This window comes from Pseudoalteromonas sp. bablab_jr010, assembly GCF_016464105.1.
Lineage (GTDB): Bacteria > Pseudomonadota > Gammaproteobacteria > Enterobacterales > Alteromonadaceae > Pseudoalteromonas > Pseudoalteromonas simplex.
The window spans coordinates 1-57671 of record NZ_JACDWV010000149.1 but is presented as its reverse complement, the minus strand read 5'-3'; the positions used below and the strand labels follow the sequence as shown (position 1 = coordinate 57671).

General features: G+C 42.1%; 54 protein-coding genes, 1 tRNA gene and 1 riboswitch (1 of these 56 running past the window's edge). Of the genes, 13 read left to right on the top strand and 42 right to left on the bottom strand.

Features of this window, described 5'->3' with window-relative positions; translation table 11 throughout:
* From JIG37_RS15605 to JIG37_RS22865, 5 genes are all read right to left on the bottom strand, one after another.
* A protein-coding gene (locus tag JIG37_RS15605; RefSeq protein WP_054552450.1) for a mandelate racemase/muconate lactonizing enzyme family protein crosses the window boundary here: on the bottom strand, window positions 1–952 show its 5' portion. Its footprint begins 224 nt before the window's first position; 952 of the gene's 1176 nt are visible here — the first part of the coding sequence; the start codon lies at window positions 950–952; its stop codon lies beyond the left edge, outside the window.
* 9 nt (window positions 953–961) lie between these two features.
* Window positions 962–1729: a class II aldolase/adducin family protein gene (locus JIG37_RS15600; protein WP_054552449.1), complete on the bottom strand. Its 768-nt coding sequence runs from the start codon at window positions 1727–1729 to the stop codon at window positions 962–964.
* 129 nt (window positions 1730–1858) lie between these two features.
* Window positions 1859–2182: a c-type cytochrome gene (locus tag JIG37_RS15595; RefSeq protein ID WP_054552448.1), complete on the bottom strand. Its 324-nt coding sequence runs from the start codon at window positions 2180–2182 to the stop codon at window positions 1859–1861.
* 103 nt (window positions 2183–2285) lie between these two features.
* On the bottom strand, window positions 2286–2825 hold the full coding sequence (locus JIG37_RS15590) for a DUF2058 domain-containing protein (RefSeq protein ID WP_063701878.1): 540 nt from the start codon (window positions 2823–2825) through the stop codon (window positions 2286–2288).
* A 38-nt stretch (window positions 2826–2863) separates the two neighbouring features.
* A complete protein-coding gene (locus JIG37_RS22865; protein ID WP_267237900.1) occupies window positions 2864–2986 on the bottom strand; it encodes a hypothetical protein in 123 nt (40 codons plus the stop codon).
* 71 nt (window positions 2987–3057) lie between these two features.
* On the opposite strand from JIG37_RS22865, the gene JIG37_RS15585 reads away from it, so the two are divergent.
* Window positions 3058–4194 carry an MFS transporter gene (locus tag JIG37_RS15585; protein WP_054563500.1) on the top strand — a complete coding sequence of 379 codons (1137 nt, stop codon included), beginning with the start codon at window positions 3058–3060 and terminating at the stop codon, window positions 4192–4194.
* On the opposite strand, the gene JIG37_RS15580 is transcribed toward JIG37_RS15585, so the two are convergent.
* Together JIG37_RS15580 and JIG37_RS15575 are read right to left on the bottom strand one after the other, a co-directional pair.
* On the bottom strand, window positions 4161–4661 hold the full coding sequence (locus tag JIG37_RS15580) for a prolyl-tRNA synthetase associated domain-containing protein (RefSeq protein WP_058583962.1): 501 nt from the start codon (window positions 4659–4661) through the stop codon (window positions 4161–4163). The genes JIG37_RS15585 and JIG37_RS15580 overlap by 34 nt on opposite strands.
* A complete protein-coding gene (locus JIG37_RS15575) occupies window positions 4662–5048 on the bottom strand; it encodes a hypothetical protein (RefSeq protein WP_054563498.1) in 387 nt (128 codons plus the stop codon).
* Between the two features lie 165 nt (window positions 5049–5213).
* Here JIG37_RS15575 and JIG37_RS15570 point away from each other — a divergent pair.
* Window positions 5214–5289, top strand: a tRNA-Ala gene (locus JIG37_RS15570).
* A 158-nt stretch (window positions 5290–5447) separates the two neighbouring features.
* Here the strand turns inward: JIG37_RS15570 and JIG37_RS15565 are convergent.
* Together JIG37_RS15565 and proB are read right to left on the bottom strand one after the other, a co-directional pair.
* Window positions 5448–6695, bottom strand: a complete 1248-nt coding sequence (locus tag JIG37_RS15565) for a glutamate-5-semialdehyde dehydrogenase (RefSeq protein WP_138617986.1) — start codon at window positions 6693–6695, stop codon at window positions 5448–5450.
* A complete protein-coding gene (gene proB, locus JIG37_RS15560) occupies window positions 6692–7798 on the bottom strand; it encodes a glutamate 5-kinase (protein WP_138600167.1) in 1107 nt (368 codons plus the stop codon). Before proB ends, JIG37_RS15565 begins: the two co-directional genes overlap by 4 nt.
* A 918-nt stretch (window positions 7799–8716) precedes the next feature.
* On the opposite strand from proB, the gene JIG37_RS15555 reads away from it, so the two are divergent.
* Window positions 8717–10576 carry a sodium:proton antiporter gene (locus JIG37_RS15555; protein ID WP_138600166.1) on the top strand — a complete coding sequence of 620 codons (1860 nt, stop codon included), beginning with the start codon at window positions 8717–8719 and terminating at the stop codon, window positions 10574–10576.
* A gap of 48 nt (window positions 10577–10624) precedes the next feature.
* Here JIG37_RS15555 and JIG37_RS15550 read toward each other — a convergent pair whose 3' ends face one another.
* From JIG37_RS15550 to cutA, 15 genes are all read right to left on the bottom strand, one after another.
* On the bottom strand, window positions 10625–11233 hold the full coding sequence (locus JIG37_RS15550; RefSeq protein WP_138600165.1) for a tetratricopeptide repeat protein: 609 nt from the start codon (window positions 11231–11233) through the stop codon (window positions 10625–10627).
* A 111-nt stretch (window positions 11234–11344) separates the two neighbouring features.
* Entirely contained in the window at window positions 11345–12658 is a 1314-nt protein-coding gene (locus JIG37_RS15545; RefSeq protein WP_054552439.1) for an adenylosuccinate synthase, read from the bottom strand.
* Window positions 12659–12883: 225 nt separating this feature from the next.
* Window positions 12884–13762, bottom strand: a complete 879-nt coding sequence (gene hflC / locus JIG37_RS15540) for a protease modulator HflC (protein WP_054552438.1) — start codon at window positions 13760–13762, stop codon at window positions 12884–12886.
* 5 nt (window positions 13763–13767) lie between these two features.
* On the bottom strand, window positions 13768–14934 hold the full coding sequence (hflK, locus tag JIG37_RS15535) for an FtsH protease activity modulator HflK (RefSeq protein ID WP_054552437.1): 1167 nt from the start codon (window positions 14932–14934) through the stop codon (window positions 13768–13770).
* 91 nt (window positions 14935–15025) lie between these two features.
* The gene (hflX, locus tag JIG37_RS15530; RefSeq protein WP_054552436.1) at window positions 15026–16315 is read right to left on the bottom strand and encodes a ribosome rescue GTPase HflX; all 1290 of its coding nucleotides are present in this window, start codon (window positions 16313–16315) and stop codon (window positions 15026–15028) included.
* A 17-nt stretch (window positions 16316–16332) separates the two neighbouring features.
* A complete protein-coding gene (gene hfq / locus JIG37_RS15525) occupies window positions 16333–16596 on the bottom strand; it encodes an RNA chaperone Hfq (protein ID WP_054552435.1) in 264 nt (87 codons plus the stop codon).
* A gap of 80 nt (window positions 16597–16676) precedes the next feature.
* Window positions 16677–17594: a tRNA (adenosine(37)-N6)-dimethylallyltransferase MiaA gene (gene miaA / locus JIG37_RS15520; RefSeq protein ID WP_138617988.1), complete on the bottom strand. Its 918-nt coding sequence runs from the start codon at window positions 17592–17594 to the stop codon at window positions 16677–16679.
* A 15-nt stretch (window positions 17595–17609) separates the two neighbouring features.
* The gene (gene mutL / locus JIG37_RS15515; RefSeq protein WP_199529781.1) at window positions 17610–19454 is read right to left on the bottom strand and encodes a DNA mismatch repair endonuclease MutL; all 1845 of its coding nucleotides are present in this window, start codon (window positions 19452–19454) and stop codon (window positions 17610–17612) included.
* 23 nt (window positions 19455–19477) lie between these two features.
* Complete coding sequence (locus JIG37_RS15510) at window positions 19478–20785, bottom strand: N-acetylmuramoyl-L-alanine amidase (protein ID WP_235374215.1); 1308 nt, start codon at window positions 20783–20785, stop codon at window positions 19478–19480.
* A gap of 66 nt (window positions 20786–20851) precedes the next feature.
* Entirely contained in the window at window positions 20852–21325 is a 474-nt protein-coding gene (gene tsaE / locus JIG37_RS15505) for a tRNA (adenosine(37)-N6)-threonylcarbamoyltransferase complex ATPase subunit type 1 TsaE (protein WP_054552431.1), read from the bottom strand.
* 142 nt (window positions 21326–21467) lie between these two features.
* On the bottom strand, window positions 21468–22808 hold the full coding sequence (accC, locus tag JIG37_RS15500) for an acetyl-CoA carboxylase biotin carboxylase subunit (RefSeq protein WP_054552430.1): 1341 nt from the start codon (window positions 22806–22808) through the stop codon (window positions 21468–21470).
* Window positions 22809–22831: 23 nt separating this feature from the next.
* Window positions 22832–23302: an acetyl-CoA carboxylase biotin carboxyl carrier protein gene (gene accB / locus JIG37_RS15495; RefSeq protein ID WP_199529780.1), complete on the bottom strand. Its 471-nt coding sequence runs from the start codon at window positions 23300–23302 to the stop codon at window positions 22832–22834.
* Window positions 23303–23333: 31 nt separating this feature from the next.
* Entirely contained in the window at window positions 23334–23786 is a 453-nt protein-coding gene (gene aroQ, locus JIG37_RS15490) for a type II 3-dehydroquinate dehydratase (protein ID WP_138600159.1), read from the bottom strand.
* A gap of 348 nt (window positions 23787–24134) precedes the next feature.
* Window positions 24135–25961 carry a protein-disulfide reductase DsbD gene (locus JIG37_RS15485; RefSeq protein WP_138600158.1) on the bottom strand — a complete coding sequence of 609 codons (1827 nt, stop codon included), beginning with the start codon at window positions 25959–25961 and terminating at the stop codon, window positions 24135–24137.
* The gene (gene cutA / locus JIG37_RS15480; protein WP_054552426.1) at window positions 25961–26281 is read right to left on the bottom strand and encodes a divalent-cation tolerance protein CutA; all 321 of its coding nucleotides are present in this window, start codon (window positions 26279–26281) and stop codon (window positions 25961–25963) included. The genes JIG37_RS15485 and cutA overlap by 1 nt, the downstream gene beginning before the upstream one ends.
* 162 nt (window positions 26282–26443) lie before the next feature.
* Here cutA and JIG37_RS15475 point away from each other — a divergent pair, with 162 nt between their 5' ends.
* The 3 genes from JIG37_RS15475 (at window position 26444) to groL (ending at window position 29049) form a co-directional block, all read left to right on the top strand.
* Window positions 26444–26920, top strand: coding sequence for an FxsA family protein (locus JIG37_RS15475; protein WP_199529779.1), 477 nt, complete (start codon window positions 26444–26446; stop codon window positions 26918–26920).
* 143 nt (window positions 26921–27063) lie between these two features.
* The gene (locus JIG37_RS15470; protein WP_036973362.1) at window positions 27064–27351 is read left to right on the top strand and encodes a co-chaperone GroES; all 288 of its coding nucleotides are present in this window, start codon (window positions 27064–27066) and stop codon (window positions 27349–27351) included.
* A gap of 51 nt (window positions 27352–27402) precedes the next feature.
* Entirely contained in the window at window positions 27403–29049 is a 1647-nt protein-coding gene (gene groL, locus JIG37_RS15465) for a chaperonin GroEL (protein ID WP_054552424.1), read from the top strand.
* Window positions 29050–29172: 123 nt separating this feature from the next.
* Here groL and JIG37_RS15460 read toward each other — a convergent pair whose 3' ends face one another.
* The 10 genes from JIG37_RS15460 to JIG37_RS15415 form a co-directional block, all read right to left on the bottom strand.
* Window positions 29173–30651 carry an NAD(P)H-hydrate dehydratase gene (locus tag JIG37_RS15460; RefSeq protein ID WP_199529778.1) on the bottom strand — a complete coding sequence of 493 codons (1479 nt, stop codon included), beginning with the start codon at window positions 30649–30651 and terminating at the stop codon, window positions 29173–29175.
* Between the two features lie 118 nt (window positions 30652–30769).
* Window positions 30770–31582 (bottom strand): adenosylmethionine decarboxylase, encoded by an 813-nt coding sequence (gene speD / locus JIG37_RS15455; protein WP_054552422.1) that lies wholly within the window; start codon window positions 31580–31582, stop codon window positions 30770–30772.
* A gap of 88 nt (window positions 31583–31670) precedes the next feature.
* The gene (locus tag JIG37_RS15450; RefSeq protein ID WP_199529777.1) at window positions 31671–32084 is read right to left on the bottom strand and encodes an OsmC family protein; all 414 of its coding nucleotides are present in this window, start codon (window positions 32082–32084) and stop codon (window positions 31671–31673) included.
* Window positions 32085–32230: 146 nt separating this feature from the next.
* Entirely contained in the window at window positions 32231–32578 is a 348-nt protein-coding gene (locus JIG37_RS15445; protein WP_054552420.1) for a DUF3802 family protein, read from the bottom strand.
* Between the two features lie 128 nt (window positions 32579–32706).
* Window positions 32707–34176 carry a succinylglutamate-semialdehyde dehydrogenase gene (astD, locus tag JIG37_RS15440; RefSeq protein WP_166340658.1) on the bottom strand — a complete coding sequence of 490 codons (1470 nt, stop codon included), beginning with the start codon at window positions 34174–34176 and terminating at the stop codon, window positions 32707–32709.
* An 18-nt stretch (window positions 34177–34194) separates the two neighbouring features.
* Window positions 34195–35211, bottom strand: a complete 1017-nt coding sequence (gene astA, locus JIG37_RS15435) for an arginine N-succinyltransferase (protein ID WP_054552418.1) — start codon at window positions 35209–35211, stop codon at window positions 34195–34197.
* An 80-nt stretch (window positions 35212–35291) separates the two neighbouring features.
* Window positions 35292–36497, bottom strand: a complete 1206-nt coding sequence (locus JIG37_RS15430) for an aspartate aminotransferase family protein (RefSeq protein WP_054552417.1) — start codon at window positions 36495–36497, stop codon at window positions 35292–35294.
* A 369-nt stretch (window positions 36498–36866) separates the two neighbouring features.
* Complete coding sequence (locus tag JIG37_RS15425) at window positions 36867–38027, bottom strand: HDOD domain-containing protein (RefSeq protein WP_138602479.1); 1161 nt, start codon at window positions 38025–38027, stop codon at window positions 36867–36869.
* Between the two features lie 48 nt (window positions 38028–38075).
* Window positions 38076–38654, bottom strand: a complete 579-nt coding sequence (locus JIG37_RS15420; RefSeq protein WP_199529776.1) for an aminodeoxychorismate/anthranilate synthase component II — start codon at window positions 38652–38654, stop codon at window positions 38076–38078.
* A gap of 82 nt (window positions 38655–38736) precedes the next feature.
* The gene (locus JIG37_RS15415) at window positions 38737–39135 is read right to left on the bottom strand and encodes a thioesterase family protein (RefSeq protein ID WP_187489512.1); all 399 of its coding nucleotides are present in this window, start codon (window positions 39133–39135) and stop codon (window positions 38737–38739) included.
* A gap of 36 nt (window positions 39136–39171) precedes the next feature.
* Here JIG37_RS15415 and JIG37_RS15410 point away from each other — a divergent pair, with 36 nt between their 5' ends.
* Window positions 39172–39876 carry a 2OG-Fe(II) oxygenase gene (locus JIG37_RS15410; RefSeq protein WP_166340655.1) on the top strand — a complete coding sequence of 235 codons (705 nt, stop codon included), beginning with the start codon at window positions 39172–39174 and terminating at the stop codon, window positions 39874–39876.
* Between the two features lie 51 nt (window positions 39877–39927).
* Here the strand turns inward: JIG37_RS15410 and JIG37_RS15405 are convergent, their stop codons facing one another.
* The 7 genes from JIG37_RS15405 to JIG37_RS15375 all read right to left on the bottom strand — a co-directional run bounded on the left by JIG37_RS15405 (window position 39928) and on the right by JIG37_RS15375 (window position 49924).
* The gene (locus tag JIG37_RS15405) at window positions 39928–41166 is read right to left on the bottom strand and encodes a cysteine desulfurase-like protein (protein WP_199529775.1); all 1239 of its coding nucleotides are present in this window, start codon (window positions 41164–41166) and stop codon (window positions 39928–39930) included.
* Between the two features lie 9 nt (window positions 41167–41175).
* Window positions 41176–41808 carry a 2OG-Fe dioxygenase family protein gene (locus JIG37_RS15400; protein ID WP_054552412.1) on the bottom strand — a complete coding sequence of 211 codons (633 nt, stop codon included), beginning with the start codon at window positions 41806–41808 and terminating at the stop codon, window positions 41176–41178.
* 195 nt (window positions 41809–42003) lie between these two features.
* A complete protein-coding gene (acnB, locus tag JIG37_RS15395) occupies window positions 42004–44601 on the bottom strand; it encodes a bifunctional aconitate hydratase 2/2-methylisocitrate dehydratase (protein WP_054552411.1) in 2598 nt (865 codons plus the stop codon).
* 295 nt (window positions 44602–44896) lie between these two features.
* A complete protein-coding gene (locus JIG37_RS15390; RefSeq protein WP_054552410.1) occupies window positions 44897–45967 on the bottom strand; it encodes an OmpA family protein in 1071 nt (356 codons plus the stop codon).
* A gap of 449 nt (window positions 45968–46416) precedes the next feature.
* Window positions 46417–47478, bottom strand: a complete 1062-nt coding sequence (locus JIG37_RS15385; protein WP_199529774.1) for an OmpA family protein — start codon at window positions 47476–47478, stop codon at window positions 46417–46419.
* A gap of 329 nt (window positions 47479–47807) precedes the next feature.
* On the bottom strand, window positions 47808–49220 hold the full coding sequence (locus JIG37_RS15380) for a protein adenylyltransferase SelO family protein (protein ID WP_199529773.1): 1413 nt from the start codon (window positions 49218–49220) through the stop codon (window positions 47808–47810).
* An 8-nt stretch (window positions 49221–49228) separates the two neighbouring features.
* Entirely contained in the window at window positions 49229–49924 is a 696-nt protein-coding gene (locus tag JIG37_RS15375; protein ID WP_054552407.1) for a DNA-3-methyladenine glycosylase I, read from the bottom strand.
* Window positions 49925–50107: 183 nt separating this feature from the next.
* Window positions 50108–50304, top strand: a riboswitch (Lysine riboswitch).
* A 137-nt stretch (window positions 50305–50441) separates the two neighbouring features.
* Here JIG37_RS15375 and dapA point away from each other — a divergent pair.
* From dapA to JIG37_RS15350, 5 genes are all read left to right on the top strand, one after another.
* Window positions 50442–51326 carry a 4-hydroxy-tetrahydrodipicolinate synthase gene (gene dapA / locus JIG37_RS15370; RefSeq protein WP_199529772.1) on the top strand — a complete coding sequence of 295 codons (885 nt, stop codon included), beginning with the start codon at window positions 50442–50444 and terminating at the stop codon, window positions 51324–51326.
* A gap of 14 nt (window positions 51327–51340) precedes the next feature.
* Complete coding sequence (locus JIG37_RS15365; protein WP_054552405.1) at window positions 51341–52081, top strand: 2,3,4,5-tetrahydropyridine-2,6-dicarboxylate N-succinyltransferase; 741 nt, start codon at window positions 51341–51343, stop codon at window positions 52079–52081.
* Entirely contained in the window at window positions 52081–53286 is a 1206-nt protein-coding gene (locus JIG37_RS15360) for a PLP-dependent decarboxylase (RefSeq protein ID WP_187489516.1), read from the top strand. Before JIG37_RS15365 ends, JIG37_RS15360 begins: the two co-directional genes overlap by 1 nt.
* Window positions 53287–53291: 5 nt before the next feature.
* Window positions 53292–54410 carry a succinylglutamate desuccinylase/aspartoacylase family protein gene (locus tag JIG37_RS15355; RefSeq protein ID WP_199529771.1) on the top strand — a complete coding sequence of 373 codons (1119 nt, stop codon included), beginning with the start codon at window positions 53292–53294 and terminating at the stop codon, window positions 54408–54410.
* A gap of 186 nt (window positions 54411–54596) precedes the next feature.
* Window positions 54597–55634: a phospholipase A gene (locus tag JIG37_RS15350; protein ID WP_138602473.1), complete on the top strand. Its 1038-nt coding sequence runs from the start codon at window positions 54597–54599 to the stop codon at window positions 55632–55634.
* Between the two features lie 66 nt (window positions 55635–55700).
* Here the strand turns inward: JIG37_RS15350 and JIG37_RS15345 are convergent, their stop codons facing one another.
* On the bottom strand, window positions 55701–56594 hold the full coding sequence (locus JIG37_RS15345; protein ID WP_054552401.1) for a bifunctional GNAT family N-acetyltransferase/hotdog fold thioesterase: 894 nt from the start codon (window positions 56592–56594) through the stop codon (window positions 55701–55703).
* A 228-nt stretch (window positions 56595–56822) separates the two neighbouring features.
* Between JIG37_RS15345 and JIG37_RS15340 the strand changes: the two genes are divergently transcribed.
* Window positions 56823–57512 (top strand): SAM-dependent methyltransferase, encoded by a 690-nt coding sequence (locus JIG37_RS15340; RefSeq protein ID WP_138602475.1) that lies wholly within the window; start codon window positions 56823–56825, stop codon window positions 57510–57512.
* The last annotated feature ends 159 nt before the right edge of the window (window positions 57513–57671 follow it).

The following is a 57671-nucleotide window of genomic DNA, read 5'->3' as shown; positions in this document are numbered from 1 at the left end:
CACACACGTGAGCTTGAATACGCACATCAAAGATATCAGCATAATCACACACTTTCTTAGTTTCAGTGAAACCACCACACAGGCCTAAGTCTGGCTGTAGCACATCAATACTTTGATCTTCTAAGTATGGACGCACCCCCCAGCGGTTATACAAACGTTCACCACCTGCAATTGGCACCGCTACTTTGTCAGCAACTTTTGCGTGTAATGAATGATTTAAGTAATTCACAGGCTCTTCGTAATACATACAATCGAACTCTTCAGCAATTTCACCAATTTGAATTGCTGATGTTGCGCCTGGTAAACTGTGACACTCAAAAATAATGTCAACTTCGTCACCGACTGCTTCACGAATAGCCTGCATACGCGCACGATATAATTTCATTTCTGCACGAGAAATAATGTTAGTGCGATCGTAATAAGTATTGCCGTTTTTATCGTACTGGATTGGGTCAACTTTTACCGCATCATACCCTTCAGCCATCGCCTTAAGCGCTGCTTCTGCGTATTCTTCTGGGTGAACAAGCGCTTTAAATTCGCTGTCCCAGTCAAACTGTAATTGTGATGCATAAGTACGTAGCTTATCGTTAACTTTACCACCTAATAGTTGGTAAACAGGCAAGCCTAATGCTTTACCTTTAATATCCCAAAGTGCAGTATCAATGGCGCTCATTGCTGCATACACAACAGGACCACCACCTAAACCCCAAAAGCTTTCGCGCAGCATTCGTGACCACAGTTTTTCTGTTTGAAATGGGTCATGACCAATTAAAAAGGCATCAGCCATTTCTTTGATCATTGCCGCAGCTGCACTATGACCTAAATCATAAGCCAGACCCGCTTCACCCACACCGCTAATACCTTCATCGGTGTGAATACGCACAAAAACAGGTGTCCAAGCAGGTCTGTCTGGACAATGAATATCGAACACTTCGACGCGATTAACTTTCATGGTTACTCCTTACTGAGCAAAACTAGGATCAAGACGATAAGCTTTACGCAACATTGCCGGCCAAGCCAACTGGCCACCTGTGCTGCCGCTATGCACGACATTCGCTTGATTATAAATATTATCGATAATTGGTTGTGGTACCGGGATTGCCGTTTGACCACTGGCTTGAATAGCCAATTGAATTTCACAGGCGCGCTGCAAATCATAAAAGCGCATAAAGGCATCCCCCACCGTTGGGCCAACAGTTAAGCCACCATGATTAACCAATAACATGTGATTAGTGGTGCCTAAATCATCTTGCAAACGCTTTTTCTCATCACTGTTTACCGCTAACCCTTCGTAGCCATGATAAGACAATGATGGCAATGAGAACATTGAGTATTGGCTAAGTGGCAATAGGCCTTTTTCTTGCGTTGCAACGGCAATGGTTTCTTTTGTGTGTAAATGAATAACACAATGCGCGTCATCACGAACTTCATGAATAGCGCTGTGAATAGTGAAACCAGCAGGATTAATTTTAAATGGCGTGTCATCAAGAATATTGCCAGCTAAATCCACCTTCACAAGGTTTGATGCCGTCACTTCATCAAAACTAAGACCAAATGCATTAACTAAATAGTGATCTGTGCCCGGTAAACGTGCCGATAGGTGGGTATAAATTAAATCCCCCCATCTAAAGTGCTCAACTAAACGGTAACATGCTGCTAAATCAACACGAAGCTGCCATTCTTGTTCAGATACTTTATTTTTTAAATCGAGTTTTGGTAAGTCAAACATGGAAAACCTTGTATATGTGACACTGCACAAATAGATGTATAGAAGTCTAAATTACTATTAATAGATGATCAATAGGTGATACAAAAAGGCCACATCAATTGATGTGGCCTTTTCACGCTAAAATGGTGTTTATTTTACTTGTGATAAGTAATCAGCAATTGCAGCCATTTCTTCTTCAGATACGTTTGCAACCATTGCTTTCATCGCAGCAGCCATACCGTTGCTACGCGCACCTGACTTGATGTCTTTCATTTGTGCTAGTAAGTACTCTTTATTTTGACCATTTAATTTAGGGTACTGAGGCATGATAGGCGCTTTACCTTCTGCACCGTGGCAAGTTTGGCAAAGCTTAGCTGTGTATAGTGTTGCACCATCCGCAGCCATAGTGTTGAAAGATAGGCTTGCAGCCATTGCAATGCCAGCCCCACATAAAATTTTCGTGATCTTGCTCATATCTATTTTCTCTTTTTTGACGGGTTATTAAACATTTTCTTTAGTGTAGACCATGATTTAACAATATTGCACCCGAAAATTGTAACGGCAATAGAAACAATCACTACCAAATTAAATCATCAGGTACTTCAAAATCAGCATACGGATCATCTTCATCCTTTTGCTTATCTTCAGGCTCAACATGGAACACTATGTAGTCTTCGCTGACTTCAGCGACTTTTCGTGCTGGTTCGTCTTCCAGTACAAAAAATTGGCCTTCTAAAACACAAATTGCTAATCGGCCACCAGCTAGGGCCTTTTGTGTTTTTTCATTTACTTCGAGCTCTTTCACTTTATTTTGATAAGTGAAGTTAAATGTGCGATCACCACGGATTTCATCTTGGTTGTGATGCTCTAAAATCTGTTTAACGCGCGCTACTTGCTCACGTTGCTTTTGCTCTTCTAAACGCGCTTTATTAAGCTCGTCGGCTTTTTTCTGCTGCTCAAGCTTAGTTTGTTCAATATGTTTTTGCAGATCGCTAGGATTACTCGTGGCGCCTTTCTTTTTCTTCTTTTGCTGTTTGCGCTTTTCTGTTTTGGCTACTTTAGCTTTATGTGCCGTAGTAAGACCAGCCTTAAGTAATTGATCTTGTAATGAACCCATGACGAAATTCCAATTTATTAATGCGTATTAGGGTTATTTTAATCAGCTCTGCCAACAAATAACAGTACTGAGCCCACTTGATTCACAGCAATCGAGTATATTGATGTGAGATTAACACGCGATGAAATCATGACATATTGATTTAACGCAAGATTTATCATTTTAGTCGCCTTTGAACTTGTAAAAAAACCTGTACCCGATAAGCTAGGGCTTTTCCTCTTGGGAGCTAAAAATGCAGCTGCGACATTTGTTACTTTGCTCTGTGTTTATTTTCTTTGTTTTATACGCCCCACAACCCTTACTTGGATTATTTGCCAGTCATTTTTCTGTATCGCCAGCCACTGCTGGTAGCTTAATGACCGCAACTATGTTGCCACTAGCCATTGCTCCTTTAGTGTATGGCTTGTTTTTAGCTAAGCGAAACCCACTCACAATTTTAAAGATTGCCATGTTTGTGTTAGCAATCAGCTGTATCGCTTTTACTTTAGCACCAAGCTTTGAGCTGCTATTGTTGGTTCGTTTTATACAAGGGATCACTCTCCCTGCGGCGCTCACCGCTATGACCAGTTATATTGGTGTGACTTTTCAGGCCGACCAATTACAACGTAATATGACACTTTACATTGGCAGTACCATTGTTGGTGGCTACTTCGGACGTATGCTCGCCGCCTTGTTTACTGACTTTTTAAGCTGGCAAAGTTTTTATTATGTGATTGCGCTTGGGTTAGTACTATTTGCACTCGCCATTCCTAAATCAAACAAAGGTGCGAGTATTCATGCTGCAAAGTCGCCGCTGTTGTATCTAAAGCAATTAAAAGATCCGTTGGTATTAAAGCTCTACGGAGCAGTGTTTTGTATGTTCTTTTGTTTTGCGGCACTGTTAAATTATTTACCTTTCATTCTGCAAGACAGTTTTGCTATCACTAACACTCGAGACATCGGACTGGTTTACAGCGGCTACTTGCTGGGCGCGCTGGCTTCCATAGCCACACCTTGGCTGTTACGAAAGTCATCAACACCTTGGCGTTTACTAACCTGGGTTTTTGTATTCTATAGCCTGACGATGGTGCTATTGATGAGCCAACAGTTATTACTTTTTGTTATTGCTTTTACTGGCTTTTGCGGTGCAATGTTTGTGATCCACTCAAGTGCTGCTCCTTTAGTAAATAAAATCAGCAGCGCACCTGCAAGTGTCACCAATGGCGGTTATGTCTCGTTTTATTATAGCGGTGGGGCATTAGGTTCATTATTGCCAGGGCTGGTATATCAGCAACACGGCCAAGTTGCCTTTATGACCGTGCTACTTTTAGTCTGCTTAGTAGGTTTAAGCTTAGTTTATTTGGCAGGTAGAAATACAATACGTGGTTGATGCCCGGTACTTTCAAAAAACAGCTCTAAGTCCTCTTTTTTCATCAGCCAAGTGGCGGTATTTTCAAAAGGGTGACAATGAAAAAGCTCGTTAAACCAAATTTCTTGGTCTAGCCAAAGAGTGACATTATTTTGCTTATCGTTTAACAGTGCCAACATAGAAACACAGCCAGGTGGCACTTTAAGATAACGCGCTAACCGCTCATCAGATGCAAACCCTAAGCGAGATAACCCCTGCTGCTGAGCAATGGCTTTTAAGTCGAGCTGCTTATCGTGAGCAGTGATCACTAAAAAGTGGCGCTTACCTTCATTATCTCGTAAAAACAGGTTTTTTAATCGAGTGCCCGGTCTATCGAGCATAAACTTATCGGCATCTAAGCTGCCGTGTAATGGTGGATGCTCAATCACATCATAATTAATATCTAATTGAGCTAGCGTAGCAGCTAACTTGCTTTTATCTGCATACATTTACAAACAACGTCCTCGTAATTGCACACTTAAATCACGCCATAATACTTCGTCAATAACGTGTTTATCGTCGCAATATTGTCGCTCTTTAAGCTCTTCATTTAATAATTCAACCGCTTGGTCTTCGAGCATAAGTTTTAAGTTGCTCGACTCTTCAAATACTTCTTGCTCGGCAAAATCTTTAAACTGCCTGCGTGTCATTGGCTTATCAAGATTAATCGGGCGTCTGCCCTGTGCTTTAACTGACACCACATAGGCAAAGATTTTATTGCCTTGCTCATCATTTTTTTCGTAAAACTGCTTATTATTGATTTCAAAAGGAGGCGCTTCTTGTTGGCTTGCGCAACCGGCAAGTAAAACAACCAAAAGCCATGCTATTTTTTTCATTATTGGATAAGCCTTGAACAGTGAATGCGCTTTAGTCTACCAAAAATAAAACAACAGAGTAAAAAATCGAACATTTTAAAAAAAATACTTGACCACAAATGCAAAAATATTTAAAGTTCACCCCGCTTGAGACGCAAGACTTAAGCATCCTGTATTTAGGAATGTGGGGCTATAGCTCAGCTGGGAGAGCGCCTGCCTTGCACGCAGGAGGTCAGCAGTTCGATCCTGCTTAGCTCCACCACTTTCCTACCTCTCTTTAGGCAATCTGCCAAATACTTAATAAAAACCAATAAATTCTAAATTAAAGCGACTTTATTAGTCTTTCTGCCGTCTTCGTTTTATTTTAAACACAAAAAAACCGAGCAAAGCCCGGCTTTTTAAGCAATTACTTTTTAGTGATTATTCACGAATCTGGCCTTCGCCATTAACTAAGTATTTTTCAGTTGTAAGTGACTCAAGACCCATTGGACCGTAAGCATGTAGCTTAGTTGTCGCAATGCCAATCTCAGCACCTAAACCTAACTGTGAACCATCAGAAAAACGCGATGATGCATTAACCATTACCACAGATGCATCCACACTGCGTTGGAATAACTGCGCCGCAGCTTGGTCTTTAGTACAAATCACTTCAGTGTGGTTTGAACCAAACTTAGCAATATGATCAATGGCACCGGCAAAGTCAGGTACAACTTTAATTGCGATTTCTAAATCTAAGTACTCTTCACCAAACTCGTCGTCAGCAAGTACTGTTGCATTATCAAAGTACTCGGCAGCTTTCGCATCTGCATTTACTTTAACGCCTTCTTGACGAAGAACAACTGCACATAGGTTTAAAAACTCATCAGCGATATCTTGATGAACCACTAAACCTTCTAGGGCATTACACACACCTGTACGCTGGGTTTTACCATTTAATAGTAAATTGATTGCTACGTTCAGATCAGCGTCTTTATCAACATAAAGGTGACATACACCTTTAAAGTGTTGGATCACTGGAATAGTACTGTTTTCTGTTACAAAATTAATTAAACCTTCACCACCACGCGGAATGATTAAATCAATAGTGTCACGCTGTTGCATCAGCTCCATGAGCAGACCACGGTCTGGATCTGGGATCACTGAAATCAACGCAGCAGGTAAACCATGCTTTTCAAGTACTTTGTGCATTACACTTGCGATTGCTTGCGAGCTGCGAAGTGCTTCTTTACCACCACGTAAAATAACACCATTACCCGATTTAAAGCATAACGCACCGGCATCAGCCGTCACATTCGGGCGTGCTTCATAAATCATACACACAACACCAAGTGGTACGCGCATCTTGCTGATCTTAATACCGTTTGGACGCTCTGAAATTTCACGTAATTGGCCTACAGGATCATCAAGGCTAACAATTACTTCAATGCCTTCAGCCATTGCTTCAATACGCTCATCGTTTAGCGTTAAACGGTCAATCATAGACGCAGCAAGGTTATTATCACGTGCTGCCGCTAAATCGCTTTCGTTCTCTTTGATGATAAACGCTTTGCTTTCCCGTAACGCCTCTGCCATCTCAGTTAACACTTGATTCTTAGTAGCAGTATCAAGTAAAGCTAACTGGGTTGCAGCTTTTGCAGCTTGACTCGAAATATCCGTAATTAAACTCATGACTTCTCCAATAATGCGATATCTTTCTCTGAAACAACTGGGCCGATTGAATCTTGCATTTTTTCGCTAAATTCACTTTGCTCGTTGTCAGCAATAAAATTCAATAAACAGCTACTGTAGTTCGCTGTTGCTTTTGCTAGACGCGTACCATCATCACTACGAACTAAAATGGTATCGCCTACGCCAAATTCTCCGTGTACTGCAACGATTTCATCGCTACGAATACAACCGTCTTCATCTTTTAATGATTCATCGAATGAACCTTCAACGACAACCTCACCCTGCTCGTTAGCTGTGTGAGTCATCCAATGCACTGCTTCTTGCATCGGTTTCTCATATGGTTTGAAGATAGTACCTGGGTTATCACCCGCAAGCAGTCGGTTAAATGTCTCTTCTTTAAAACCATTTAAAATAAAGGTTGTAATACCATGTGAAGTGGCTTTTTCAGCCGCTTCGATTTTCGTTTTCATACCACCTGTACCAACGGCACTGGTTGCACAACCGGCCATGGCGTAAATTGATTCATCGATGCTATCAATTTCTGGTAATAGCACTGCATCTTCATGTAAATTCGGATTTTTGTCATAAAGACCATCAACATCCGAAAAAATCATCAATGCATCTGCGTCCGCCGCTGCGGCTACCATTGCCGACAAGTTATCATTGTCGCCAACTTTTAAATCATCAGTTGTTACCGTGTCATTCTCATTAATGATAGGTAATACACCATGCTCCAGTAAGGTGAAAACTGTTTCACGAATACTGGTATAACGCTCACGGTCACGTAAGTCACCATGAGTTAATAAAATCTGTGCTGATGGGAAATCAAAGAAACGATCCCACATCGCCATCATTTCTGTCTGACCGGCAGCAGCCATTGCTTTTTTCATCGTCACTGAACGCTTTTCTTGTTCAGGGAATAAATGCGAACCAGCAGCTACCGAACCCGATGATACTAAAATAACTTCGATACCTTGCGCTCGACAGCGAACGATGAACTGTGCAATGGTCAGTAAATAACGTGAGCGACACCCGTCTTGTTCGGGTGCGATTAATGCGCTACCTACTTTTAGTACTATACGTCGCCAATTTAACTTTTGCATAACTGTTCAACTTTCCATTTTACTATCTGTTCAGTGCCAATTTGCCACTGATTAAAAGACTCGCGTTTAGCTTTACTAAACGCACTGACTATTATCACTTTGCCAAACAACTTATCTATGCACACGACTACGCCACGCAAGTACTGCGATTAGATATAGCACAACTTTTATTCAGTCAGTAGACCAAACGGTTATAAACCATAAGTTGATAAAAAGAGATAAGTGTTGTTTATGTATCGCTGTAAAAAGCTGTGTGAGGCTTTTATTAATAACAACATACATAGAGCCTATACAATCTGGTACACCAACAGATAGGGTGTAGATTGTATGACCGAGATTTAGCTGCCACGATGGGAACTAAACATTGACCAGATAATGAACTTATATTCTATTCAACACGTAATAAATACACACTGAACACGGGAAAGCTCATTTCTATTTAATTAGAAAACAAAGTGTATAAAACACTAAAATTGTTACAAGCAATTGATTATTTAGAGGTAAAGCTCTAGAAAACTGTAGCAACACCGATAAACATTTAGATATCAAATTGTTTGAACACGAAATATAATACGGGAAATTAGGGGTAAAGATCAAGGGCGAAAAGTAATCACAGCTTTTATACTTGCCATAAATAGGAAAAATAAATACTTTTTAACAATAAGTTAGATCACCATATGTTAGCCCTAATGATTTTTTCTCTGCAAACCTGACTTTTGTTTTAGATATAACCCCAAAAAGTAGTAATAACGACTAAAATCGTATTTGAAGCATCAAGTTTGCTTGTGTCTATAGTGATGAGTAAGCTTTAATAAGCAGGCAATTTTATTTCAAAGGTCTAATTGAAGATTGCATTACATCATAAATAATGTGATTCGACCTTTTTTGAACAGTAGTAACAAAAGGATAATTTATTCTATGTCAGCAATTTATATAGCAGGGATCGCATTGTGCTCAGTATTAGCACAGTGGGTCGCATGGGCGTTTCGCGTACCCGCTATTTTATTTTTACTACTAACAGGTTTAGTTTTAGGGCCATTTAGTGGCGTACTAGAACCTGACGCTCTACTGGGTGATTTACTCTTCCCTGTAGTTTCTTTAAGTGTGGCGGTGATCTTATTTGAGGGTTCACTAACCTTACACTTCAGAGAGTTAAAAGGGATTGGTAAGGTAGTTCGTAACCTCTGCTCTATAGGAATGCTCACGACTTGTTTAGTAATCAGCTTCAGCGCTTATTGGATTTTAGAGCTGAACTGGCGAGTTGCTGCAGTACTTGGAGCGGTGCTTGTTGTAACTGGACCTACAGTTATTGCGCCGCTGTTAAACTCTATGAGACCTACTCAAGATATTGACCGCATCTTGCGTTGGGAAGGTATTGTTATAGACCCTATAGGTGCATTATTCGCAGTACTAGTATTTGAAGCTGTCATGCTTGTAGGTCAAGGCGAAGTACTGAGTCATACCATTATCGCGCTCTTTAAAACCCTGGGAGTTGGTTTAACCATTGGTGTCGTTGCAGGTTGGCTTACCACATTGCTGATACGCCGAGAATGGCTACCATTTGAGTTACACAAGTTTGGCATTTTAGCCTTAGTACTGATTAGCTTTACGGTTTCGAACCACCTAAGCCATGAATCTGGCCTCCTCGCTGTTACCGTGTTTGGTATTTGGCTTGCTAACCAAGATGATCTCGAAATTGACTCTGTGCTTGAATTTAAAGAAGACCTTTCGATGATCTTAATTTCATCACTGTTCATCTTACTTGCAGCCCGACTACAGCTATCAGATTTAATGATGTTACATAGCGATGTGTTTATTTTCTTAGCCATCGTGCTTTTTGTGGCTCGCCCAGCCTGTATTGCAATATCGACCTTTAAAACTGATTTACCACTTAAGTCTCGCTTAGTTCTGTCGTGGATTGCACCACGGGGTATCGTTGCCGCTGCGGTGGGCTCTGTATTTGCTCTAAGTATGGTCGAAGCTGGCATTGCCGATGCTGAAAAAATAGTGCCACTTATATTTACTGTAATTATTATTACTGTAGTACTGCAAAGCCTTACAGCAACACCGTTAGCAAAGTTATTAAAAGTACGCCAGCCTGCGCCAAATACTATTTTAATTATTGGCGCAAACCATGTAGCCCGTGCTATTGCTTGCGGCTTAAAAGATCAAAATATTCCGGTGCACTTATCTGATCCTGCATGGGAAAACTGTAAAATGGCACGCATGGATGGCTTACCTTGTTACTATGGTAATCCGCAGTCAGAGCATGCGGAGCGGTATTTACCATTAACAACAATTCGTAGCGTACTCGCGCTTTCACCGAACCGCCATCACAATGCATTAGGCGTACAATACTTCTCGCATTTGTTCGACGAAAAGAATGTATTTTCTTTGCGCTCTTCGACTAACCATGCAAAAGCGAATAAAGACAGTGCGACCTTCTTGTCACGACAAATTCTGTTTGGCGACAATGGCGCTTATGCCCGTTTAAGCAGCTTAATTGCCAAAGGCGGCAAAGTTAGTGCGACGCGTATTTCTGAAGAGTTTAGTTGGGATCAATATAAAGAAGTTAATAGCGAAGCAATCCCATTATTTATTTTAAATGGTGAAAAAAGCGATGATGACGATACGCCTATTAAAATTCGCCCGTTCACTACAAATATGGAAAAACCTCCACAAGTAGGTGAACGTATTGTGGCACTTCAACCGCCTAAACTATCGGTGCTAAAAGACCCGAACAACGGCAAACCGAAAGAAAATAAAGAAGAGAAATAACAGTAAGGCCAGCATTAGCTGGCCTTTTTTATATGTATTTGTATTTGCCTACATAGGTAAACGGGCGCGTGCAACGACGCTGTCTGGCATTTTTTCGGCAAGCTTAGCGAGTAAATTTTCGACTTTCTTGTGAGTTGCTTTATCGGCAACCATTGAATGAAATAACCAACGGTAGGCGTCTTCATAATCGCGCGGGCTGCCATAACCTTGATTAAATAGATTAACCAAACGCATTTGTGCCTTTAGGTTACCTTGAGCTGATGCTTCTCGTAAATAGGTCACCGCCATTGCTTTATCTTGCTGCACTAACTGGCCAACATCATAGTAGCGACCAAGCTGCTCTAAAGCCGCGCCTAGCCCTTGCTGAGCGGCCTGACGCATGTAATAAACCCCTAACTCTACATTACGGTCTACACACACCGCATAAGCTAGCATATCGCCATACAGGAACTGATATGATGGCAGTGCCATTTTATTGGCTCGCGCTTCGATATCTTGCACTAACTGGCAATCATCTGCCTTGACACGTGCAAGGTGTGTATTTTTATTGATCAAGCCTATTAACTCGCTCTCTGTGTAAAGAGGCACAGCTGTGATAGGCTCTTCAGCCATACTCAGGCTTGAGAAGAGTAATGTTAAAGGCAATAAAACACGCATCAAAATCACTTAAATAAAGTCAGTCTTAGCAAATAATATACAAATATTATACCAAGTGAATTTTAGGCACAAAAAAAGCTGCCGAAGCAGCTTTTTCAGTCACTATGACGATTATGCAAATGGGCTGCGTAATACCATAGTTTCTACACGGTCTGGACCAGTAGAGATGATATCAACTGGAACACCAGTGATTTCTTCAATACGTTTGATGTAATCAAGTGCCGCTTGCGGTAATTGATCAACTGACGTAGCACCTACTGTGTTTTCTGACCAGCCTGGCATCTCTTCGTATACTGGTGTTACTTTCTCGTAACCTTCAGCTGCTAATGGTGTAACGTTCGTTACTGTGCCATCTTCTAACTGGTAACCAGTACAGATTTTTAATGTTTCTAAACCGTCTAAAACGTCTAGTTTAGTTAAACAGAAACCTGAGATGCTGTTGATTTGCACTGCACGGCGCATTGCCACTGCGTCTAACCAACCTGTACGGCGTAAACGACCTGTCGTCGCACCGAACTCATGACCTTTATCACCTAAGTGCTTACCAACTGGATCTTGCTTATCAAGACCGTCGTAAAGCTCTGTAGGGAATGGACCAGAACCTACACGTGTAGTGTAAGCTTTGATAATACCTAACACGTAATCAAGGTGTAATGGACCAAAACCAGCACCAGTCGCTACACCACCAGCTGTTGTGTTTGATGATGTTACGTACGGGTAAGTACCGTGGTCGATATCAAGTAATGTACCTTGCGCACCTTCAAATAAGATGTTGTCGCCCGCTAAACGCGTTTGGTCAAGAAGCTCAGTAACATCAACAACCATTGCTTTTAAGATATCTGCGATAGCCATTGCATCGTCAAATGTCTTTTGGAAGTCAACTGGTTCAGCTTTGTAGTAATGCTCTAAAGTGAAGTTATGGTATTCCAATACTTCTTTAAGCTTGCTAGCAAACTGTTCAGGATTGAATAAGTCACCTACACGTAAACCACGACGTGCTACTTTATCTTCATAAGCTGGACCGATACCACGACCTGTAGTGCCAATTGGCTTATCGCCACGTGCTTTTTCACGGGCTAAATCTAATGCAATGTGGAAAGGTAAAATTAATGGACATGCTTCGCTGATTAATAAGCGCTCACGTACTGGTACGCCACGCTCTTCTAGCATGCCAATTTCTTTCATTAATGCTTCTGGTGATAAAACAACACCATTACCGATCACACACTTAACATTGTCACGTAATACACCCGATGGAATAAGGTGTAAAACCGTCTTTTCACCGTTGATTACCAGAGTATGGCCTGCGTTATGACCACCTTGATAACGAACTACTAAAGATGCTTTGTCTGTAAGGAGGTCAACTACCTTACCCTTACCTTCGTCACCCCATTGGGTGCCTAGTACAACAACGTTTTTACCCATTGCAAATTCACTTAGAAAAAATTAGGACGAGATTTTATCAGAAAACGAGGTGAAAGATCACCCCGTTTAGCTTATTTTTTCTGCGCCTGAATTTTTATCTTCTCAATTACTTAAACAACTACATGCAGAACAGAGGTTTATAAAATTGTTAAGAATAAAAATTAATCACTTACAGAAACAAAAAAGCCCCACAAATTGCGGGGCTTTTGATCATACGAGTATTACTTACTGTACTTTTGTACCTTTCATATAATTAAAGAAGTCGCTATCAGGTGAAATTACCATCACGTCTTGTTTATCTTTAAAGGTATTTTTGTATGCTTCTAGGCTGCGCATAAAACCAAAGAATTCAGCGTCTTTGTTATATGCATTAGCATAGATAGCAGCAGCATCAGCATCACCTTGACCACGTACTGTACGAGCATTACGTTCAGCATCTGCAAGCATTACGGTTACACGGCGGTCTACTTCTGCGCGAATTGTCTCAGCTTTTTCTTGACCTTCTGAACGGTGCTCTTTAGCTACTGCAGTACGCTCAGCACGCATACGCTGGAAGATTGAGCTACTCACTTCTTGTGGTAAGTTAATTTGCTTAACACGCACATCAAGCACTTCAATACCTAGCTCTTGCGCACTTTCAGATGCTTGAACTAACGCTTCTTCCATCAGTTCACTACGCTCGCCAGAGACAATCTCTTTAATTGTACGAGAACCGAAATTAGTACGAAGTCCATTGTTCACCTTTTGCTTAAGCAGTGTTTCAGCATATTGCTTATCACCACGGGCACGTAGGTAAAATGCACTAAAGTCATTAATACGCCACTTCACATAAGAATCAACGATTAAGTCTTTTTTCTCACTAGTAACAAAGCGGTCAGCTTCACCATCTAGCGTTTGAATTCGTGCATCTAAGCGACGTACTTGGCTAAAGAAAGGTACTTTTAAGTGTAAACCTGGGCCATATACTACAGCGTTATCGTCACTGTCTTTTTCAACTTTGCTGAATAATAAGACAATTGCTTTTTCGCCTTCTTGTACAACAAAAATCGCAGAAAAAGACAGCACAACTGCAAGGGCAAGTATTACTAAACTAAAATTTTTCATCTTACTTATCTCCCCTCATTAAAACGGTCAGTTGCGAAACGATCATTACTTGAATTAACCGTGCTGTTACGTGATGGATTTAACTTATTGCGAAGATCTTGAATATCACTTGAGCTTGGTAGCGCAACACGCGTTGCTGTACCTTGCTTTTCCATGATTTTATCAAGCGGTAGATACATCATATTATTACCGCCCTCTACATCAACTAACACTTTAGAGCTGTTACCTAGCACTTCTTCCATCGCATCGATATATAAGCGCTTACGGGTTACTTCTTTCGCAGCTTGGTACTCAGGTAACAGTTTTTCAAAACGTGCTACTTCACCTTGCGCTTCTAGAGTAATACGCTCACGGTACGCTTCTGCTTCTTGTGTCATTCGCGTAACTTGACCACGGGCACGAGGCTCAATTTCACGAGCGTAAGCCTCAGCTTCACGAATAAAGCGTTCTTCATCTTCTTGTGCAGCAATAGCATCATCAAACGCGTCTTTTACTTCACCCGGCGGACGTGAATCTTTAAAGTTCACATCGCTTACGATAATACCTAAGTTGTAAGGCTCAATGATTTTGTTTAGTTCATCCCACGTTTGTTGGCGCACTAACTCACGACCAGTTGTTAGCACTTGGTCCATTTTTACATGACCAATCACATAACGAAGAGCACTATCAAGCGCTTGTTTCAAGCTGCCATCTGCGTCGGTTACGCTAAACTTGTATAGGTGTGGATCGATAACACGGTATTGTACTTCAAACTCTACATTTACCACGTTCTCGTCTTCTGTCAGCATGAAACCTTTTGCAGATAACGAGCGAACCGCTTCAATATCTACAGGGATCACGCGTTCAATGAAGGTCATTTTCCAACGTAAGCCAGGTTCTGCAATGCGATTGTATTGTCCAAATTGTAAAACAATACCGCGCTCGGCTTCTTTTACCGTGTAAATACCACTTAATGCCCATACAATGACGGCAATAATAAGGATGAAAGAAATGCCTGCGCCACCAAGTCCGCCGCCGTTTTTACCTGGCTTATTACCACCAAATAAACCGCCAAACTTGTTGCCGAATTTACGCATTACCTCGTCTAAATCAGGTGGGCCTTGATCTTTTCCGCCTTTATTATTCCACGGATCTTTATCATTGCCATTATTACCCGGTTCATTCCAGGCCATAGCTATACTCCATTGTTATCTAAATGAATTAGGTTAAATCTATCAAATCTACAGCATTTCTCATACTAAAAAAGACAAATGCTGGCGATTTTTAATCAGTCACTACAAAAGAGTCGAGGTCTTGTCCCATCTCTTTTTTCAAGCGATTCCATTCTGCCATTGGCAAGCGTACCGATAACAACCAGTTTCCTTGCTCATCAAAACGTTCTTGATGAACTGCGTTTAAGTTGAATAATGCTGCACGAATACGACCATGTTGTGGTGGTAATTTTAGCTCATCAGCAAACATCTTCTTGGCAAGTAACTCATTAATTGCCTCACTTAGCAGTTCACAGCCAACGCCAGTGCGCGCCGACAACCAGACTCGTACCGGTTGACCTTCGTCGTTTCTATCTATACGTGGCGCAACGTCATCTAGCGCATCAATTTTGTTATAAACCAATAATTGCGGCACTTCATCTGCTTCGATTTCTTTTAAAACAGACTGTACTTGCTCAATATTTTCTTTTCGACGAGGGTCTGCCACATCGATAACATGCAACTGTAAATCAGCTTCACGGGTTTCTGTTAAGGTCGCTTTAAATGCTGCAACAAGGTCATGAGGTAAGTGACGAATGAAACCTACCGTATCCGCTAAAATAATTGGACCTATATCGCCGATATCTAACTTACGTAAGGTTGGATCTAGGGTTGCGAATAGCTGATCAGCAGCATACACATCTGAGTCAGTAATACGGTTAAATAACGTTGATTTACCCGCATTGGTATAACCTACTAGTGACACAGTTGGAATTTCATTTCGCGTACGCGCACGTCGCCCCTGCTCACGTTGAACAGCAACTTTATCTAAACGGGCACGAATATTTTTAATTCTTGCGCGCAGTAATCGTCTATCGGTTTCGAGCTGGGTTTCACCCGGACCACGTAACCCTATCCCGCCTTTTTGTCTTTCAAGGTGGGTCCAACCACGGATCAAGCGAGTAGAAATATGGCGTAACTGAGCTAACTCAACCTGAAGTTTACCTTCGTGAGTTCGCGCTCGCTGCGCAAAAATATCTAAGATCAAACTCGTACGATCAAGAACGCGGCACTGGCAAACGCGCTCTAAATTGCGTTCCTGTGACGGGCTAAGTTGATGGTTGAAAATAATGACATCTGCATTGTGGATTTTGACAGTTTCAGCGATTTCTTCTGCTTTTCCGGTCCCGACGAAAAGTTTCGGATGCGGTGCTTGACGACTGCCTTGCACAATCGCCAAACTACTAACACCAGCAGAAGATACCAACAACTCTAATTCGTGAAGATCTTCGCGATCTCCTTCTTTAGGTAAGTCGATATGAACTAAAACTGCCTGTTCGCCGGCTTCATAACGGTCAAACAAGCATTACGCTCCTAAGTTTAAAAATTTCCAGATTCTTGCTCTTCTGAATCATCACTTCCTTGAACGCCTTGGAAGTTAACAGAACGCGCTGGAACAACAGTTGAAATAGCGTGTTTATACACCATTTGATTTACGGTGTTTTCAAGTAAAATAACAAATTGGTCAAATGACTGGATTTTACCCTGCAATTTAATGCCATTAACCAAAAAGATTGATACTGGAATGCGCTCACGACGTAACGCATTTAAAAATGGGTCTTGTAACGACTGGCCTTTTGCCATGTTATTTTCCTTCGTTCTAGGTGTTATTATAATTAAGTAGCTGAACTAATTTAACAAAGCTAAAAAACTTTCAGCTACTACTAGCTTAGCGAACTTACTACACGTTGCAAGTTTTCTTCATCACCCGTAGTCAACCAAATTACTTCAGGCCAACCTCTTAACCAAGTCAGTTGTCGCTTGGCTAACTGCCGTGTGGCTGCAATACCACGAAAGACCATTTCATCATAGTCAATTTCGCCAGCAATGTAATCCCACATTTGTCTATAACCCACACAACGAATCGAAGGTAGGTCTGGGTGTAAATCCTTACGTTTATATAGGGATGAAACTTCATTTTCAAACCCCTGATCGAGCATTATTTTAAACCTTTTCTCAATTCGCTGATGTAATTCACTGCGATCATCAGGTGCAATGGCAAATTGATAGAAAGTATAAGGAAGCTCAGGCTGCTTTTGTTTTTGCAGCTCAGTCATTGTTTTACCTGTTATACGATACACTTCTAATGCACGATTAATTCTTTGCGAATCATTTTCGCTCATTTTTTTCGCTGCATCAGGATCGATTTTCACAAGTTCTTTATGCAAATGTGGCCAACCAAACCGCGCTGCTTCTTTTTCGAGTTCAGCACGTACTTCAGGTGATGCCTCTGGTAGCGGTGATAAGCCATCAATAAGCGACTTAAAATACATCATTGTACCGCCAACCAATACAGGTACTTTACCTTGCTGATGAAATAGATCAATCTTTTCAATTGCATCACGGCGAAAATCTGCCACTGAATAACTATCTGCTGGGTCAATAATATCAATTAAGTGATGCGGCGCACGAGCAAGCTCTTCGGCATTTGGCTTTGCCGTGCCGATGTCCATATCTTTATAGACTAATGCTGAATCAACACTGATTATTTCTGTGTTTAAATGCTCACACAGCGAAATTGCTAAATCTGTTTTCCCTGCAGCGGTTGGTCCCATTAAAAAAATGACGGGTAAGTTATTCAAGCCTAAATACCTTGCTTAGTTTAAAAACTGAGATAGTTCTATTTTAACTGCTTTTTGACGTAAAAGTTGCATAGTTTGTGGATTATTTTCTAACCGAGCCACTTGCTCCATAAAGGCTTGGCTTGCGTAATAACGTGTTGGTATTTGTTGAGTTAACCAAGCTAACCATTCATCGAGTGAACTTGGTGAGGCTTTACAGCCAGCAATAAGCCGCTCAATAGCATCACTTACATCAAGTAAATACACGCAAGGCGGAAGCTTTTTAACCATCACAAACTGTTTTTCTATTACTAAATCAAAACCAAGTAAGGTAAACCACGACTGCTGAGCATTTAACGCGCTAATATCATCAGCACTTGCATTTACTCGCACAGGTAACAACAAGGCTTTGCCATCAAGGCTACCTGCTTGCTCTACGTGCGCTTGCCAGTCGAGTGCTAAAGCATGCTTAAAGTGCGCAGCAAAGAGTTGGTTGTCTTCACTAAATACGCATTCGCCCTCGCGTACGTGGATGAGTTTGGCAAGCTTAGCTTGCTCTACAACCGGCGCTGTAACGCTTGGCTCTGGGCGTACTTGGTCAAAATGCGCAGCATGTTGCTCACTGATCCCTTGATAAAAAGCATTGACATCTTGATGCGATGTTTTACTGCGGCCTTGGCTGTCGCTACTAAAGCCAACGCCAGAGCGCCCTGCTCCTGTTGCCCCTGAATAACTCGCTGAACGTGTCGGCTGTAATTCAGATTTAGGGTAATCATATTGCTCTGTTGGCGCTGATTGAGTAAAACTTGGCTGCATGCTGCTTGAGTGCGCCTCATCAAACGAAGCATGCTGAAAAGCAGTGTCATTATACTCTGTAAAACCAGCTTCATGCTGAAGCGGTACCACCACTTGTTTTATTGCCTGTAGAATAAAGTCATGCACTAAACGGCCTTGATGAAAACGCACTTCATGTTTAGCTGGGTGCACATTTACATCGACCTGACGTGGGTCAATATCAATATAAATGACAAAACCTGGCAGCTCTTCAGAGCCTGCGACTTCTTCAAAGGCTTGGCGGATTGCATGCAAAATGAGTTTATCGCGCATCATGCGATTATTCACATAGGTATATTGCGTGCTATTCGTTGAGCCCACGGGCAATACCCAACCTCGTAACATCAAACCTGCTTCACCTGACTGAATATGCAGCCCCTGTTCACTAAATGCCTTACCCGCCACTTGTGCAACACGGCTTATCGCTTGCTCAGGGTTTGGTTTAGCACGGTATTGACGCACGACCTTGCCATTATGAGTCAGGGTGATAGAGACATCAAAACGACTCAGCGCAATACGCTTTATGAGCTCATCAATATGTGAAAACTCGGTTTTCTCGGTGCGAAGAAATTTACGGCGCGCAGGGGTATTAAAGAATAAGTCTTTCACCTCAATGGTGGTACCATCAGGGTGTGCGGTTGGCTTAATCTGCACCGCCATATCGCGACCTTCAGCAAACGCTTGCCATGCAGCCTCTTGCTGCTTTGGCTTTGAGCTTAAGGTTAAGCGAGAAACAGAACTAATTGATGCTAACGCTTCACCACGAAAACCCAGTGAGCAAATGTTCTCAAGATCATCGAGTGACTTAAGCTTACTCGTAGCATGGCGCGACAAGGCTAATGTTAGCTCATCTTTATTAATGCCAGAGCCATTATCGCGAATGCGAATAAGCTTATGACCACCACGCTCAATATCTATTTGAATGCGCGTTGCGCCAGCATCTAAACTGTTTTCTACCAACTCTTTAACAACGGATGCTGGGCGTTCAACCACTTCACCCGCAGCAATTTGGTTAGCCAATCGCGCGGGTAGTATTTCTATACTCATAGTGTTCCTAACACGAAAATTGACTAGCTTTGAGGAATATCAAGCTCTTGACCAATAAATAAGGTATTCGATTTTAAGTTGTTGGCCGTTTTTAGCTTACTCACAGAGGTGTTGTATCTGCTTGCTAAAATACTTAACGATTCACCAGGGCGAACTTTGTGTTTAGTCGGAAACTGCGACTTTAACTTAGCAAATAGTGAATCATCTGGTGGATTCTTCATGTAGTAATTTTTAATCGAGGTGAAAATTGCTTTAGCTAAGCGCTCCTGATGCTGCGCCGTTTTTAGCATCCGCTCTTCACGCGGATTCGAAATAAACCCTGTTTCGACCAAAATAGACGGAATATCGGGTGATTTCAATACCGCAAGGCTCGCCGCTTGCGGGCGTTTTTTATGCATTTTAGCCACTTTTCGTAATTCGCTAACCACTTCTTCTGCGACACTAAAACCTGTTTTCATCGAGTGATCCATCGACATATCTAGCAGTGCTTGTGCTAAATATTTTTCGCTTGCAGTATCTTTTAATACCCCAGCTGCACCACCTAAAAGCTCTGAGTGCTTTTCTTTATCCTCAATCCATTTACCAATTTCTGAATTAGCGCGGCGTAGTGATAGCACCCACACTGAGGCACCGTTTGGTTGTGGACTAGTAAAGGCATCCGCATGAATCGACACAAAGAAATCAGCTTTTTTCTTACGAGCTATGCTGGTACGGGTGTTTAGATTTACAAAGTAATCACTGCGGCGCACCATACGCGAAATCATGCCTTTTTCAGCATCTATCATTCGCTCTAAGCGCTTCGCTATTTGTAGCGTAATATCTTTTTCATAAGTGCCTGATGGACCAATTGAACCGGGGTCTTCACCACCATGACCTGCGTCAATGGCAATAACAATATCGCGTTCTTGATTAAGTTCGCGTTTTTTCACACTGGTATTGGTCGAAACAACGGGCTCAGCCTTCGGTGTTTTATCAACAAGGTCAACCACTAAACGATGCTTGTAGGGATCGGTTGGTAGTAAAGCAAATACAACAGGTTTACTGGCACGGGCTAGCTCAAAGACAAAACGTACACTTTTGCTGTCTTTTGGTTTTGAGTAACGCAGTTTGGAAACAATCTGATGCTTTTGAGGAATAGCAGGCAAGCTATCTAGTTTGTCGGTATTTTTTAAGTCAATCACTAAACGAGCTGGATTTTTCAGCATGAAATAGCTGAAATCAGGTTTATCGTTTAAATCAAAGACCACACGAGTGCTGTCAGGTGAGGGCCACACTCGTACGCTATTAATGGTATTTTGTGCAAGCGCAATCTGGCTAACAACCAATAACATCAAAGTAGTTAATAGTTTAAACGTACAACGACCCATTTTTACTAATACACCTTTATTTTTATATGTTTATTCTTGCGCGCTCGTAAGTTGCTGAACAATAGCCTTACCACGCTCGGTTAAGCTATTAATTGTAATAGCACGCGCCTCGCCTTCATAGCGTAGGGTGATATCAAGATCTGGTGTTGGAATAAATTCGCCGCCTTTTTCAGGCCATTCCACAACACAAATGGCCTGTGGTGAAAAATAGTCACGAATTCCCATATATTCAAGTTCTTCAGGATCACCTAAGCGATATAAATCAAAGTGATAGACATCAGCTTTGGCTAATTGGTAAGGCTCAACCAGTGTATAAGTTGGACTCTTAACCTTACCTTGATGACCGAAACCTTGCACGATACCACGGGTTAATGTCGTTTTACCGGCACCTAAATCACCATGTAAGTAGATGACTGCTCCTTGCTCCATTAAGGTTGCAAGTTGCTTACCCATATTAACCGTTGCTGCTTCATCAGCGAGTGGAAAACCAACACTGTCGGTCATTATTACCTCATGAAAAACTAAAAACACATTACTTTGTTAATCATACCAGAATAATTTTGTAAGGCGAGAATCACTCTTATGACTAATTTGACAAAAAAAAGCCGGCAAAGTTGCCGGCTTTTTAGCTTAAACAGAATTTTGTTTACAGACCTAGTTTCTTCTCAAGGTAGTGGATGTTTGTACCACCGTTTTGGAAGTTCTCATCTGCCAAGATTTTCTTGTGCAGTGGTGTGTTGGTCTTGATGCCATCAATCACTAATTCGTTTAACGCATTGCGTGAACGAGCAATAGCTACATCACGGTTTTCACCGTAACAGATCAGCTTACCAATCATTGAATCGTAATGAGGTGGTACTGTGTAATCCGCGTAGATGTGGCTGTCCCAACGAATACCTAATCCGCCTGCAGGGTGGAATCGCGTGATTTTACCTGGTGATGGAATAAAAGTGTCTGGGTCTTCCGCATTAATACGGCACTCAATTGCATGACCACGAATAACCACATCTTCTTGTGTGAATGATAGTGGCTGACCAGCTGCAATTTTTAGCTGCTCTTTGATTAAGTCAACGCCAGTGACCATTTCTGTTACTGGGTGCTCAACCTGAATACGGGTATTCATTTCGATGAAATAGAACTCGCCGTTCTCGTATAAGAATTCGAACGTACCTGCACCGCGATAACCGATTTCGATACATGCACGAGTACAACGGTCACCGATAAACTTACGCATTTCAGCTGTGATACCTGGCGCTGGCGCTTCTTCAACAACTTTTTGGTGACGACGTTGCATTGAACAATCACGCTCACCTAAGTGAACGGCATTGCCTTGACCGTCTGCCAGTACTTGAACTTCGATGTGACGTGGGTTTTCAAGGAATTTTTCCATGTAAACCATGCCATTACCGAAGAACTGCTTAGCTTCTTGCTGAGTAAGAGCGATTGAATCAATCAGTTCTTTTTCGCTGCGAACAACACGCATACCACGACCACCGCCGCCGCCTGCTGCTTTAATGATTACAGGGTAACCAATGCGCTTAGCGATTTGAATGTTGCGCTCACTGTCTGCCGTTAATGGGCCATCAGAACCTGGTACACAAGGTACACCGGCTTTACGCATCGCTTCGATTGCAGAAACTTTGTCACCCATTAAACGAATTGTGTCGCCTTTTGGACCGATAAATACAAAGCCGCTTTGCTCAACTTGATCAGCAAAGTCTGCATTTTCAGAAAGGAAACCATAACCTGGGTGGATAGCAACTGCGTCTGTTACTTCTGCCGCTGCAATAATGCGCGGAATATCTAAGTAACTTTCAGTGGCTGCTGGTTTACCAATACAAATTGTTTCGTCTGCCAGTAACACGTGCTTAAGATCACGGTCTGCCGTTGAATGCACAGCAACAGTTTTGATCCCAAGCTCTTTGCAGGCGCGCAGTACGCGAAGTGCAATTTCACCTCGGTTTGCAATGACTACTTTATCTAACATAGAGTTGGCCTTTTGTTGCGCTATTATTCAATGATGAATAAAGGTTGATCGAATTCTACTGGCTCGCCATTTTCAACTAAGATAGCTTTTACTGTGCCTGCTTTATCAGATTCGATTTGGTTCATCATCTTCATTGCTTCAACGATACACAACGTATCGCCAACATTTACTTTAGAACCTACTTCTACGTATGGTGCTGCTTCTGGAGAAGCCGCTGAGTAGAATGAACCAACCATAGGAGATTTAACTTGATGGCCAGTCGGTGCAGCTGGAGCAGCCGCTTCTGCTACTGGAGCCTCTGCTACTGGAGCTGGAGCTTGAGCCGCTGCTGGTGCAGGTGCTGCAAACTGTTGTGGTGCATACTGCATTGCAGGTGCTGCAGACATGTTGTTACGATTGATGCGTACTGACTCTTCACCTTCAGTGATTTCTAATTCAGCAATACCAGATTCTTCTACTAGTTCGATAAGTTTTTTGATCTTGCGAATATCCATTGAACGACCCGCCTGTTAGTTATTTAAAAAATTAATGTGTGTTTTGCAACCGGCTAACAGCAGCTTCAAGTGCCACCTTATAACCCATTGCTCCTAATCCAATAATGACGCCTTGTGCCACATCCGAAAAATACGAATGATGACGGAATGCTTCTCGAGCATGCACATTACTTAAATGCACCTCGTAAAAGGGAATGTTTACACTGAGTAATGCATCCCGTAAGGCTACGCTTGTATGCGTAAATGCAGCAGGATTGATAATTATTGCATCAACCATTTGCCATGCATCGTGAATGCGTTCTATTAATGCAGCTTCACTGTTACTTTGGAAATGCGTTAAATCAACATTGAGACCGGCAGCAACCAAGCTAAGTTCAGCTATAATCTCATCAAGAGATTGAGTACCGTACTTTTCTGGTTCACGCTTGCCAAGCATGTTTAAATTTGGCCCATTTAGAACTAAAAGTTTGAATTTTGCAGCCATAATACGCGATATATCCTATAAGTAAGCAGTTTAACCATATTCATCATAAACCCACGCTTAACCTAAGCGTGCTGATGTAAAATAGCAACTATTTCTCACGTTAACCACCTATTATAGATATTTCGACGTAAATAGCAGCAAAATACTGGTCTAATCACTCCCCATTCGTGGTAAAGTCAAGCATAGCAAGGCACACAACAGGGTCATTCCAGCTGTTTTCCTGTTGATAAATTAAGCTTCAATCAGTGAATTTGCTATTTTTCACTTAAAATAAGTATTTTTTACGATGCAGATACAAAAACGCCACTCAGATGAGTGGCGTTTTGCTATTTTCTTGCACGTTTGCGTTTATTTAGCGGTATTTCGAACTTTTGCTAAATGTTCTGCAAAGTCTTTGGCATTTAAAAAGCCTGTTACACGTTGCTCTAAAAGCTCATTACCTTGGCTATCAAAGAACAAAATGCTCGGTAAACCGAACACCGTGTATTCCTCCATTAGCTCTATGGTCTTTGCATCGCTTTCGGTTAAATCGATTTGAATTAATTCAAAGTGAGCAAATTGCTCTTGCACTTTAGCGTCAGGAAACGTGTAGTGCTCAAACTCTTTACAGGCAACGCACCAGTCGGCATATAAGTCGACCATTACTAAGCGCCCCTCGCTACTTGCCTGTGCAATCTCTTCTTTTAATTCACTTAGATTAGCAACTTGTCTAAAACCATGTGTTTGTACAGCAGCTTCAGCAACTACCGCTTTACTAGGCCAAAAATAATTTTTCGTTAAACTTGCCCCAGTTACAACCAATAAGGTTGCTGCAAACCACAATGCTGTTTTTAGCTTGCCTTGTGATTGGCCACTTTGCCAATGGTGTAAATAAAGCGCTGTAGCAAGTGCTAATAAACCCGCCATTAACCAAATGATTTCAATATCAACAATACGCTCAAGCAGAATGAGTGGTACAACTAGCATAATGAAACCAAATAGGGTTTTCACTTGCTCCATCCAACCACCGGCTTTTGGTAGTAATTTACCACCAGAAGTCCCCAGTAATAATAATGGTAAGCCCATGCCTAAACTGAGCACATAAAGTGTTAAACCACCGACGAGGTAGTCACCACTTTGCGCCACATAAAGTAAAGCAGCAGACAATGGCGCTGTTGTACACGGTGAAGCAATCAAGCCAGACAATACACCCATCATAAATACGCCAACATAGTTGCCGCCTTTTTGCTGGTTACTAACCTGAGTGAGCTTATTCATCATGCCGCTAGGTAATTTGATTTCGTACCAGCCAAACATCGACATTGCCAATAATACAAATAAGATACTAAAGCTAATTAGTACAGTAGGATGCTGTAAATACCCTTGTACTTGCCCACCTAATGATGCAACCACTAAGCCCAGCGCTGCGTAAGTAACGGCCATACCTTGTACATATACAAACGACAGCGAGAACGCTTTTTTAGTCGACAAATTCTGCTGACCCGCAATAAGGCTCGACAAAATCGGAAACATTGGAAATACGCAAGGCGTAAAAGCCAGACCAATACCCACTAAAAAGAAGATTACTAGGTTAGTTAGTAAACCTTGCGATGCCAGCTTATCGGTATATGACTGCTCACCTGCTGGTTTTGATGCTTCTTGAGAGGGCGCTGATGATGCTTCATTTGTATCAGCTGCTTGTGTTAATGCCGCTAATGCGTTCCCCGCATCTGCAGTCTGTGATACTTGCTCACCTGCAATCACAGATAAAGGAATGGTTCTAACTTCTGGCGGATAACATAACCCTGCTTCGGCGCAGCCTTGAAAACGCACTTTAACAACTGCACCTTCTGTGACGTTGCTGAGCTTAGAAACCACACTTAACGAATCAAAGAATACCTCAGTCTTACCAAAAAATTCATCTTCAATAATCACGCCCTTGCCAAGATCAGGAACTTCAATATCAGCGCCTTTGGCAATAATTTCGACTTTCTTTTTGTAAAGGTAATAATCAGGCGCAATATCCCAGCCAATAAATAAGGTTTTGCCTTGCTGGTCAAAATCGAAAACAAACGCCTGATCAACCGGGAGAAATGTTTGCTCCGCAGGTTGTAGTAGATTTCCAAGTAAATTGTTATTACTTGCACTTGCTGGCATAAGCCACAATGCACAAAGTAATAAAAGGAACGATCGCATTAATTAAGTACCTCATCCATCCAATTAAAATAGGCTAAATTGCCCGTAGCCACATCAACGACCTGAATTTCAGGCACCTCATAACTATGCAATTTCTTGATAGTTTGGATCACCTCATTCATTTTTTCTGACTTAGTTTTGATCAGTAACTTACTCTCAATAGCTTGAGTTACCTCGCCTTCCCACATGTAAATAGATTCAATAGTAGGCAAAATGTTCACACAAGCAGCTAGCTTTTCTTTAACTAGATGTTGTGCCAACTGACGGGCTTCAGCCTCATTTGCACAAGTCGTAAAAATAAGTCGAAAATGCGTAGTCATAAGGAACCTTTATTTGATTACGTGAGTCGCACCATAGTAGCCGATAGTAACTATAATGTGTAGCGAGCAAGGTGATCCTAGGTTCCGTCTTGAAAAATGACCTGCTCACCCCAATTTATATTTCACTGACTCGAAAGAGAATGACATTTTTTAGAGAGCGTTATGTTTAGATTTTTGTTTTTGTTATTTATTTTAGTGCCGATTGTGGAGATCGCGTTACTCATCCAAGTGAGTGAAGTGATCGGCGGCTTTGCCACCATAGCGCTTGTAATTGTGACCGCGATTGTCGGTGCGAAATTAGTGAAGCAGCAAGGTATGGGCGCGATTCAAAACGTGCAATTACAAATGGCACAAGGGCAAATGCCTGCAAAAGAATTATTTACTGGATTATGTGTGATTATCGCCGGTGTTTTATTAATGACACCAGGCATCATGACTGACTTTTTTGGCTTTTTACTACTTACGCCAGCAATCCGCAACAAACTGGCTGCAGGCCTTGCTAGTCAAGCGACTGTGCGCATGAGTTCGCAGGCAAATCAAGGCTCTGCACACTTCCAATACCACAGTAAAGCCCCCCAACACGAAGAACCAAACCATCAACCTACAACTATTGATGGTGAATTTGAGCGAAAAGATTAAAATTTTTTAATTTTTTTACTTGGATTTTTTTAAGCCACCCCCATTAATGAATGCAATGAAACGCAACGGGTGGCTTAGCACTCCCCTGCAATAACACAAGATTTTTTCTGTACTGTTCAGAAACTGTTAGGAGAACTAAATAAATGAACATTCGTCCTTTACATGATCGCGTCATCGTTAAGCGTCTAGAAGAAGAAACTAAGTCTGCTGGCGGTATTGTATTAACTGGCTCTGCAGCTGAAAAATCAACTCGCGGAGAAGTTATCGCTGTTGGTAATGGCCGTGTTTTAGACAACGGTGAAGTAAGAGCATTAGAAGTTAAAGCCGGTGACACTGTGCTGTTCGGCTCTTATGTTGAAAAAGCTGAAAAGATCGAAGGTCAAGAGTACCTGATCATGCGTGAAGATAACATTCTAGGCATTGTAGGCTAATCCTACTTTTCGTTTAGCAACCCGTTTACAGAATTTAAGAGGAATTTAATCATGGCAGCAAAAGAAGTACTTTTTGCAGGTGACGCACGTGGCAAAATGCTAACTGGCGTAAACATTTTAGCAAACGCAGTAAAAGTAACTTTAGGTCCTAAAGGCCGTAACGTTGTATTAGACAAATCATTCGGCGCTCCAGTGATCACTAAAGATGGTGTATCTGTTGCAAAAGAAATCGAGCTTGAAGACAAGTTCGAAAACATGGGCGCTCAAATGGTTAAAGAAGTAGCGTCTAAAGCGAATGACGCTGCAGGTGACGGTACAACAACTGCAACAGTATTAGCGCAAGCTATCGTAAACGAAGGCTTAAAAGCAGTTGCAGCGGGTATGAACCCAATGGACCTTAAGCGTGGTATCGACAAAGCAGTTACTGCAGCAGTTGAAGAGCTTAAAGCACTGTCTGTTCCATGTGCAGACACTAAAGCAATTGCACAAGTAGGTACTATTTCTGCTAACTCTGATAAAGAAATCGGTGACATTATTGCAGAAGCAATGGAAAAAGTAGGCCGTGATTCAGGCGTTATCACTGTTGAAGAAGGTCAGTCGTTAGAAAACGAACTAGACGTAGTTGAAGGTATGCAGTTTGACCGCGGTTACCTTTCTCCATATTTCATCAACAACGCTGAAAAAGGCGCTGTAGAGCTAGACAACCCATTCATTCTACTTGTAGACAAAAAAGTATCTAACATCCGTGAGCTACTACCTACATTAGAAGCTGTTGCTAAAGCTAGCAAGCCACTACTTATCATTGCTGAAGACCTTGAAGGTGAAGCACTTGCAACACTTGTTGTAAACAACATGCGCGGTATCGTTAAAGTATCTGCGGTTAAAGCACCTGGTTTTGGCGACCGTCGTAAAGCAATGCTACAAGACATCGCAGTATTAACAGGTGGTACTGTTATTTCTGAAGAAATCGGTTTAGAGCTAGAGAAAGCGACAATCGAAGACCTAGGTACAGCGAAGCGCGTTGTGATCACTAAAGATGATACAACAATCATCGACGGTGCAGGCGAAGAAGACGGCATCAATGGTCGTGTTGCACAAATCAAAGCACAAATCGAAGAAGCGACGTCTGACTACGATAAAGAGAAACTACAAGAGCGTATGGCTAAACTAGCTGGCGGTGTTGCAGTAATCAAAGTTGGCGCAGCAACTGAAATCGAAATGAAAGAGAAAAAAGACCGCGTTGAAGATGCTCTACACGCAACTCGCGCAGCGGTTGAAGAAGGTGTTGTACCAGGTGGTGGTGTTGCACTAGTTCGCGTAGCAAGCAAACTTGTTGAACTTGCTGGCGACAACGAAGACCAAAGCCACGGTATCAAAGTTGCACTACGTGCGATGGAAGCACCACTTCGTCAAATCGTAACTAACGCAGGTGACGAAGCATCTGTTGTTGTTAACTCAGTAAAAGGCGGTGAAGGTAACTACGGTTACAACGCAGCATCAGGCGAGTACAACGACATGATCGAAATGGGTATCTTAGACCCAACTAAAGTAACGCGTTCTGCACTACAGTACGCAGCTTCAATCGCGGGTCTTATGATCACAACTGAAGCAATGGTTGCTGAAATCCCGAAAGATGAGCCAGCTGCTCCAGATATGGGCGGCATGGGCGGCATGGGTGGTATGGGCGGCATGATGTAATCATCCCCAAGCACCTCGCTTAAAAAACCCAGCTTCGGCTGGGTTTTCTTTTAGCTATCAGTTTTAAGCTGTCAGCTATCACAGAAACTGACGGCTGACGGCTGACGGCTGACGGCTGACGGCTCAGTTAACCAACTCCCTCACTATCGCAAACAAGTCACTCGGTAACATGCCTCTTTCGCCTTCACGTTCTGCGGCAATATCACCGGCTTTTGCATGTAAGGTTACACCTAAACACGCTGCTTGCTGAGGAGTAAGCCCCTGTGCGATTAGTGCCGCTATGATACCTGTTAATACATCGCCACTGCCACCAACCGCAAGTGCAGGGTTACCGTCGGTACACACCCATGTTTGGTTATTATCAGCAATTAAACTGCCAGCACCTTTGAGTACACAAGTAGTGGTATAGCTACGTGCGAGCTGCTTTACCGCATGAAAGCGATTTTCTTCAATATCACTAGCGCGACAATTAAGTAACCTTGCAGCCTCACCGGGGTGTGGTGTAATAACGGTATTAGCCAATGGAAATAACGAAGCATGCTGAGCCATTAAATTAAGTGCATCTGCATCAATAACCAGAGGCTTGTTATTAGTAAAGCAATACTGCATTACTGCTTCAAAGGTTGTTTCCGACCAAGTGTCTTGACCAAGTCCTGGGCCAATAGCCACACAGGTTGCCCACTCTAGGGCGCTAATCAGGTTTGTATCTGTCACCATTAGTTCTGGCCGGCCAATACTCACTGGTAGAATAGAGCTACTATGGGTATACACTTTGACCATACCCGCACCGGTGCGAAGCGCTGCCTCTGCAGTTAAACGAATAGCGCCTGCAGTGCCTGAATTACCACCAATACACAGCAATTTACCATGGCTGGTTTTATGGCTGTTGTTATCGCGATCAGAAAGCCTCGGCTGTGTCTGATAATTGATAAGCTCTGCCGTGGGTGATGTCAGTTTTAAAAAGGCATCTTCAATACCTAAACCATTAAACTCTAATGTCCCTGCATGCGCTCTACCTTGCCCTGTCACTAAACCTTGTTTAATCCCCACAAAAGTCACAGTGAGCGCGGCTTTTATTGCCACTCCTTGTACGACACCTGTGTCGGCATGAATGCCTGACGGTAGATCAATAGCAACTATCGGCACTTGGCTTTCGTTGGCAGCTTTAATCAGCTGTGAAAAAGGCTCGCGCACCGCGCTTTGAATTCCCGTGCCAAGCAGGCCATCAATAATGATATCTGCACGCTCAATAGCACTGGCATCAGCGGTTATTTCCCCTCCTGCGTCGAGCCAAGCTTGCTGAGCACTGAGCGCATCACCTTTGAGCGGTTTATCAGGTATTGCTGCAATAACCGTAACCTGTTTGCCCGCTTGTTTAGCTAAACGAGCAACAACATAACCGTCACCGGCATTATTACCAACGCCCGCTAACACAACGAGTGTACTTGTTTTAGGAAAATAGCTGATAGCTTGCTGATAAGTCGCCAGCCCTGCTCGCTCCATAAGCTCATACAAGGTGATACCAGAACGCTTAGCTGCGGGTCCTTCATGGTCACGCACTTGCTCTGCTAAAAATACTGACTGCGAGAGAACAACTGACATATCTATCCTTAAATTGGTCTTTTAATCAGCATATAAGCACAGATAAGTGCAGTCAATGAGGCATAAAAAAACGGCGCGTAACTTACATTACGCGCCGTTTCTTTAAAGCTTTAGTGACTTACTCAGTGTCTGGTAAGTTGCGACCGTAGAAGATTTCTTGCATCTCGCGGGTCAGCTTAGAGTAGATAACTTCTTCTTCTTCTTCAGAAAGATCTGCTGTAGAAACACCGAATAGGTAAGTATTCAAGTCAGTTTCTTTTAACATCATCTTCGTGTGGAACAAGTTCTCTTGGTACACGTTCACGTCCATCATTTGGTACGCTTCTTTGGTATCTTCAGTCATGTAGTTCTGAATTGAGTTAATTGCGTGATCGATATAGTGTTTAACACCATCTACGTCACGAGTAAAACCACGTACGCGGTAGTCAATTGTTACAACATCAGACTCAAGGCTGTGAATTAAGAAGTTTAACGCTTTTAATGGCGAAATAATGCCACACGTTGATACTTCGATATCAGCACGGAACGTACAAATACCATCATCAGGGTGTGCTTCTGGGTATGTGTGAACACAGATGTGGCTCTTGTCTAAGTGCGCTACTACTGTTTCAGGAAGAGGGCCCGGCGCCTCATCAACGTCATACGTTGTTTGTTGCTCAATTGGCTCTTCAGAGATCAAGATTGTCACGCTGGCACCTTGCGGATCATAATCTTGGCGAGAAACATTTAGAATGTTTGCGCCAATAATATCCACAACTTCACCTAAAATATCGGTAAGGCGATCAGCACTGTACTGTTCGTCGATATATTCAATATATTCTTTACGCTGTTGTTCCGTCTTTGCGTAACAAATATCGTAAATACTAAAGCTTAAGCTCTTAGTTAAGTTATTAAAGCCATGAAGCTTAATTTTATCGAAGGGTTTATTCATGCTAAACCAACCTTAAAACGAGTGAAACCTGCACCAGCAGAAATAAAAGTTCGCGGATTTTATACGAATTTTCTGCTCGGAAAAAGCGTTATTTTACCTGTTCTTGCACAACTTCATGACTATGCGTAATTTCTACTGTTTTATCAAGCATTAAGGCTACAGAACAATACTTTTCAGCAGATAATTGTACCGCTCTTGCAAGGTGCTTTTCAGAGACATTATCACCGGCAACCACAAAGTGTAGGTTAATCTTAGTAAACACGCGAGGCGCTGATTCAGCACGCTCAGCTGTTAGCTTAACTTGCACATCAGAAAATGACTGCTTGGCTTTTTTTAAAATACTAACAACATCAACAGATGAACAACAACCTGCTGACATTAAAACCATTTCCATTGGGCTTGGCGCAGCACTATCGCTACCTGCATCAAAAACTACATTATGACCTGAATTTGAAAGGCCAATAAACGTATCGCCTTCTACCCATTTTACATTCGCTTGCATGTGCTTTATCTCTTAAAGTTATTTTGCTTGATTGTAAGCAAGTCACACACAGATGCAAGGGATAAGAGGTGAGCTTTAAAGGAAAGCGAGTTGCCTAACGTTGAGCTGCTCGCTTAAAGACTAGAAATTGTGTTGTGCTTTATACATTAAGCACTTTCTACAACAGCACTATCAAATAAGTTTTTCACTAATCCAGCAAACTCATCTATAAACGCGTGCTGTTCAACGGTTACTGTATGATTGGTGACGCTGCTTAGCACTTCTTGTAAGTCATATACGATACCGTCGACTTCGCGAACAATTTGGCTGCGTTGTTCAGTACTAAGCTCAGTGTGTTGCTCGCAAAGTAACATGACATTTTCAGCTATCACATCTTCAATCAGCTCTAACACTGTTGGAGCTCCTGGTTTAATTTGACCCGGCTTCTCAAAAAGCGCTAAATTTTGAGTGAGATACATGACAAGATCATCGTACCCTTGCCTATCTAAAACCATACGACTACACACCTAATAAAAAACTATCTCTTTAGATTTAAGCAGAAAGCGCTTTTAATTGCTACCTTTGCCAAGCATCTCATACAAAAAAAGCAGCCGAAGCTGTTTTTTGTAATGATTTACGATTATTAATCAATTTTTAAGCCTGGGCTTAATGTCGCTGGCATTGCTACTTTTTCAAGTTCTACCGAAGCAACCGGATATGCACAATAGTCAGCAGCATAATATGCGCTTGCTCTGTGGTTACCTGATGCACCAATACCACCAAATGGTGCAGCACTTGATGCACCCGTGATAGGACGGTTCCAGTTTACGATACCCGCACGAATACGACGTAGGAAATGGTCGTAATCTGCTGCACTGTCGCTTAATAAGCCAGCTGATAAACCAAAGCTTGTGTCATTCGCTTTATCAATAGCAGCATCAAAATCAGTGAAACGGAATACTTTAAGCAGTGGTCCAAAGTGCTCTTCGTCTGGGAAGTTAGCTACATTTGTACACTCTAAAATACCCGGAGTTACAAAACCGGTATTTTCTTTATGTGTAAGCTCAACAAGCACTTCTGCGCCAAGCTCAACAAGCTGCTGTTGCGCTTTGACCATACCAGCTGCTGCCGCTGAAGAAATCATTGACCCGATGAAAGGTTGATCTTCTGCGTCGTAGTCACCGACTTTAATTGCTTTCGTTGCTTTAATAAGACCCGCTAGGATGGCGTCACCCTGCTCGCCTGCTGGTAAGAATAACTTACGCGCACATGTACAACGCTGACCTGTAGAGATAAACGCAGATTGAATAATATCGTGGATAGCCGCTTTAGTATCAGCAACATCAGTAACGATAAGCGGGTTATTACCACCCATTTCTAAGGCTAAGATTTTACCCGGTTGACCAGCAAACTGTTCATGTAAAATATGACCAGTGCGCGAAGAGCCCGTAAAGAATAAACCGTCAATCCCTTTATGAGATGCCAGCGCTTTACCCGTTTCTACTTCACCTTGCACAAGGTTGATAACACCTGCAGGCAGGCCTGCCTTTTGCCATAACTTTAACGTTAACTCAGCAACTGCTGGCGTTAGCTCAGACGGCTTAAATACCACGGTATTACCAGCTAAAAGTGCAGGCACAATGTGACCATTTGGTAAGTGACCAGGGAAGTTATAAGGACCAAACACAGCTACTACACCATGAGGCTTGTGGCGGATCATCGCACGACCTTGTGGCATTGGGTTTTCAACATCACCTGTGCGCTCTAAAAATGCTTTTTCAGAGATAGCAATTTTACCCACCATCGCACCTGCTTCAGTGCGTGTTTCCCAAAGTGGTTTACCTGTTTCTTGTGCGATAGCAATCGCTAATTCTTCGCTGTGCTCTTTAAGCGTTTCTGCGAATGTTTTTACAATCGCTAAACGCTCTGCAAATGTTTTATCAGCCCAGCTGTAAAATGCTTCACGTGCAGCAGCGACTGCGCCGTCTACTTGTTCAGCAGTGGCAGTGTTTGCTTGCCAAATTACATCATTATTTGCTGGGTTTACAGATTGAAAAGTATGACCAAGGCCTGCTTGCCATTGACCATTAATAAATTGCGCTGCATGAGTCATTAATATGTCTCCTGAATTCTATAGTTTTGCAAGTGATACTGAATCACCCGCTTCTAAGTGAAGTGCTTTTGCTAATTCACTTGAGATTGTAATGCTATCGGCATCACATGATAGGCTAACTTGAGTCACGGTTGCTCTAAAATCAGCAATTTTATCATTTGCTAACAAGACCGTAGTGTCGCCTTGGCTTTCACCTATTTCTACTTTAACCGTTTGGGCATTTCTCACTGTAGCAATGTTATCAACTTTTGCTTCAACAGTTGGGCCTGCATCAAAAATGTCTACATAACCATTGAAGGTAAAACCTTCGCTCTTTAAAAGTTCAATCGCAGGGCGTGTATTATCATGCACTTGACCAATCACAGCTTGCGCATCTTTGCTCAGTAAGTTGACGTAAATAGGATATTTCGGCATTAACTCGGCAATAAATACTTTTTGGCCAATACCCGTTAAGTAATCTGCCGTTGGAAAGTCCATCGAGAAAAAGTGCTCTTCTAGCCATTGCCAGAATGGGCTTTCGCCATTGTCATCAGAAACACCACGCATCTCAGCAATTACGGTGTCAGCAAAACGCTCTTTATGTTGATTAATAAACATAAAACGCGCTTTTGAAAGCAATTTACCGTTATTATTTTTACGGTAGCCATCTTTTAAGAATAATGTGCACAGCTCAGTTGCGCCGGTGTAATCGTTACACAGGGTTAATATATCAACGGCTTTATACACGTCTAGCGTACGAGAAGAATGAATCACTTTGCTTAGATGATAATGATAAAAAGCATCATCTAAACCAACTGCAGCTTCAATCCCCGAAGTCCCTACAACTTCACCCGTTTCGCTATCTTCAAGAACAAACAAGTAACCTTCATCACCTGGCTGTTGCGCAGCTTTTGCAAATGAGCTGACAGAATGATCAATTTTCTTTTGTAATAACTCTTCATTATTAGGCAAAGACGTAAAGCCATGGCCTGACTCATCAGCAATCTTTACTAACGCTTGGTAATCGCTTTGCTGGATTGGGCGAAGGATCATCATAAGTCCGCTTGCTCCCTTATAAATAACGGTAAATTAAGAAATGTGGGCAAGCTTAACTTGCCCTGAAATGACAGTTTCGTTTAGCCGTTAACGACTTTTGCAACTGCTTTTTCGAAACGAGCCATACCTTCGCGGATATCAGCTTCTGGAATTACAAGTGACGGAGTGAAACGAACAACATCAGCGCCAGCTACTAAAGACATAACGCCTTCTGCAGTACCAGCCACTAAAAACTCTTTTGCACGACCTTTGAATTGCTCTGTTACTACAGCACCAATTAATAGACCTTCGCCACGGATTTCAGTGAATACATTGTACTTTTCGTTAATCGCAGTTAGTAACTCACGGAATAACGCTGACTTTTCTTTAACGCCGTTAAGTACTTCTGGTGTATTTACTGTGTCGAATGCAGCTTCAGCTACTGCACACGCAAGTGGGTTACCACCGTAAGTAGAACCATGAGTACCCACTTTTAAGTGCTTAGCAATATCAGTTGTGGTGATCATCGCACCGATAGGGAAACCACCACCTAATGCTTTTGCAGTCGTTAAGATATCTGGAGTTACATTTAGACCTTGATAAGCATAAAGCTCACCCGTACGGCCAACACCGGTTTGTACTTCATCAAAGATTAGTAGTGCATTGTGTTTAGTACACAGTTCACGAACACCCTCAACAAACTCAGCAGTTGGCGAAATAATGCCACCTTCACCTTGTAGAGGTTCCATCATTACCGCACAAGTATTGTCTGAGATAAGCGCTTCAAATGCCGCTAAATCGTTGTAGTCACAGTGAACGATATCACCAGGTTTTGGACCAAAACCATCAGAGTATGCAGCTTGACCGCCTACTGTTACAGTGAAGAAAGTACGGCCGTGGAAACCTTTGTTGAATGAGATAATTTGTGACTTTTGCTCACCAAAGTTATCAAGTGCAAAACGGCGTGCAAGTTTAAGTGCCGCTTCATTTGCCTCTGCACCTGAATTAGCAAAATATACTTTTTCAGCGAACGTTGCATCAGTTAGCTTTTTAGCTAAGCGAAGCGCTGGCTCATTAGTCATTACATTTGATAAGTGCCAAATCTTTTCGCCTTGCTCTTTTAATGCACTTACAAGAGCTGGGTGACAATGGCCAAGACAGTTAACAGCAATACCACCCGCAAAATCGATAAATTCACGACCTTCTTGGTCCCATACGCGAGAACCTTCGCCTCGAACTGGAATAACACTTGATGGTGCATAGTTTGGAACCATTACTTGATCAAATAATTCGCGATTGACTGTCATTTTATATCCTCATAATTGTAAGCACACACAGAGTTTGGTGGCGCTTTAAAGCAAAACTAAGCCATTTTACTTAGCCGATTGAGCTTAGCGCAAAATCACCAAAATTACTCTTTGGTTCAATTTTCATTCATCCATTATTTCAGAAAATTTTCGTTATGTCTCTTAGAAAACTTTCATGCAGGCCTTGAAAACAAAGGGCTTGAGATATTTTTTCATGGATAGTGAATAACTATTTGAAGGCCTTTTTTTGCTCGAAATACTACAAAAAGGCGTAAGGCTAGTGAGCCAAGCACTGGCTAATGACAAAAACTTTGTCGCTGTGGATTGATAAACAATGAATGAATAGTCGCAAAAAAATTAACAATTTTTTTAATTAATTTGGATATGAAAGTGCTCAAAATTGCATTTAGCTAACTGTTCAAGCTCCTCCTTAGTGAAATCGAAGTGTGCAAACCAACGCTCAGTTTCGTCACTTTCGACCAATTGATGCTCATTTAAACTTAAAAACTGAGCGTAACAACGTGCTTTTAAAATCACCTTGGTAAGCGGCAAATATTCATCGTTTTTAGCTAATGGAGTCGTTAACTGCTGCATCACCGCATTAAATGGTAAATACCTAAAGGCCATTTGTTCAATTACTGTTGCGGTTACTTTTAATGATAACTTGCTAAGCAAACTACTTAAAAACAAAGGATCAGGCTTGAGCTCTAATAATGCAGTATGCAAGTCTTTCTTTTGTTCATCACGCGCCATAGTTACTTTACGCTGCCAAACTCGCTCAAAAGTGCGTAAATACAAACGTACTAAGGCAATCTTCCCAACATCAAGCAGCATTCCAAGCGTAAATGCATGTTCTTCATTTACGCCATTTAGCTTTGCTATTTCTTGCGCTGCAATGGCACACGCCATTGAATTATCTCTTAGTCGACGCTTTAAAAGCGGGAATGGCTCAGTACTATGGGGCATCCAGTGGCGTACAGCAAATGTCGGCACAACAAACTTCAAGTTATCTAAACCAATGTAACGAAGTGCTAAAAGCGGGTTATCAACTTTAACGGAAGTATGCTTATTACGTTGTTGACGGTAAAAAGGCAAGTTCACAAACGCGACTAGCTCGCGCCCCAGCCAGCTTAAATCTTTAACCAAAGGCTCAAGTCGACCCACTGAAGCTGAACGTACAGCTAAAATATCTAAAATAGCAGGTACACTGTCTTGAATCCCAATCGTTTCGTGAATTACAGTATCAATATCCTCAAGCTGCTTATTCATCGCTGTTTCAATAACTTGATGTAACTGCTTACTCGCTTGAGCACGATATTTATGATGCGCCGTACTTACCTTCTGACGTTTTTTTTCAGCAGCAACTTCTACTTCTAATAAAGTACGTTGCTCCATTGACTCGCCATAATCGATTTCTAAGGTATGAATAAAGCCAATTTGGCGCTGCGCAAAACTATGACCAAGCAAAAGATCGTGCGCGCGCTCATTAAGCACCATCGCAGTCCTTTGTTGTCGGGTTTCTTCAGTCATTTGCACAGGCGTATTGTCGGTCATATTTGTTAATTCACTAGCCTAAGATTAGAAGCGAGTTAAAAAGTTAGCAAGTAATTCAAGCCCTTGTTGGGTCAAAATTGCTTCGGGGTGAAATTGCACGCCTTCAAGTGCTAAATCATTATGCATGATCCCCATAATTTCATCAAAATCAGAATTTTGTTCTGTCCATGCAGTAATAGTGAAGTCACTAGGTAAGCTTTGTTTATCAACCACAAGTGAGTGATAACGACACACCGTCAGCGGGTTAGCTAAACCATTAAACACACCTTGGTTGCTATGCTTAACTAATGATGTTTTGCCATGCATCACTTGCTTAGCGCGAATAACATCAGCACCCAGAGCCTGAGCAATGGTTTGGTGCCCTAAGCAAATACCGAGAATTGGCAACTGCCCTTTTAGATGTTCCACCACTTGTAAAGAAATACCCGCTTCGTTTGGCGAACAGGGCCCAGGTGAAAGTACGACGTGCTCTGGGTTAAGTTGTTTAATCTCAGCGATACTGATCTCATCGTTTCGTTTAACTAATACATCTTGATCCAAGCGCTGAAAATATTGCACTAGGTTGTATGTAAACGAATCATAATTGTCGATCATTAACAGCATTGCGTGTAACCCAAAATTACTCAGTCAAAATAATGAAGGCGCATTTTACCCCAAGCATACATAAATGTCGGCAAAAAATGGCTTATTCATCAGCGATTAGATGCGCTGTGAGGTCAGCCCTTTCTTGCTCATTAAGTTTTTGCGAGCATTTATTTGCAAAGTCGTAACGTACTAGTACGGTTTTACCAACGGCACAGCAGTTATCCTGCTGCCAAGCCTCTTGGCGCAGTACGAATGAACTTGAGCCGACATGCTCAACACTGGTTTTCACTGTGACATCGTGACCATAAAACAACTCACCCACAAAGCTTACTTCAACCTTAGCAATGATCAGTTTCCACTCATAAGGGTTTAAATCAGGCGTAAAAAACCTGAAAATAGGCGCTCGGGCGGCTTCAAACCATACAGGGAGTACGGTATTGTTGATGTGCCCTAGCACATCTGTTTCGCTAAAGCGTGGTGTGATAGTTTCAGTAAACATAGTAACCCTATAAAAAATATAAACTAAAGGTAGCTCATGACGGACTTTATTCGCGTATACGAAAACGCCCTCAGCAAAGAATTTTGCGACAACTTTATCACGGTATTTGAACAAAGCCCGCATTTAAAACAAGGCACTACCTCAGGCGGAGTAGATTTAGCGAAAAAAGACAGCCGCGATTTATACCTTAATAATCACTCTGAATACGCTGAGCAACTTAAGCATATTCAACAAACGACCGCAGGTTACGTCTTCAAATACCTTGAAGAGCATATTTTTATGATGATTGGCGCCTTTGGTTTAAAGGTTTACCATCCGCAAACAGGCAAACCTGTTGACCTAACACAAGATAACTTTGAAGAAGTCGGCAAACCACAATTGCCATTACTCGTGCAGCAGATTTTTCGTATGGGCCCTATTCAAGCACAAAAATACGATATCAATAAAGGTGGTTACCCTTATTGGCATAGTGAGGTATACCCGCAAGCAGGCCATAACGAGGCCCTTCATCGCGTGTTATTATTTATGTTTTATTTAAATGATGTAGAAGAAGGTGGTGAAACAGAGTTTTACTATCAACAACGAAAAATATCGCCAAAACAAGGTACTATGGTCGTAGCGCCGGGCTATTTTACCCACACGCACCGTGGTAATAAGCCTATTTCAAATGACAAGTATATTTTAACCTCGTGGGTCTTATTCAACCGTGCAGAACAAATTTATGGACAACCACAATCCTAGCGGTAATAAGCAGCCCACTCGGGCTGCTTATAACTTAATTAAAACTCAGCTTTAATCTGCCAGTAATTGATCAAATAAATCGAAAACCTTATCAAGCTCATCAATAGTGTTGTAATGCATACAACCAATGCGTACTACACCGCCGGTTTCTAATACACCTAACTGCTTACATAGACCTTGTGCATAAAAGTTACCGTCCCACACGCAAATATGCTGCTTACCTAAAAATTCAGACACAACGCGTGGCTCGATGCCTTCAACCGTTAAAGCAAAAGTCGGTGTGCGTGAAGCTACGCGCTCTAGATCATCAATACCAAATAACTTGATGCGTGGGTAATCAGCTAAACGCGTTAAGAAATGCTTACTTAATGCCATTTCATGCTGTTTAGTCATAGCAAATGCAGCAGCTAATTTATCTCGGCGTGAATGACTATCATCAAGTTCACTAATTGCAGCAATGTAATCAACAGCAGCAATTAAGCCAGCTAGCGCTTCAAAGCTTTGTGTACCTGTTTCCCAGCGACCTGGCGCAACATCTTTTGCAGGTTCAACTTTATATGGTGTGAAACCTTCAAGGTGCTCTCGTTTGCCATAGACAATACCAAGGTGAGGACCAAAGAACTTATATGCAGAGCAGGCTAAGAAGTCACAATCAAGTGCTTGTACGTCTACTAGCTCATGAGGTGCATAATGTACGGCATCAACATAAACTAGCGCACCAACAGCATGTGCAAGCTCAACGATGCGTTTAATGTCATTAATTGAACCAGTGGTGTTTGATGCATATGTCACAGCAACAAGCTTTGTTTTGCTAGATAAAAGGCTTTCAAAATGTGCCATATCTAGGCTGCAATCAGCTTCGTTGATAAGGGTAGTTTTTACTGTCGCGCCTTTATCTTCAGCAGCTTGCTGCCAAGATGATACGTTTGAGAAGTGATCAGCATTGGTGACAATAATTTCATCATCAGCAGTCCAATCACGTGAGATGGCACGACTAAAGCTAAACGTTAAGCTTGTCATGTTTGCACCAAACACGATTTGCTCTTTAGATGGCGCATTTAATAAATCGGCTGCAGCTTGGCGAGCATTTGCCATTAACTCTACCGTTTTATCACTTGAGAAAAATGCACCGCCTAAGTTTGAGTTGAAGTAACCCAAATATGCACTCATAGCGCTTAGAACTGACTGTGGTACTTGCGAGCCACCCGGACCATCAAGGAAAATCGGTGACTGACCTGCAACTTGTTGCATAAGTGCAGGGAACTGGCGACGTAATTGCGTTAAGTTCATGGTTTACCCTTACGCAGTTAGTACGAAGCAATCAAGGTAACCTTCTTTGCTTGCGTCTAATTTATTCATTGGTGTAGCGTTGTGCCATACTTCACGGTCATTAATCAGTGCGAACATGCCGTCTTTAATTTCCATTTTGAAACATGGTTCAGCTTGTTGGTGTTCATAAACAAGTAGCTCACCACCCTCTAGGTTTTCGTGTGATACACCACATACGCATACGTGATCAAAACCATCTTGGTGAACACCTTCAGGTGCAGCTGGAGTGTCGCTGTCGATCGCAAGCATTCTGAACTGATGAATTTCAATAACGCGATCATCACTGATACCCGTCATATCGCGAAATTGATTAACGATTTGCTTCATGCCATCAGTCGCTAATAAGCTATCTTCTAGATTTTCATAAGTACGCTCAACATTACCTTGGAAGGTATTGATTGAGTCATCTTGCACAAATGCTTTTGTTGGTTGTAGTTTTAATTCACCATCAACAACTTTGATTACTGAATAACGACGCTTACGAAATTCACCATCTGCGTATGGGTTTGCAGGTAGGTTAGCAAAAGAAGGCTTAACTGCGTCAATATGTGCTTGGCTTACAAAACGAAGCTGTAAAAGGTTCTGGTTGTTTAATGTAGTCATTTCGATCTCGCCTTAATACGTTGAGAATATTGGCGAGGATTTTAATGCAATTGGTAGGAAATTTTTGCGTTATTATGTAAACGCTGATGATGATTTATGTAGCTTTAAGATCGTATTTATAAATATTTTAGAAATTTTATCTAAAATAAAAAGCCCGCTAAAAGCGGGCTTTATTGTCATTTAATTTAGCTAAAATTAAACAGCTTGCTGAACGATTACTTTGTCTGCCTTTTTAGTGTATTGAGGCATACGGTGGAAGTTCAGGTAACGATAAGTATCAGCTGCAGTTGCATTGATCTTATCTGCATACTCTTGGTACTCAGCAGGTGTAGGTAGTTTACCTAAGATTGCCGCTACTGCTGCAAGCTCAGCTGATGCTAAGAATACGTTAGCGCCAGTACCAAGACGGTTAGGGAAGTTACGCGTAGAGGTAGAAACAACTGTTGCTTTATCAGCAACACGTGCTTGGTTACCCATACATAGTGAACACCCTGGCGTTTCGATACGTGCACCTACGCGACCAAAGATACCGTAGTAACCTTCGTCAGTAAGCTGGTCTTTGTCCATCTTCGTTGGTGGTGCAACCCAAAGTTGAGTTGGGATACGGCCACTGAAACCATCTAGTAGTTTACCTGCAGCACGGAAGTGACCGATGTTAGTCATACAAGAACCGATGAATACTTCGTCGATTTTCTCGCCTGTTACGTCTGAAAGAAGACGCGCATCATCTGGGTCATTTGGAGCACAAAGGATTGGCTCTTTGATGTCTGCAAGATCGATTTCAAGTACGTGCTTGTACTCTGCATCTGCATCAGCTTCCATAAGTTCTGGGTTAGCTAACCACTCTTGCATTGCTGTGATACGACGCTCAATAGTACGAACATCGCCGTAACCTTCAGAGATCATCCACTTAAGCATTACGATGTTTGACTCAAGGTATTCAGCGATAGACTCTTTAGAAAGTTTAACAGTACAACCTGCCGCTGAACGCTCAGCTGATGCATCAGAAAGTTCGAAAGCTTGCTCAACTGTTAGGTGCTCAACACCTTCGATTTCTAGTACGCGACCAGAGAATTCGTTGATCTTACCTTTCTTCTCAACTGTAAGAAGACCTTCTTTGATACCGTAGTAAGGGATAGCATGAACTAGGTCACGTAGTGTGATACCTGGCTGCATTTCACCTTTGAAACGTACTAAGATTGACTCAGGCATATCAAGAGGCATTACACCTGTTGCTGCTGCGAATGCTACCGCACCTGAACCCGCTGGGAATGAAATACCTAGAGGGAAACGAGTATGTGAGTCACCACCAGTACCTACTGTATCTGGTAATAACATACGGTTTAACCATGAGTGGATTACACCGTCACCAGGACGTAGTGATACACCGCCACGGTTCATGATGAAATCAGGAAGTGTGTGGTGAGTGTTTACGTCGATTGGCTTAGGATAAGCTGATGTATGACAGAAAGACTGCATTGTTAAGTCTGCAGAGAAACCTAAACACGCAAGGTCTTTAAGTTCGTCACGTGTCATAGGACCTGTTGTATCTTGCGAACCAACAGTTGTCATTTTCGGCTCACAGTATTGACCAGGACGTACGCCAGGCATGTTACATGCTTTACCAACCATCTTCTGAGCTAATGTGAAGCCTTTACCAGAGTCAGTTACAAGCGCTGGCTTACGGAAGATATCTTCTGCTTCCATACCTAGTGATGCACGCGCTTTATCAGTTAAACCACGACCAATGATCAGTGGAATACGACCACCAGCACGCACTTCATCAAGAATTACGTCTGATTTAAGAGAGAAAGTCGAGATTACTTCATCAGTACCGTGACGCTTAACAACACCTTCGTATGGGAAGATATCGATTTGGTCACCCATGTTTAGCTCATCAACAGGTAGTTCGATTGGTAATGCACCAGAGTCTTCCATTGTGTTGAAGAAGATAGGAGCGATTTTACCGCCTAAACATACACCACCAACGCGTTTGTTCGGTACGTGAGGAATATCATCACCCATGAACCAAAGTACAGAGTTAGTTGCAGATTTACGAGATGAACCCGTACCAACTACATCACCAACGTATGCAAGAGGTAAACCTTTCGTTTTAAGCTCTTCTAGTTGTGAGATTGGACCAACTTCACCTGGCTTTTCAGGATTGATACCATCACGTTCGTTCTTCAGCATTGCTAAAGCGTGTAGTGGAATATCAGGGCGAGACCATGCATCTGGAGCAGGTGAAAGATCATCAGTATTTGTTTCGCCAGTTACTTTGAATACGGTAACTGAGATTTTTTCAGCAACTGCAGGCTTGTTTACAAACCATTCTGCATTTGCCCAAGATTCGATTACTTGCTTAGCAAATTCGTTACCCGCTTTCGCTTTTTCTTCTACATCGTAGAAAGCATCGAACATTAATAATGTGTTTGATAAACCTTTAACAACGATTGGCGCTAACGCTTCGTCATCTAAAAGGTCAATCATAGGCGCGATGTTGTAACCGCCTAACATAGTACCAAGTAGCTCAGCTGCTTTTTCTTTTGATACAAGTGGAGAGCTCGCTTCACCTTTTGCAACTGCAGCCAAGAAACCTGCTTTGATGTAAGCAGCATCATCAACACCAGGTGGTACACGGTTAACTAGAAGATCAACGATAAACTCTTCTTCGCCTGCCGGTGGATTTTTGATTAATTCAATAAGATCAGCCGTTTGCTGAGCATCTAATGGCGCTGGTACGATACCTAACGCGGCACGTTCTTCTACGTGTTTACGATATTCTTGTAGCACAATATTGCCCTCTTGGTGACGTGAAAGTACTCGGTAGTATTAAGCTAAATACCAATTAAGACCCAGCACTTATAGTATTCTGACGGTTAATTATAAAGCTTTTAAGTATAGATGAAAATCCATGCTGTAAGTAAGGAGTTAAATATTCACTATAAATAACATGAATAGTACTAAAAAAAAACGCTATTCAAATGAATATTTATTAAGAATCATTCCTATCTTACCAATGCCTAGTACTTAGATAAGAAAAAACCCAGCACTAGGCTGGGTTTTCAAATTTGCGTAAAGGGTTAGATTAACGCTCTACTTTTACACGCTCAATTACAGTTACTTTCGCTTCAACACGACGGTTTTCAGCGTGAGCTTCTGGTGTGTTAGCTGGGTTTTTAAGACGCTCTTCACCCATACCAACAGTAGTTAGACGCATTGGATCAATGCCATCTTCGATTAGTTTCTTAGCAACCGCATCAGCACGTTTCTTAGATAACCACTTATTGTAGTCAGCTTTACCTACTGATGAAGAATGACCTTCAAGCACTACGTCAGTACCTGGGTGCTCTTTTAAGAATGCTGCTGCAGCATCAATATCATCTAGGTATTGTTGAGATACTTTAGATGTGTTGTTAGGGAACGTGATTAGTAAGCTCTTAGTTACTTCACGATCTTCATATAGCGTACAACCAGTGCCATCAACAGCGTCAGTCATTGGTGTATTTGCACATTGATCGTCTGCATCAGGGATATTATCGCCATCGCTATCTACTGGTTCTACAGCAACAGGAACAACCGTAGGAGCAGGCTCTACAGGCTCAGCTGGCGCGCTTTGAGCACCGAAGATGTAGCTAAGACCTAATTTAGCACCCACATCTGTATAACCACGGTCTAGACCTTGGTATAAAGACGTTTCTGCATTAAATGCGAAATGCTCTGTAAAGTAGTGTTGATAACCTGCACCCACATTAGCAAACATTAAATCTTCATCAACCGCATCAAGATTTTTTAAACCAAAAATACCGTAGAAAGGACCACCACCAAAGTGGTAAAGACCATCAATACCGTAACGCTTACCACTTTCTGAACCACTCATCGACGTACCGTCGTTTAATTCAGCTTTCCAGTCAAAATCCATATCAGCGTATTCTAGACGCGCACTCCAGTAATCACTGAAGCGGTAACCTAACTCTAGACCCCAGCCTGTTGAATCATCAACATCAAGACCGCCTGGTGCGTAGTCACGAACATTTTCCCATGAATTATCATAGTAATCGCCAAACGCACCAATATAAAAACCTTGCTTTTCAGCAGCGAAGCTAGAAGCACTTGTTGCAGCAAGAGCTAAAGCTATAGTTAGTGATTTTAGTTTCATGTTTCCTTCCCTTCCATTTAAGTAACTAAAGGCTGTGTAGCCTAAACTCTGTCAAGATAGATGATGAGTAATTAATCCAAACTTAATAAACTAAAACTACAATAAATTTGTTAATTTCAAAACACCACCTAAAAAAGTGACGTTTAGCACCGTCGAAATGCCTTAGAATGCCATACCAAATTAACAGTGCTCAAAAAAACTCTAATTTACCTAGTGATAATTACACGAGATAACAATAAGAACATAGTACAATAATCACCCATTTGCTGCGATGATTCAAATCAATATAAGTGTACCTTATTTTTATACCATGCCGTATACCTTTAAGAGTATCGCGTTTATTAAAAAAGTAAATGCGTTTTTAAGGTATAAAAAAAGCTGAACCATAAAAATAGTTCAGCTTTAATCTCAAGATTATTAATAAATTACAGTAAGCTAATAGTAATCTATTACTTACGCATAACCTTTACACGTTCAACCGTACTAATTTGTGCTTCAACACGACGATTTTCTGCATGCGCTTCAAGCGTATATGCTTTGTTCTTCAGGCGTTCTTCACCATAACCAACCGTAGAGATTCTATCTGATGAGATACCGTCTTTAACTAACTCTTCAGCTACATCTTTAGCACGTTTTTCAGAAAGCTTCATGTTGTAATCCGCATCACCAACTGCTGATGCATGACCTTCAAGAACAACTGATGTGCCTTCGTTTTCTTTCATAAATGCTGCAACATCAGCAATATCGCTGAAGTATTTATTTGGTACTTCTGCAACATCATGCGGGAAAGTAACTAGTAAAGTGATTGTTGCCTCTTTTTCTTCATAAAGAGTACAGCCCTTGCTATCTACCGCATCAGTCATTGGTGTATTTGCGCATTGGTCATCAGCGTCCATTACGCCATCGTTATCGCTATCTGTAGGTCCACTTACTACAGGAGCTGGCTCAACAGGAGCCGCAGAGCTGCTTTGATTACCAAAGATATAGCTTAAACCTAACTTAGCACCCACATCGGTGTAACCACGATCAAGGCCTTGGTACAAAGAAGTTTCGGCATTGAAAGCAAAGTTATCTGTGAAGTAGTGTTGGTAGCCAGCACCAACGTTTGCAAACATTAAATCCTCATCAACAGCATCAAGGTTTTTCAAACCAAAAATACCGTAGAATGGGCCACCACCGAAGTGATATAAACCATCAATACCGTAACGCTTACCACTTTCAGAACCGCTCATCGATGTGCCATCGTTTAGTTCAGCGGTCCAGTCAAAATCCATATCAGCATATTCTAAGCGAGCACTCCAGTAATCGCTAAAGCGATAACCCAGCTCTAAACCCCAGCCTGTTGAATCATCAACATCAAGGCCGCCTGGTGCGTAATCGCGAACATTTTCCCATGAATTATCATAGTAATCGCCAAATGCGCCGATATAAAAACCTTGTTTCTCAGCAGCAAATGTTGAAGCACTAGTTGCAGCAAGTGCCAAAGCTATAGTCAGTGATTTCAGTTTCATTGTTTCCTTCCCATTTTCATAATAAAGCTCGTAAGAGCTCGTATTTTTTGAGTAATCAAAACTTTAACAATACAAAAAACGATTAGTTACTTTGCATTGACATTCAACTTATTAATTAATCCATAACTATTAAGGTACCAATAATAGCCTAGCCTAATTTCGTAGATAAGCGATTAAATGTATGACCAAACCAGCTTCGAATACCGTATGAGATCATCTTTTAAAGCAATAGATTAGCCTAAAATCTATAATACCACCGCCTATTAGAGCGCTCAATCAGCATACAGTTAAATTCAATAAATAGGAATTTTCCTAGTTAATTTAAATGACTAGGTCCCACAAAAAGTTTGATAATTTTTATCATAATCTTTTGGGGCCTGAAGCCATTCAAAGTGACGCTCATCGTAAACATATGGATCGTTAAATGCTTCTAAAAAGGCGTCTTTTAATGAACTTTCTCCCGATGCTTCGTATTCCGCTAGGATCATTTCAATAGTATGATTACGTGGAATGACTGCAGGATTAACAGCGCGCATAGTTTCATAACTTTTAGACGAAATCCTCACGTTCCACTTTTTATGCCACTCTTTTAAACTAGTTGGAATTGCGAAATCCGCAAGTAAAGATTCAGTCAGAGCATTGAAAGTATTAGTATAATCGAGCTGATGTTGCTTCATTAAACCTAGCAACTCTGAAACTAAAGCATGATCGCCTTCGTGCTGACCAGCTAATCCTAATTTCTGCTGCCACATAGTATTAAATGCATCATTAAATTTAGCTGCAAAGCCATTTACAACCGGTGAGAGTTGTTCGACGGCACTCTCTTGATCAGCAAATAACGGAATTAAGCTTTCAGCCAAGCGTGCAATATTCCAATTAGCAATATTCGGTTGATTTCCAAATGCATAACGCCCTTGATGGTCAATCGAACTAAATACCGTGTCTAGGTCAAACTGATTCATCATCGCACAAGGGCCATAGTCAATGGTTTCACCACTAATCAAGGTATTATCTGTGTTCATCACACCGTGTATAAAGCCAATTCGCATCCAACTGATAACCAGCTCTATTTGCTTATCGAGTACAGCAGTTAAAAACTCAATATAACGCTGCTCATCCGTACTGCTAATGTAAGGAAAATGACAATTAATTGCGTAATCAACGAGCTTCTCTAGCCCTTCTATATCACCTTGTGTAGCTAAGTATTGAAATGAACCAACACGGATGTGACTTTGAGCTAGGCGAGTAACAACTGCCCCCGGGCGTGGTGGCTGACGATATACCGTTTCGCCAGTTGTAACCACAGCTAAGCAGCGCGTAGTTGCGATGCCAAGCGCATGAAGTGCCTCACTCATAATGTACTCTCGAACAGCTGGACCAATGGCACAGCGACCATCACCACCGCGCGAGAACACTGTTGCTCCAGCGCCTTTTAGCTGCAAGTCCCACAATGTGCCATCTTTATCTGCAATAGCACCAAGTAAATGCGCTCTACCATCACCAAGACGCGGTGAAAAATGACCAAATTGATGACCTGAGTAACCAAGAGCAACCGGCGCAACGTCGTTATCTATCGTTGAACCAGATAGCATTTTAGCTAAAAATTCGCTGTCGTGTTTAATTGCGAAATTATCAGCTAGCTTGTCATTAAATAGCAGTAATTGCGGCTCGGCAACGGCGCTCGGCATATCCTTGATAGCAAGTAGTTCACTAATATCTGTGTATCGAGTTTGCAGTTTCATAACTGTCCTTAACGTGTTGCGACACCCACACGATTATCGCCTACACCATAGGCCACTAGTTGGCTTAGTGCCTGCAGGCTGTAACCGCTTTGCTGTTGTAATTCGTTGAAAAAATCTTGCGCTGCTTGCAGTGACTTTTTAGTTTGTAAGCCGCCATCTATCAACTCATGGGCACGCAAATAGGCTTCTACATCCCGAGAAAGTAAAAAAGTATCTTTACCAAGCGCTCGTAAAGCGTATGGGCCAGTATTTCCCCCTAAACGCGCACCATGCTTTTTAAGATAAGCCCACAAACCAATAATATTGTCAGTAGGCCAATCTGCAATAAATTGGCTAAAGCTGCCATGCTTCTCAGCAACTTCGTGGATCATGTACGCATTTTCTGGGATCGTTTGTACTTTTTTAAAATTACGAACAATTCGCTCATCACTGGCTTTTTGCTCGAGCATATCTGGCGGCATCATCAACAATTTTTCTACACTGAAATCCCAAAACACATCACGAAAACCAGCCCATTTATTATTGATAACAGACCAATAAAAACCGCTTTGAAAGACTTTACGCGTGAACTCTTCTAACCATAAATCGTCATGCATTTTAGCAATATCAGCATCGTCGAGCGGGTTTGATAACAGTGCTTGCAGCATTTCTTCACTGCCCTTTCGAGATACGGCTCGTTGATAAATATCGTTAAATTTTTCCATCATTTTTCCAATTGATTTGGTTAGCGCTAAGTGTACGTAAAAACACGGTTATACGTAACCATGTTGCAAATTCGGTCACTAAAAAACAAATTCCTCGCCTTGACACCTAGACGGCTAAAATGCTTTAATCGCTGCAAATACCCTATTTAACTATGTTGGCTTTAACCTTTAAAGCGAGCATAAAGGGCTGGAAGAGGTGCGTTATTCAGGTAGCGTATGGGAAGAGCACAGACTCTGTTGATCATACGTGAGGGGAATTAACGCCGAGAAGTAACACCGTTTGTGAGGTGCTTATTTCGGGCGACTGGGCTGAATCCCAGCGACTGTCACCAACAATAGCAAAGTGCTATTGATTAGTTTGGTGGAGAGCTTCTGGTCTTAGTATAATAAGGCCGTCGCGTCTTTATTATTTTAAGCCCATTCGCTCTTCGAATTATACCTTGTTCGAACGACGACATGCGGCTCCATTCAAATGTTCCCGCATAAACTCTTCGAATACCTTATAAGTTCGTGAGAGATGATCAACAATTTTGATTTAAACGACTATCCATTATGGACAGCGCTTGTCACGCCATTTTCTGAATCTGGCGAGGTCGATTACACGGCCCTTGAACAACTGGTCGCGGAGCAGCAAGATGCAAATAACGGCATTTTATTGCTTGGCAGTACCGGTGAAGGACTAGCGCTTTCACTCAAAGAGCAACAAGCCATCGTTGAGCATGTTTGCCAATTAGCACCGAGTGTACCACTCATGGTTGCTGTGGGCGGCATGAACCTCAAGCAACAAGTTGCTTGGGTTGAATACTGCAACCAACTACCTATTCATGGCTATCTACTGGGCTCACCTCTGTATGCAAAACCAGGGGTTGTTGGCCAAACACATTGGTTTGAAAGCCTACTAAACGCAAGTAACCACCCTTGTATGCTGTATAACGTACCTGGACGCAGTGCAGTTGAGATTTCACCGCAGGTGATCAAAAACCTTGCTGATCACAAAAATCTTTGGGCTTTAAAAGAAGCCAGTGGCGACATTAGCAAATTTGAAGGCTTTAGAACGGCATCGCCAACACTGGCCATATTTAGTGGCGACGATGCACTTATGCCGTATTTTGCTCAAGCTGGAGCAAAAGGTTTAGTTTCGGTTGCCGCGAATGCTTGGCCGACTCAAACCCATGAGTTTGTTAAACGCAGTTTAAGTGGTCAATACCCAAATCTATTCACCGATTGGTCGCAAGCGATTCAAAGTTTATTCGCTGTGGCAAATCCAATCCCCGTAAAAGTACTGATGCACCTGCAAGGTAAAATAAATACCCCGCATTTACGTCCGCCGCTTACGCATTTAGAGCTTGAGCAAACAGACAGCATCACCCACGCAAACAACACAATTTTATCTTGGAACTAAAAACAGGTTTTATCATGAGCTGGTTAGAATTATTAAACAACTTAGAATCAGGCGCAGTTCGCGCGGCAACACAAGACGAGAACGGCAACTGGCACGCCAATGTTGAAGTTAAACAAGGCATTTTAGAAGCCTTTAAAAATGGCACAAACACTGAGTTCCCGGGTGGTTTTGTTGATAAGCACAACTTAGCTCCACAAGGCTTTGCAGCCGATGCTGGCGTGCGTATGGTACCAGGTGGTAGCAGTGTTCGTCGTGGCGCACACGTTGCTAAAGGCACCATTATCATGCCACCAGCATATGTAAATATTGGCGCGTTCATCGACGAAGGCACGATGGTCGACAGCCACGCATTAGTGGGTTCATGTGCACAAGTGGGTAAAAATGTTCATCTAAGTGCAGCAGTACAATTAGGTGGTGTGCTTGAGCCAATTGGTGCCAGCCCTGTGGTTATTGAAGATGACGCATTCATCGGTGCAGGCTGCGTTATTGTTGAAGGTGTGGTTGTGAAAAAAGGTGCTGTACTTGCGCCGGGTGTACGCTTATCTGCAACTATTCCTGTCTACGATTGCGTTAACGAACGCCAGCTAGACAAAGGTGAAGCCATCCCAGAAAACGCGATTGTGATCCCAGGCTCTCGCCCAGCTTCAAATGCATGGGCTCGTGAACAAGGTCTTAGCATGTCGTGTGCATTGATCGTGAAATACCGTGATGAACAAAGCGATGCATCATTACTGTTAGAAGAGGTTTTACGTTAATGAGCTTTTTGAGCACGCCCATCAAGCAAGCGGTTGAGCAAGTTTCAACGCATCTTGATACGCCATTTTTTATCTATGATTTAGATAAATTAACTGCACATTTAAATCAACTGACTGCGCAAACCGATGTGAAACTTTGGTATGCCGTTAAGGCCAACCCGTTGTCTCGCATTATTCAATGTTTAGACAGCGCAGGATTTAACTTTGATGTTGCAAGTAAAGGTGAACTTGAGCAAGTACTTGCCCAAGGCATCGATAGCGAGCGCGTGCTCAACACTGGGCCTGCAAAGAGCCCTAAACAAATTTCACATTTTATTGCTCGCGGCGTACGTACTTTTGTCGCCGAGAGCATTAACCAAGTGCGCTGGTTAAACGAACAAGCAACAAAAACAAATTGTCAGCTGCAAGTGCTATTGCGTGTTCAACTTCGTTGGCCAGACAGCGAAAAGAATCCACTTGGCGGCGATAGCCTTACTCCTTTTGGTTTGGGCTGCGATGAGTGGCAAGCACTCACTGCAAGTGATTACCCAGCTCTTAGCTTTGATGGTCTGCATATTTTCCAATGGGGCAATATGCTGAGCACTGACAAGCTCGCCGAGCTATGGCGCGCAATGATTGCGCCACTGCAACAGCTAGCACGCTCATTAAACATTAATCTTAATATTCTCGATTTAGGGGGTGGCTTAGGCATTCCTTATACTCAAAGTGCTAACCGACTCGATTGGTCTGCACTTATTGAGACTTTGGCTAGCATTAAAGCAGATGCCGGTGTCAAAGAGCTTTGGATGGAACTTGGCCGCTATGCGGTGGGCGAATGCGGCCATTACGCAACGCCAGTTGTTGAGCGTAAAGTAAATTACAATCAACAGCAGGTGATTTTATCAGGCGGTATTAACCATTTACTTCGCCCAGCTGTGACAAGCCAAGATTTCCCTGCGGCCTTACTTCGCGAATCGACGGCTGAGCCTGCGGCAATGACTTTATACGGCCCGCTTTGCACCGCCCTTGATTGCTTAGGTGAGCACCAATTAGCGAGCGATTTAAATGAGCAAGACTGGTTGGTATTCAGCCAATGTGGCGCATATGGCTTTACCGAAAGTATGCCGTACTTTTTATGCCACGAATTAGCGGCTGAATACATCCTTGAACAAGGCAATATTGAGTGCATTCGTAGCGCTGAAGATGCCAGCTATTATTTAAGGTAATCGCCATGAGTAAAGAATTAATCAGCCAAGAGAATATTGTGGTTGGCGAGATTGCCAACGGCCTACCTCTGACAATCCCAGTGTATCGCTTAAAAGGGGATGGCACAGGCCCAAACGTGTATATACAAGCCAATATGCACGGCGCTGAAGTACAAGGTAATGCAGTAATTTATCAATTGCTTGAGCAGCTAAAATCACTCAAGCTGCGTGGCGATATTACCCTAGTTCCTTATGCTAACCCTATTGGTTGCAACCAAAAATCAGGTGAGTTTACTTTAGGTCGCTTCGATCCAATTACGGGCACCAACTGGAACCGCATGTACCGCTTTAATAAAGCGTTACCGTCACAGATTGCTGAACAGCACAAAGACTGTGATGATGCGACCCTTAAAGCGGCGTTTAAACAGGCACTCGTTGCTGACATCGATAGTCAATTAACGGGCCCTGATTACAGCCTAACAACGGGTAAGCGTATTGCCCTTAACTTGCAAAAGCTTGCCCATCAGGCAGATATTGTTTTAGACCTTCACACGGGGCCTATCTCAAGTAAGCACTTATATTGCCCTGAATACGCCAAAGAAAGCGCGAGCTACTTTAACATCGAACATGTGTTATTGATCCCAAGTGATTTTGATGGCGCGATGGATGAAGCGAGTTTCTGTCCATGGTGGTCACTGTCTGAAGAGCTTGGTAAACAAGGCCGTGAATTCGCTGTCCAAATCGAAGCATTCACCGTTGAGCTAGGTAGCCAAGAAAAAATCGATTTAAGTGCAGCACTCGATGATGCAAATAGCATTTTAAGTTACCTCAATCACAAAGAGGTATTAGTTGATGCTGCATATCATCCTAAAGCGATGACACGCTATGCCTGCATGCTTGAAGATTATGTAGCTTACTATGCACCTATGGGTGGCATGGTTGAATACCTTGCCCCACTGGGCGGCCATATTAAAGCTGGTGAGCCTATCGCCCATATTTTAAGAATGGAGCGCTACCTTTCTGAGCAGCCGCTACAAACATTAAGTTTTGATAAAGACGCCATTGCTATTTTGCATTTTGCTTCAGCAAGCGTGAATCAAGGTACCGAACTTTATAAGTTTTTTACCAACGTATTTAAGCTATAAGCTCATCCCTTCTCATTGCGTGAGAGTCAACGGCTTATGCTCTTAGGCCGTTACAGCAGGGCTCCAAGCTTAGCTTGGGGCTCTCTATTTACCTAAAATTTCAACAATTCAGTACAAGTTCACGGTTACTTATGTAAAAATCGTTATAATTATACCTACTTACAAGTCTACTGAAAGGGAACTGCAATGGGATGGCGCATTTGGCTGGCAGCCGCTGGCTTATTTTCTGTACCTGTATTTGCTCAAACTGAACAACCACAAACTAACGAACAAGATGATGCACTAGAACTCGTAAAGCAGTGTATTTTGAACGAAGCTATTGGCGGTGACGGCAAGCAAACACTTGAAGAACTTCGTAAAAAGTGCTCTGATTTAGATGAAAGCAAAAAGCTCACCGCTTTAGACAAACGTAAAGCGCGTGAAGAAGTAAGTAAGAAAAACCGTAATGTGATCACCCCACATAAGCGTAACTATATTTTACCGCTTTCTTACGTATCTAATCCGAATGAGCGCCCTTTTGATGGCCTAAAAGACCTCGCTGAAGAAGTCGATGGCGAGCCACTTGATAATCTTGAAGTAAAATATCAATTATCAATCAAAGTGCCTATCTTCGAAGGCTTCTCAGATAAAGACCAAGGCGTATTTTTTGCATTTACCATGCAATCGTTTTGGCAGTTTTATAACAAAGATATTTCATCGCCGTTTCGTGAAACAAACTACGAACCAGAGATCTTCTGGGTGAACTATCTTGATCCTGAGCATGTGCTTTGGGGCGATGAGATGGCGATTGCAATTGGTGCTTCACATCAATCTAATGGCCGCAGCCAGCCTAATTCACGTTCGTGGAACCGCATTTATGCTGACTTCTTATGGGAAAAAGATGGCTTTGTATTTAGCTTTAAGCCTTGGTACCGCATTCCTGAAGATAAAAAAGATGATGAACTAGAAGCTAAAGGTGATGACAACCCTGATATCTACAAATACATGGGTTACTTTGAATTCTCGGGTGCATACCGTTACAACGAGCATGAGTTTAGCTTTATGACCCGTAATAACTTAAATTCAGATAACCGTGGTGCAATTCAATTAGATTGGTCTTTCCCTCTTTGGGGCAGATTACGTGGTTATGCACAATACTTTAATGGTTATGGTGAGAGCTTGATTGATTACAACGCCGATATTGAACGTTTTGGTGTGGGTATTCTGTTAACCGACTTGCTTTAATTGTTATTTTAACTGACTTGCTTTAACTTAAAGAGCGAGCTTTAGTTAGCTCGCTCTGAATATTCGTTATTTTTTAACGATGAAGTGACCTTCAAATTCTGCTACTAGCACATCACCATCGTACACATTCACTGGCACATGGTAGCTTGCTTTGCCATTGTCCTCTAGCTCCGCCAACTTGCCTTTACAGCCAGCCAACTCAACACTCCCGCGAGGATCGTTATTCAGTGGTTTAAGATATTTAATGTTGGCATCTGCTAACACGATATTCCCTTCAAGGCCAGCTTCTTTAAGCGCTAGGTAAGTTGCGCCCCAGCCTGTTAAGGTCGCTAAACTATAAATCGAGCCGGCAAACATAGTGTTATGAAGATTTAAGTTCGCATCTAGATCAGCGCGCGTAGTAAACTGCCAATCGGTGTAGCTTTCTACTTTAATTCCCATTGCATCACTGATAGGGATCGACTCACGCCACGTATTTTGCAGTACTTGTGTCCAGTTTGGATGACGGAACCAACCCGGCTCAGAGGGTTTTTGTTTTACCATTTTCCAATGCTGTACATCGTCATAGGCAAGGTGTGCTTTTTCTTTTAATTCGTAGCCATGACGCTTATAAAAATCAAGGGCTCGCTCACGAGCAAACAATACCAGTTCATCTGCATCTTGAGTCCATGCGATTTTTTCTAATTCATGTAATAAACGGCTACCAATATGCTGGTTACGATTACCTTCAGCAACCGCCATATAACGAACTTGCGCTTGCTGATGATTATTAAAATGCAGGCGAGCTACGCCTAATACTTCGCCATCATTATTTTTGATAAAGCGGTGCTCTGCGTCTTGCTCTAAGTCATCTTGTTCAGAACCGCGCGGCTCGCCCCAGGGTGCTCTTAAAACCTGCCAACGTAATGAATAGTACGCTTGCCAATCTTCGCTGCTTTGCGGGGTGGTCACTTTAAACATAAAAACTCCTGTGATAATTCAGCCACGGGTCTGTTGTTTTTCTGTCGTGGCCTTTGCAATGCGAATTACGATACGCGATCTTCTATCAAGTTGGAATAATACTTTGGTGACCCAGCCTAAATTATTATTCACAGCTGTAAAAACCAATGCACAATTGCACTTTATGCTTACTGGTCTATGCTGAAATAATTGTCTAATTATTATAATAACACGCTAAAGGCCCGAAATATGGAACATTTTCTTGAACCCAGTGGCGCAGTAAAACATAGTTTTATTGAGGACTGTCACCGATTAGGGCAGCTCATTTATTGGCATAAACAAGGCAATTACAGTATTCAAGTTAGGCAACTTAACCAATTACGCTGGTTACTGATCAACGAAACTCTGCAATCGGTCATTGAAAAACGCCGACCTGCCAGATTACTTTTCCCTCATTTACAATACCTTGCAAAGCTTTGGCAAGACTTAGAGGAACCGAAAAAGATTTTAGAATTAGGCCTAGGCGGTGGTGCTATTCGTAACTACTTACAGCACACCTACCCTGATAGCCAACTGACATCGGTTGATAAAAACCCCGACATAATTCACTGCTATAAACGTTACTTTGGTGGCGACCATGCCAATAACCTGCACTGTTTTGATGCGCAGCAAGTATTAGAGCAAAACAACGAATACAATTGGATCATCTTAGATTTATTCAGTGAGGTAGATGCACCATTATTTTTATACAAGCACCTGTTTTACACCAAACTAAGAGCAGCGATGGCAAAAGATGGCTTGTTGTTCATTAATTTTTTATCCAATCACCCATCGCAACTAAAACAACTTGAGCACCTGCTAATCACCGAGTTTGGCAAGCGCCCAAGCATTGTAAAAATCCCCGACTACGTGAATCATATCGTGATGATCAAAAAATAAAAATACTTATACCAATCCGCTTAATTAAGTAGTCTATTTTGAGGCAATAAAACCTCGTTGATAACAAGGCAAAAATTTCGTTATTTAGTTGTTCTAAATGAGAAATTTTTAACGCAGTTAGCGACAGGTTTAATCCCTCAAAATGATTAAGTATTATTG

Bases quoted from the DNA above. Each gene is read 5' to 3' on its own strand.
- JIG37_RS15600 (WP_054552449.1), bottom strand. From the start codon at position 1,729: ATGTTTGACTTACCAAAACTCGATTTAAAAAATAAAGTATCTGAACAA.
- JIG37_RS15595 (WP_054552448.1), bottom strand. From the start codon at position 2,182: ATGAGCAAGATCACGAAAATTTTATGTGGGGCTGGCATTGCAATGGCT.
- JIG37_RS15590 (WP_063701878.1), bottom strand. From the start codon at position 2,825: ATGGGTTCATTACAAGATCAATTACTTAAGGCTGGTCTTACTACGGCA.
- JIG37_RS22865 (WP_267237900.1), bottom strand. From the start codon at position 2,986: ATGATAAATCTTGCGTTAAATCAATATGTCATGATTTCATCGCGTGTT.
- JIG37_RS15585 (WP_054563500.1), top strand. From the start codon at position 3,058: ATGCAGCTGCGACATTTGTTACTTTGCTCTGTGTTTATTTTCTTTGTT.
- JIG37_RS15580 (WP_058583962.1), bottom strand. From the start codon at position 4,661: ATGTATGCAGATAAAAGCAAGTTAGCTGCTACGCTAGCTCAATTAGAT.
- JIG37_RS15575 (WP_054563498.1), bottom strand. From the start codon at position 5,048: ATGAAAAAAATAGCATGGCTTTTGGTTGTTTTACTTGCCGGTTGCGCA.
- JIG37_RS15565 (WP_138617986.1), bottom strand. From the start codon at position 6,695: ATGAGTTTAATTACGGATATTTCGAGTCAAGCTGCAAAAGCTGCAACC.
- proB (WP_138600167.1), bottom strand. From the start codon at position 7,798: ATGCAAAAGTTAAATTGGCGACGTATAGTACTAAAAGTAGGTAGCGCA.
- JIG37_RS15555 (WP_138600166.1), top strand. From the start codon at position 8,717: ATGTCAGCAATTTATATAGCAGGGATCGCATTGTGCTCAGTATTAGCA.
- JIG37_RS15550 (WP_138600165.1), bottom strand. From the start codon at position 11,233: ATGCGTGTTTTATTGCCTTTAACATTACTCTTCTCAAGCCTGAGTATG.
- JIG37_RS15545 (WP_054552439.1), bottom strand. From the start codon at position 12,658: ATGGGTAAAAACGTTGTTGTACTAGGCACCCAATGGGGTGACGAAGGT.
- hflC (WP_054552438.1), bottom strand. From the start codon at position 13,762: ATGAAAAATTTTAGTTTAGTAATACTTGCCCTTGCAGTTGTGCTGTCT.
- hflK (WP_054552437.1), bottom strand. From the start codon at position 14,934: ATGGCCTGGAATGAACCGGGTAATAATGGCAATGATAAAGATCCGTGG.
- hfq (WP_054552435.1), bottom strand. From the start codon at position 16,596: ATGGCAAAAGGCCAGTCGTTACAAGACCCATTTTTAAATGCGTTACGT.
- mutL (WP_199529781.1), bottom strand. From the start codon at position 19,454: ATGAGTATAGAAATACTACCCGCGCGATTGGCTAACCAAATTGCTGCG.
- JIG37_RS15510 (WP_235374215.1), bottom strand. From the start codon at position 20,785: ATGTTATTGGTTGTTAGCCAGATTGCGCTTGCACAAAATACCATTAAT.
- tsaE (WP_054552431.1), bottom strand. From the start codon at position 21,325: ATGACCGACAGTGTTGGTTTTCCACTCGCTGATGAAGCAGCAACGGTT.
- accC (WP_054552430.1), bottom strand. From the start codon at position 22,808: ATGTTAGATAAAGTAGTCATTGCAAACCGAGGTGAAATTGCACTTCGC.
- accB (WP_199529780.1), bottom strand. From the start codon at position 23,302: ATGGATATTCGCAAGATCAAAAAACTTATCGAACTAGTAGAAGAATCT.
- aroQ (WP_138600159.1), bottom strand. From the start codon at position 23,786: ATGGCTGCAAAATTCAAACTTTTAGTTCTAAATGGGCCAAATTTAAAC.
- JIG37_RS15485 (WP_138600158.1), bottom strand. From the start codon at position 25,961: ATGCGATCGTTCCTTTTATTACTTTGTGCATTGTGGCTTATGCCAGCA.
- cutA (WP_054552426.1), bottom strand. From the start codon at position 26,281: ATGACTACGCATTTTCGACTTATTTTTACGACTTGTGCAAATGAGGCT.
- JIG37_RS15475 (WP_199529779.1), top strand. From the start codon at position 26,444: ATGTTTAGATTTTTGTTTTTGTTATTTATTTTAGTGCCGATTGTGGAG.
- JIG37_RS15470 (WP_036973362.1), top strand. From the start codon at position 27,064: ATGAACATTCGTCCTTTACATGATCGCGTCATCGTTAAGCGTCTAGAA.
- groL (WP_054552424.1), top strand. From the start codon at position 27,403: ATGGCAGCAAAAGAAGTACTTTTTGCAGGTGACGCACGTGGCAAAATG.
- JIG37_RS15460 (WP_199529778.1), bottom strand. From the start codon at position 30,651: ATGTCAGTTGTTCTCTCGCAGTCAGTATTTTTAGCAGAGCAAGTGCGT.
- speD (WP_054552422.1), bottom strand. From the start codon at position 31,582: ATGAATAAACCCTTCGATAAAATTAAGCTTCATGGCTTTAATAACTTA.
- JIG37_RS15450 (WP_199529777.1), bottom strand. From the start codon at position 32,084: ATGCAAGCGAATGTAAAATGGGTAGAAGGCGATACGTTTATTGGCCTT.
- JIG37_RS15445 (WP_054552420.1), bottom strand. From the start codon at position 32,578: ATGGTTTTAGATAGGCAAGGGTACGATGATCTTGTCATGTATCTCACT.
- astD (WP_166340658.1), bottom strand. From the start codon at position 34,176: ATGACTCATGCAGCGCAATTTATTAATGGTCAATGGCAAGCAGGCCTT.
- astA (WP_054552418.1), bottom strand. From the start codon at position 35,211: ATGATGATCCTTCGCCCAATCCAGCAAAGCGATTACCAAGCGTTAGTA.
- JIG37_RS15430 (WP_054552417.1), bottom strand. From the start codon at position 36,497: ATGACAGTCAATCGCGAATTATTTGATCAAGTAATGGTTCCAAACTAT.
- JIG37_RS15425 (WP_138602479.1), bottom strand. From the start codon at position 38,027: ATGACTGAAGAAACCCGACAACAAAGGACTGCGATGGTGCTTAATGAG.
- JIG37_RS15420 (WP_199529776.1), bottom strand. From the start codon at position 38,654: ATGCTGTTAATGATCGACAATTATGATTCGTTTACATACAACCTAGTG.
- JIG37_RS15415 (WP_187489512.1), bottom strand. From the start codon at position 39,135: ATGTTTACTGAAACTATCACACCACGCTTTAGCGAAACAGATGTGCTA.
- JIG37_RS15410 (WP_166340655.1), top strand. From the start codon at position 39,172: ATGACGGACTTTATTCGCGTATACGAAAACGCCCTCAGCAAAGAATTT.
- JIG37_RS15405 (WP_199529775.1), bottom strand. From the start codon at position 41,166: ATGAACTTAACGCAATTACGTCGCCAGTTCCCTGCACTTATGCAACAA.
- JIG37_RS15400 (WP_054552412.1), bottom strand. From the start codon at position 41,808: ATGACTACATTAAACAACCAGAACCTTTTACAGCTTCGTTTTGTAAGC.
- JIG37_RS15390 (WP_054552410.1), bottom strand. From the start codon at position 45,967: ATGAAACTAAAATCACTAACTATAGCTTTAGCTCTTGCTGCAACAAGT.
- JIG37_RS15385 (WP_199529774.1), bottom strand. From the start codon at position 47,478: ATGAAACTGAAATCACTGACTATAGCTTTGGCACTTGCTGCAACTAGT.
- JIG37_RS15380 (WP_199529773.1), bottom strand. From the start codon at position 49,220: ATGAAACTGCAAACTCGATACACAGATATTAGTGAACTACTTGCTATC.
- JIG37_RS15375 (WP_054552407.1), bottom strand. From the start codon at position 49,924: ATGGAAAAATTTAACGATATTTATCAACGAGCCGTATCTCGAAAGGGC.
- dapA (WP_199529772.1), top strand. From the start codon at position 50,442: ATGATCAACAATTTTGATTTAAACGACTATCCATTATGGACAGCGCTT.
- JIG37_RS15365 (WP_054552405.1), top strand. From the start codon at position 51,341: ATGAGCTGGTTAGAATTATTAAACAACTTAGAATCAGGCGCAGTTCGC.
- JIG37_RS15360 (WP_187489516.1), top strand. From the start codon at position 52,081: ATGAGCTTTTTGAGCACGCCCATCAAGCAAGCGGTTGAGCAAGTTTCA.
- JIG37_RS15355 (WP_199529771.1), top strand. From the start codon at position 53,292: ATGAGTAAAGAATTAATCAGCCAAGAGAATATTGTGGTTGGCGAGATT.
- JIG37_RS15350 (WP_138602473.1), top strand. From the start codon at position 54,597: ATGGGATGGCGCATTTGGCTGGCAGCCGCTGGCTTATTTTCTGTACCT.
- JIG37_RS15345 (WP_054552401.1), bottom strand. From the start codon at position 56,594: ATGTTTAAAGTGACCACCCCGCAAAGCAGCGAAGATTGGCAAGCGTAC.
- JIG37_RS15340 (WP_138602475.1), top strand. From the start codon at position 56,823: ATGGAACATTTTCTTGAACCCAGTGGCGCAGTAAAACATAGTTTTATT.